The 57671-nt window shown below is 37.3% G+C and carries 57 protein-coding genes (2 of these 57 cut by a window edge); 54 read left to right on the top strand and 3 right to left on the bottom strand.

The window, feature by feature from the left end:
* The 12 genes from DES48_RS03045 to DES48_RS02990 form a co-directional block, all read left to right on the top strand.
* Window positions 1–391, top strand: the 3' portion of a protein-coding gene (locus tag DES48_RS03045) for an RluA family pseudouridine synthase (RefSeq protein WP_113866717.1). Its footprint begins 527 nt before the window's first position; only the last 391 of its 918 coding nucleotides appear in the window; the start codon falls outside the window, past its left edge; it ends in the stop codon at window positions 389–391.
* A gap of 189 nt (window positions 392–580) precedes the next feature.
* Window positions 581–1123 (top strand): bifunctional pyr operon transcriptional regulator/uracil phosphoribosyltransferase PyrR, encoded by a 543-nt coding sequence (gene pyrR, locus DES48_RS03040; protein WP_113866715.1) that lies wholly within the window; start codon window positions 581–583, stop codon window positions 1121–1123.
* A 144-nt stretch (window positions 1124–1267) separates the two neighbouring features.
* A complete protein-coding gene (locus DES48_RS03035; RefSeq protein WP_079709384.1) occupies window positions 1268–2635 on the top strand; it encodes a solute carrier family 23 protein in 1368 nt (455 codons plus the stop codon).
* 55 nt (window positions 2636–2690) lie between these two features.
* Window positions 2691–3626, top strand: a complete 936-nt coding sequence (locus DES48_RS03030; protein ID WP_113866713.1) for an aspartate carbamoyltransferase catalytic subunit — start codon at window positions 2691–2693, stop codon at window positions 3624–3626.
* Complete coding sequence (locus DES48_RS03025; protein WP_113866711.1) at window positions 3583–4869, top strand: dihydroorotase; 1287 nt, start codon at window positions 3583–3585, stop codon at window positions 4867–4869. The genes DES48_RS03030 and DES48_RS03025 overlap by 44 nt, the downstream gene beginning before the upstream one ends.
* Complete coding sequence (locus DES48_RS03020; protein WP_113866709.1) at window positions 4862–5986, top strand: carbamoyl phosphate synthase small subunit; 1125 nt, start codon at window positions 4862–4864, stop codon at window positions 5984–5986. The genes DES48_RS03025 and DES48_RS03020 overlap by 8 nt, the downstream gene beginning before the upstream one ends.
* On the top strand, window positions 5965–9165 hold the full coding sequence (gene carB, locus DES48_RS03015) for a carbamoyl-phosphate synthase large subunit (protein ID WP_113866707.1): 3201 nt from the start codon (window positions 5965–5967) through the stop codon (window positions 9163–9165). Before DES48_RS03020 ends, carB begins: the two co-directional genes overlap by 22 nt.
* The gene (locus DES48_RS03010) at window positions 9162–9929 is read left to right on the top strand and encodes a dihydroorotate dehydrogenase electron transfer subunit (protein ID WP_113866705.1); all 768 of its coding nucleotides are present in this window, start codon (window positions 9162–9164) and stop codon (window positions 9927–9929) included. The genes carB and DES48_RS03010 overlap by 4 nt, the downstream gene beginning before the upstream one ends.
* Complete coding sequence (locus DES48_RS03005) at window positions 9926–10861, top strand: dihydroorotate dehydrogenase (protein ID WP_113866703.1); 936 nt, start codon at window positions 9926–9928, stop codon at window positions 10859–10861. The genes DES48_RS03010 and DES48_RS03005 overlap by 4 nt, the downstream gene beginning before the upstream one ends.
* On the top strand, window positions 10833–11546 hold the full coding sequence (pyrF, locus tag DES48_RS03000) for an orotidine-5'-phosphate decarboxylase (RefSeq protein ID WP_113866701.1): 714 nt from the start codon (window positions 10833–10835) through the stop codon (window positions 11544–11546). Before DES48_RS03005 ends, pyrF begins: the two co-directional genes overlap by 29 nt.
* Window positions 11536–12150: an orotate phosphoribosyltransferase gene (gene pyrE, locus DES48_RS02995; protein ID WP_113866699.1), complete on the top strand. Its 615-nt coding sequence runs from the start codon at window positions 11536–11538 to the stop codon at window positions 12148–12150. Before pyrF ends, pyrE begins: the two co-directional genes overlap by 11 nt.
* A 719-nt stretch (window positions 12151–12869) precedes the next feature.
* The gene (locus DES48_RS02990) at window positions 12870–13709 is read left to right on the top strand and encodes a hypothetical protein (RefSeq protein WP_113866697.1); all 840 of its coding nucleotides are present in this window, start codon (window positions 12870–12872) and stop codon (window positions 13707–13709) included.
* Between the two features lie 296 nt (window positions 13710–14005).
* Here the strand turns inward: DES48_RS02990 and DES48_RS02985 are convergent, their stop codons facing one another.
* Window positions 14006–15712: an Rqc2 family fibronectin-binding protein gene (locus tag DES48_RS02985; RefSeq protein WP_113866695.1), complete on the bottom strand. Its 1707-nt coding sequence runs from the start codon at window positions 15710–15712 to the stop codon at window positions 14006–14008.
* An 87-nt stretch (window positions 15713–15799) separates the two neighbouring features.
* On the opposite strand from DES48_RS02985, the gene DES48_RS02980 reads away from it, so the two are divergent.
* From DES48_RS02980 to spoVM, 15 genes are all read left to right on the top strand, one after another.
* On the top strand, window positions 15800–18454 hold the full coding sequence (locus tag DES48_RS02980) for a cation-translocating P-type ATPase (RefSeq protein WP_113866694.1): 2655 nt from the start codon (window positions 15800–15802) through the stop codon (window positions 18452–18454).
* A gap of 105 nt (window positions 18455–18559) precedes the next feature.
* Window positions 18560–19438 carry a YicC/YloC family endoribonuclease gene (locus tag DES48_RS02975; RefSeq protein WP_113866692.1) on the top strand — a complete coding sequence of 293 codons (879 nt, stop codon included), beginning with the start codon at window positions 18560–18562 and terminating at the stop codon, window positions 19436–19438.
* A gap of 108 nt (window positions 19439–19546) precedes the next feature.
* Window positions 19547–19807: an extracellular matrix/biofilm regulator RemA gene (gene remA, locus DES48_RS02970; RefSeq protein WP_079709396.1), complete on the top strand. Its 261-nt coding sequence runs from the start codon at window positions 19547–19549 to the stop codon at window positions 19805–19807.
* A 41-nt stretch (window positions 19808–19848) separates the two neighbouring features.
* The gene (gene gmk / locus DES48_RS02965; RefSeq protein ID WP_113866690.1) at window positions 19849–20469 is read left to right on the top strand and encodes a guanylate kinase; all 621 of its coding nucleotides are present in this window, start codon (window positions 19849–19851) and stop codon (window positions 20467–20469) included.
* Window positions 20469–20681, top strand: coding sequence for a DNA-directed RNA polymerase subunit omega (rpoZ, locus tag DES48_RS02960; protein ID WP_079710005.1), 213 nt, complete (start codon window positions 20469–20471; stop codon window positions 20679–20681). The genes gmk and rpoZ overlap by 1 nt, the downstream gene beginning before the upstream one ends.
* Before the next feature lie 153 nt (window positions 20682–20834).
* A complete protein-coding gene (gene coaBC, locus DES48_RS02955) occupies window positions 20835–22034 on the top strand; it encodes a bifunctional phosphopantothenoylcysteine decarboxylase/phosphopantothenate--cysteine ligase CoaBC (protein ID WP_113866688.1) in 1200 nt (399 codons plus the stop codon).
* A 2-nt stretch (window positions 22035–22036) separates the two neighbouring features.
* Window positions 22037–24439 (top strand): primosomal protein N', encoded by a 2403-nt coding sequence (gene priA / locus DES48_RS02950; RefSeq protein WP_113866686.1) that lies wholly within the window; start codon window positions 22037–22039, stop codon window positions 24437–24439.
* A 15-nt stretch (window positions 24440–24454) separates the two neighbouring features.
* Window positions 24455–25393: a methionyl-tRNA formyltransferase gene (fmt, locus tag DES48_RS02945; protein ID WP_113866684.1), complete on the top strand. Its 939-nt coding sequence runs from the start codon at window positions 24455–24457 to the stop codon at window positions 25391–25393.
* A gap of 2 nt (window positions 25394–25395) precedes the next feature.
* Entirely contained in the window at window positions 25396–26748 is a 1353-nt protein-coding gene (gene rsmB / locus DES48_RS02940; protein ID WP_113866682.1) for a 16S rRNA (cytosine(967)-C(5))-methyltransferase RsmB, read from the top strand.
* A 39-nt stretch (window positions 26749–26787) separates the two neighbouring features.
* Entirely contained in the window at window positions 26788–27543 is a 756-nt protein-coding gene (locus DES48_RS02935; protein ID WP_113866680.1) for a Stp1/IreP family PP2C-type Ser/Thr phosphatase, read from the top strand.
* Window positions 27537–29603: a Stk1 family PASTA domain-containing Ser/Thr kinase gene (pknB, locus tag DES48_RS02930; RefSeq protein ID WP_113866678.1), complete on the top strand. Its 2067-nt coding sequence runs from the start codon at window positions 27537–27539 to the stop codon at window positions 29601–29603. The genes DES48_RS02935 and pknB overlap by 7 nt, the downstream gene beginning before the upstream one ends.
* A gap of 4 nt (window positions 29604–29607) precedes the next feature.
* Window positions 29608–30489, top strand: a complete 882-nt coding sequence (rsgA, locus tag DES48_RS02925) for a ribosome small subunit-dependent GTPase A (RefSeq protein ID WP_079709404.1) — start codon at window positions 29608–29610, stop codon at window positions 30487–30489.
* 2 nt (window positions 30490–30491) lie between these two features.
* Entirely contained in the window at window positions 30492–31145 is a 654-nt protein-coding gene (gene rpe / locus DES48_RS02920; protein ID WP_113866676.1) for a ribulose-phosphate 3-epimerase, read from the top strand.
* 63 nt (window positions 31146–31208) lie between these two features.
* Complete coding sequence (locus DES48_RS02915) at window positions 31209–31877, top strand: thiamine diphosphokinase (protein ID WP_245911261.1); 669 nt, start codon at window positions 31209–31211, stop codon at window positions 31875–31877.
* A gap of 54 nt (window positions 31878–31931) precedes the next feature.
* Complete coding sequence (gene spoVM, locus DES48_RS02910; protein WP_079709406.1) at window positions 31932–32012, top strand: stage V sporulation protein SpoVM; 81 nt, start codon at window positions 31932–31934, stop codon at window positions 32010–32012.
* A gap of 65 nt (window positions 32013–32077) precedes the next feature.
* On the opposite strand, the gene rpmB is transcribed toward spoVM, so the two are convergent.
* The gene (rpmB, locus tag DES48_RS02905) at window positions 32078–32266 is read right to left on the bottom strand and encodes a 50S ribosomal protein L28 (protein WP_079709407.1); all 189 of its coding nucleotides are present in this window, start codon (window positions 32264–32266) and stop codon (window positions 32078–32080) included.
* A gap of 379 nt (window positions 32267–32645) precedes the next feature.
* Between rpmB and DES48_RS02900 the strand changes: the two genes are divergently transcribed.
* The 11 genes from DES48_RS02900 to rnc all read left to right on the top strand — a co-directional run bounded on the left by DES48_RS02900 (window position 32646) and on the right by rnc (window position 43086).
* Complete coding sequence (locus DES48_RS02900) at window positions 32646–33005, top strand: Asp23/Gls24 family envelope stress response protein (protein WP_079709408.1); 360 nt, start codon at window positions 32646–32648, stop codon at window positions 33003–33005.
* Between the two features lie 69 nt (window positions 33006–33074).
* Window positions 33075–34748 (top strand): DAK2 domain-containing protein, encoded by a 1674-nt coding sequence (locus DES48_RS02895; RefSeq protein WP_113866674.1) that lies wholly within the window; start codon window positions 33075–33077, stop codon window positions 34746–34748.
* A gap of 316 nt (window positions 34749–35064) precedes the next feature.
* The gene (sdaAB, locus tag DES48_RS02890) at window positions 35065–35727 is read left to right on the top strand and encodes an L-serine ammonia-lyase, iron-sulfur-dependent subunit beta (protein ID WP_113866671.1); all 663 of its coding nucleotides are present in this window, start codon (window positions 35065–35067) and stop codon (window positions 35725–35727) included.
* Window positions 35728–35750: 23 nt separating this feature from the next.
* The gene (gene sdaAA, locus DES48_RS02885; RefSeq protein ID WP_113866669.1) at window positions 35751–36635 is read left to right on the top strand and encodes an L-serine ammonia-lyase, iron-sulfur-dependent, subunit alpha; all 885 of its coding nucleotides are present in this window, start codon (window positions 35751–35753) and stop codon (window positions 36633–36635) included.
* Window positions 36636–36640: 5 nt separating this feature from the next.
* Window positions 36641–38677 carry an ATP-dependent DNA helicase RecG gene (gene recG / locus DES48_RS02880; RefSeq protein WP_113866668.1) on the top strand — a complete coding sequence of 679 codons (2037 nt, stop codon included), beginning with the start codon at window positions 36641–36643 and terminating at the stop codon, window positions 38675–38677.
* 86 nt (window positions 38678–38763) lie between these two features.
* Window positions 38764–39360, top strand: a complete 597-nt coding sequence (gene fapR / locus DES48_RS02875) for a transcription factor FapR (RefSeq protein ID WP_113866666.1) — start codon at window positions 38764–38766, stop codon at window positions 39358–39360.
* Window positions 39344–40345: a phosphate acyltransferase PlsX gene (plsX, locus tag DES48_RS02870; RefSeq protein WP_113866664.1), complete on the top strand. Its 1002-nt coding sequence runs from the start codon at window positions 39344–39346 to the stop codon at window positions 40343–40345. Before fapR ends, plsX begins: the two co-directional genes overlap by 17 nt.
* Window position 40346: 1 nt before the next feature.
* Complete coding sequence (gene fabD, locus DES48_RS02865) at window positions 40347–41294, top strand: ACP S-malonyltransferase (protein ID WP_113866662.1); 948 nt, start codon at window positions 40347–40349, stop codon at window positions 41292–41294.
* Complete coding sequence (gene fabG, locus DES48_RS02860) at window positions 41294–42034, top strand: 3-oxoacyl-[acyl-carrier-protein] reductase (protein ID WP_113866660.1); 741 nt, start codon at window positions 41294–41296, stop codon at window positions 42032–42034. The genes fabD and fabG overlap by 1 nt, the downstream gene beginning before the upstream one ends.
* Before the next feature lie 41 nt (window positions 42035–42075).
* The gene (locus DES48_RS02855) at window positions 42076–42309 is read left to right on the top strand and encodes an acyl carrier protein (RefSeq protein WP_079709417.1); all 234 of its coding nucleotides are present in this window, start codon (window positions 42076–42078) and stop codon (window positions 42307–42309) included.
* A 96-nt stretch (window positions 42310–42405) separates the two neighbouring features.
* Window positions 42406–43086 carry a ribonuclease III gene (gene rnc / locus DES48_RS02850; RefSeq protein ID WP_079709418.1) on the top strand — a complete coding sequence of 227 codons (681 nt, stop codon included), beginning with the start codon at window positions 42406–42408 and terminating at the stop codon, window positions 43084–43086.
* Between the two features lie 58 nt (window positions 43087–43144).
* Here the strand turns inward: rnc and DES48_RS02845 are convergent, their stop codons facing one another.
* On the bottom strand, window positions 43145–43369 hold the full coding sequence (locus tag DES48_RS02845; protein ID WP_281269218.1) for a DUF1128 domain-containing protein: 225 nt from the start codon (window positions 43367–43369) through the stop codon (window positions 43145–43147).
* Between the two features lie 248 nt (window positions 43370–43617).
* Between DES48_RS02845 and smc the strand changes: the two genes are divergently transcribed.
* The 16 genes from smc to dprA all read left to right on the top strand — a co-directional run.
* Window positions 43618–47181: a chromosome segregation protein SMC gene (gene smc, locus DES48_RS02840; protein ID WP_113866658.1), complete on the top strand. Its 3564-nt coding sequence runs from the start codon at window positions 43618–43620 to the stop codon at window positions 47179–47181.
* A gap of 46 nt (window positions 47182–47227) precedes the next feature.
* Window positions 47228–48241: a signal recognition particle-docking protein FtsY gene (gene ftsY, locus DES48_RS02835; RefSeq protein ID WP_113866656.1), complete on the top strand. Its 1014-nt coding sequence runs from the start codon at window positions 47228–47230 to the stop codon at window positions 48239–48241.
* A gap of 59 nt (window positions 48242–48300) precedes the next feature.
* The gene (locus DES48_RS02830; protein ID WP_079709421.1) at window positions 48301–48618 is read left to right on the top strand and encodes a putative DNA-binding protein; all 318 of its coding nucleotides are present in this window, start codon (window positions 48301–48303) and stop codon (window positions 48616–48618) included.
* Window positions 48619–48631: 13 nt separating this feature from the next.
* Entirely contained in the window at window positions 48632–49984 is a 1353-nt protein-coding gene (gene ffh, locus DES48_RS02825; protein ID WP_079709422.1) for a signal recognition particle protein, read from the top strand.
* An 80-nt stretch (window positions 49985–50064) separates the two neighbouring features.
* On the top strand, window positions 50065–50337 hold the full coding sequence (rpsP, locus tag DES48_RS02820; RefSeq protein ID WP_079709423.1) for a 30S ribosomal protein S16: 273 nt from the start codon (window positions 50065–50067) through the stop codon (window positions 50335–50337).
* A gap of 14 nt (window positions 50338–50351) precedes the next feature.
* Window positions 50352–50579 carry a KH domain-containing protein gene (locus DES48_RS02815; RefSeq protein WP_113866654.1) on the top strand — a complete coding sequence of 76 codons (228 nt, stop codon included), beginning with the start codon at window positions 50352–50354 and terminating at the stop codon, window positions 50577–50579.
* 130 nt (window positions 50580–50709) lie between these two features.
* Window positions 50710–51108, top strand: coding sequence for a YlqD family protein (locus DES48_RS02810; RefSeq protein WP_113866652.1), 399 nt, complete (start codon window positions 50710–50712; stop codon window positions 51106–51108).
* A 1-nt stretch (window position 51109) separates the two neighbouring features.
* The gene (rimM, locus tag DES48_RS02805; protein WP_113866650.1) at window positions 51110–51631 is read left to right on the top strand and encodes a ribosome maturation factor RimM; all 522 of its coding nucleotides are present in this window, start codon (window positions 51110–51112) and stop codon (window positions 51629–51631) included.
* Window positions 51631–52365 carry a tRNA (guanosine(37)-N1)-methyltransferase TrmD gene (gene trmD / locus DES48_RS02800; protein WP_113866648.1) on the top strand — a complete coding sequence of 245 codons (735 nt, stop codon included), beginning with the start codon at window positions 51631–51633 and terminating at the stop codon, window positions 52363–52365. The genes rimM and trmD overlap by 1 nt, the downstream gene beginning before the upstream one ends.
* 132 nt (window positions 52366–52497) lie before the next feature.
* Entirely contained in the window at window positions 52498–52842 is a 345-nt protein-coding gene (rplS, locus tag DES48_RS02795) for a 50S ribosomal protein L19 (RefSeq protein WP_079709428.1), read from the top strand.
* A 141-nt stretch (window positions 52843–52983) separates the two neighbouring features.
* Complete coding sequence (gene lepB, locus DES48_RS02790; protein WP_113866646.1) at window positions 52984–53544, top strand: signal peptidase I; 561 nt, start codon at window positions 52984–52986, stop codon at window positions 53542–53544.
* A 10-nt stretch (window positions 53545–53554) separates the two neighbouring features.
* Window positions 53555–54403 (top strand): ribosome biogenesis GTPase YlqF, encoded by an 849-nt coding sequence (gene ylqF / locus DES48_RS02785; RefSeq protein ID WP_113866644.1) that lies wholly within the window; start codon window positions 53555–53557, stop codon window positions 54401–54403.
* 131 nt (window positions 54404–54534) lie between these two features.
* On the top strand, window positions 54535–55299 hold the full coding sequence (locus DES48_RS02780; protein WP_113866642.1) for a ribonuclease HII: 765 nt from the start codon (window positions 54535–54537) through the stop codon (window positions 55297–55299).
* Between the two features lie 16 nt (window positions 55300–55315).
* Complete coding sequence (locus tag DES48_RS02775) at window positions 55316–57112, top strand: hypothetical protein (RefSeq protein WP_113866640.1); 1797 nt, start codon at window positions 55316–55318, stop codon at window positions 57110–57112.
* Window positions 57109–57408, top strand: a complete 300-nt coding sequence (locus DES48_RS02770) for an EscU/YscU/HrcU family type III secretion system export apparatus switch protein (protein ID WP_113866638.1) — start codon at window positions 57109–57111, stop codon at window positions 57406–57408. The genes DES48_RS02775 and DES48_RS02770 overlap by 4 nt, the downstream gene beginning before the upstream one ends.
* A gap of 199 nt (window positions 57409–57607) precedes the next feature.
* A protein-coding gene (gene dprA / locus DES48_RS02765; protein WP_113866636.1) for a DNA-processing protein DprA crosses the window boundary here: on the top strand, window positions 57608–57671 show its 5' end (the start). 839 nt of this gene lie beyond the right edge of the window; 64 of the gene's 903 nt are visible here — the first part of the coding sequence; its start codon is at window positions 57608–57610; its stop codon lies off the right edge, out of view.

Here is a 57671-nt window from a genome sequence, read left to right as displayed (position 1 = left end):
TGGTGCCATTCCACATGAATATGGCACTATAGATGCTCCACTTGGGCGTGATCCGAAAGACCGTCAAAAAATGGGCGTGATTACTGGTGGCAAACCAGCGATTACCCACTTTGAAGTAATTGAACGTATCAACAATAATTATACGCACGTGAAGTGTGTGTTAGAAACAGGAAGAACGCATCAAATTCGGGTGCATATGAAATATATTGGGTTTCCATTAGTTGGCGATCCAAAGTATGGACCAAGGAAAACGTTAAAAATTGATGGACAAGCGTTGCATGCGAGAGAATTAGGTTTCGAACATCCAACTACAAACGAATGGATGCACTTTGAAGTAGAACCACCAGCAATCTTTAATGAAACATTACAAAAAGTGAAAGAATTCTATTGACATAAACACCATTCAATGTGATAATAATTAAAAGTGAATTGACCTTTAAAAGACAGTCCCGTGAGGCTGAAAAGGAAACGGTAAATACGAAGCAGTATACGTATGTCTTAAATCCTTTTCTTCTTTACGGAGAAAAGGATTTTTTTGTAGCCAAATGGTCAAACAGATAAAACAAGGAGCGATTAGGCAATGAAACAAAAAGCGGTGGTATTAGATCAAGCAGCCATCAATCGGGCACTCACAAGAATCGCACACGAAATTCTAGAACGCAACAAAGGTGTCGATAACCTAATGCTTGTTGGTATTAAAACTAGAGGCGTTCCTTTATCCGAGCGTTTGCGTGATAAAATTGCATCAATTGAAGGTGTAGAAATTCCAATTGGACAAATTGATATTACGCTGTATCGCGATGACTTAAGCCACACATCAGCAGGACAAGAACCGGAATTCCGTGATGCTGATTTTCAAGCACAGATTACTGGGAAGAAAATTATTTTAGTCGATGATGTGTTATTTACCGGTAGAACGGTAAGAGCTGCAATGGATGCGATTATTGACCAAGGAAGACCTTCACAAATTCAGTTAGCCGTATTAATCGACCGAGGCCATCGAGAATTACCAATTCGTGCTGATTATATTGGAAAAAACATCCCAACTTCACAAGATGAAGTGATTGTAGTGGGCTTGGATGAAGTTGATAAAGAAGAACAAGTTAGTATCTTCGAGAATTAAATAGTAAACCTTTAATTAAGTCCAGAGAGGCTTGCAAGGTTGTCAAAGGATACGTGAAATCAATTTTTTCTACACGTGCACCTCTTTGCGACTTTGCAAAGAGGTTTTTTATTATATAGAGAGCAATTAGGGGAGGAACGAATAATGTCACAACAAGAAATCGTAATGGATGTAAGAGATGTACCACAAAAATCAAAATGGCTGATGCTTAGTCTTCAGCACTTATTTGCTATGTTTGGTTCAACGGTTTTAGTCCCATTTTTAACTGGATTATCACCAGCAGTTGCATTGATTTCCAGTGGTTCTGGTACGTTAGCTTACTTACTAATTACTAAAGGAAGAATACCAGCTTACTTGGGTTCTAGTTTCGCTTTTATTACACCAATTATCTCAGCAATCAACGATAGTGGCGTTCCTGGTGCTATGATTGGAAGCTTTTTTGCAGGATTAGTTTATGGAATCTTAGCACTTCTTATCGGATCATTTGGCTTGGATTGGTTAATGAAGGTCTTACCGCCTGTCGTCGTAGGTCCAGTAATCATAGTGATTGGTTTAGGATTAGCGCCAACAGCAATCGATATGGCGATGAATGTAGATGGCAATTATAGTGGAAAACACTTTTTAGTTGCAATTGTAACACTAGCAATTACGATCATCGGATCATTATTTTTTAGAGGATTTTTCGGACTTATTCCCATTTTAATAGGTATTGTATGTGGTTATCTGTTCGCACTAACACAAGGTATTGTTGATACTTCTACAATAAGTGATACGTGGTCATCCATTGTTGGAGCAGACTCAATTGGGACATTTTTTGGAGCGATATTTGTTGCTCCAGGGTTCACAATACCATTTGTCGATTATAATCCGCTAGATGTGTTTAGCTGGAGTGTATTTTGGATCATGGTGCCAGTAGCGACAGTAACGATTGCTGAGCATATTGGTGATCAAATGGTTTTGTCAAAAGTAGCAAGTAAAAATTTTCTTAAGAAACCAGGTCTACATCGTTCCATTCTAGGTGATGGAGTAGCAACAATGATTGCTTCTTTCCTAGGTGGACCACCAAATACAACCTATGGTGAAAATATCGGCGTGCTTGCAATTACGCGCGTGTTCAGTGTGTTTGTGATTGGTGGTGCAGCGGTTCTTGCTATACTATTTGGATTTATTGGTATTATCTCGGACTTAATAAGTTCCATTCCACAAGCGGTAATGGGAGGTGTATCGATTCTATTATTCGGTATTATTGCATCTAGTGGATTACGCATGCTTATCGATAATCAAGTTGACTTAGGCAAAAACCGTAACCTGATTGTTGCATCGGTTATTCTAGTGATTGGCATTGGTGGCGCTATGGTTCAATTTAATATTGCGGGGGTTGATTTTAAAGTAGAAGGAATGGCTCTAGCAGCGATCACTGGAGTTGTTTTAAATTTAATCTTGCCTAATAAAGAAGATGCATATGGAAATGGAAAAATGTTTGAAGCAGATGAAAATAATGAGGAAGCGTAAAGGGAGGGACTGTCTTAATAAGGACAGTCCCTTCAACTAAAAGGAGGAGCGAATCATGAAAAATTTTGTTTCAATGAAAGATCTTTCTGAACATGAAGTGATGAAATTAATTAAATTAACCGAACAAATCGAGCAATACGGTATTAATTCTTTTCGTGAGCAATTATTTGCAGCAAATCTATTTTTCGAACCAAGTACACGAACAAAAATGAGTTTTATTGTTGCAGAAAGAAAACTAGGGATTGAAGTGTTAGATTTTCAAAATGATTCATCCAGTGTGTTAAAAGGAGAAAGTATTTACGATACAGCACGAACACTTGAATCGATTGGCGCTTCCTTTTTAGTGGTTCGCCACACACAGAACCATACAGCTCAACAACTAGCTAGCCAATTAACCATCCCAGTGATCAATGCGGGAGATGGAACGGGTGAACACCCGACGCAATCTTTACTAGATTTATATACAATGTATCAAGAGTTCCAAACTTTTAAAGGCTTAAATATTGCGATAGTAGGGGACATCAAACATAGTAGGGTGGCCCGTTCCAATGCCTATGCATTACAAACACAAGGAGCCAACGTGTTTTTGGCTGCTAAAGAAGACTGGCAAGATGATCAGCTTGATTTTCCTTATATCTCAATTGATGATGCCGTAGAAACGTGCGATGTGGTGATGTTATTAAGAGTGCAATTGGAAAGACATGACCACCGTGAACAGTTAAATCATGAACAATATTTAACACAATATGGCTTAACGAAAAAAAGAGCAGCAGCTATGTTAAAACATGCCATTATTATGCACCCAGCACCAGTGAATCGTGGTGTCGAAATAGCAAGTGAATTAGTAGAATCAAAACAATCTCGTATTTTTAAACAAATGGAAAATGGTGTGAAAGCTCGAATGGCTGTAATTTATCAATTATGTCAATCAAAGGGGATGAATAATCTTGACAACAATCATCATAAACGTCAAACAAGTATTATCAAATAACGAAATTGTTCCTTGTGAAGTGAAAATAGTAGACGGCTATATTACTGAAATCAGTGAAACAGTCGAAGCAACAGGGCAGGAAGAAGTATTAGATGGAAAAGGAAACATTATTGCTCCAGGTTTTGTTGATGTGCATGTCCATTTACGTGAACCAGGAGGAGAAGCAAAAGAAACGATTCAAACAGGAAGTGCAGCAGCAGCAAAAGGAGGCTATACAACCATAGCGGCGATGCCAAATACCAACCCTGTCCCTGATAATGCGGAAACACTTGAAATGATTAATGAAAAGATAAATCAAACCGGCCATGTTCGTGTATTACCATATGCAGCGATTACAAAAGGATTAAAGGGCGAAACGTTATCTGACATGGCTGAATTGAAAGCAGCTGGTGCCTTTGCTTTTACCGATGATGGTGTTGGTATTCAAACAGCAGACCAAATGTTACAAGCGATGACACAGGCAGCAACGTTGAATATGTCGATTGTTGCACATTGTGAAGATAATTCGTTAATCCATCAAGGTGTGATGCATGATGGAGAGGTAAGTCAGAAAATGAATCTTAATGGTATTCCCTCTGTCTGTGAATCCGTACAAATTGCACGGGATGTGTTATTAGCAGAAGCTACTGGCTGTCATTATCATGTTTGCCATGTAAGTACGAAAGAATCGGTTCGTGTCATTCGTGATGCAAAACGAGCAGGTATTCATGTAACCGCGGAAGTAACGCCGCACCATTTGCTATTAAATGAAACAGACATTACGGAAGCTGACCCCAACGTTAAAATGAATCCACCTCTTCGCTCAAAAGCAGATCAACAAGCATTACTAGTTGGTTTATTAGATGGAACGATTGATTTTATTGCTACGGATCATGCACCACATACCGAAGCAGAAAAAGCTAAAGGGATGAATCAAGCGCCATTTGGAATCGTAGGTTTAGAGACAGCCTTTGCCTTATTGCATACGCATTTTGTGAAAACGGGCGTGTTTACATTAAAACAACTGCTCGATTGGTTAACGATTAAACCAGCGACTGTGTTTGGATTATCTGTTGGCGAATTAGCAGTAGGAGCAAAAGCTGATATAACACTGTTAAATGTGAGCGATAAGTGGCAGATTGATAAACGTGCTTTTTCATCAAAAGGAACCAATACACCATTTGATCAATGGCAAGTTGTAGGTAAACCACTGGCAACGTTGGTTTCAGGTAAACTTGTTTTTAAGGAGGGTACATATGTTTAAGCGACAATTAATACTAGAAGATGGCACCATTTTCGCTGGAGACGCACATGGTAGTTTACAAGAAAGCACTGGAGAAGTGGTCTTTAATACAGGAATGACTGGTTATCAAGAAATTCTTTCTGATCCTTCGTATTGTGGGCAAATCGTAACTATGACATATCCGTTAATTGGAAACTACGGCGTTAATAGAGAAGATTTTGAAACCATTAATCCATCGATACATGGGTTAGTTGTTAGAGAAATGTGCCATGTTCCGTCTAATTTTCGTAGTGAAGAGTCATTGGATAGCTTCTTAAAAGCAAAGCAGATACCTGCAATTTCAAATATAGATACGCGAAAACTAACAAAAATCATTCGTAAGCACGGGACAATGAAAGGAATCTTAACAGCGGCGTATGCGGAAGGCGAAACACCAAATCATGATGTTGCTAGATTAGCAGATGTAGAACTAATGAATGATCAAGTGCGAAGAGTTTCTACGATAAAACCATATGTTGTACCAGGGAGAGGCAAGCGGATTGTATTAGTTGATTTCGGAATGAAACATGGTATTTTACGAGAATTGACAAAACGTCATTGTCATGTGACCGTTGTTCCTTATCACTATACAGCAGAAGAGATTTTACGATTGAAACCAGATGGTATTATGCTAACCAATGGCCCTGGAGATCCAAAAGACGTTCCTGAAGCGATCGCTATGATTGAGCAAATCATCAAAGGAGTTCCTATTTTCGGTATTTGTTTAGGTCATCAGTTACTCGCACTAGCTTGTGGAGCAGACACAGAAAAAATGGTATTTGGTCATCGAGGATCAAATCATCCCGTAAAAGATTTGACAACTGAGAAAACATATTTAACTTCACAAAATCATGGGTATGCAGTGACATTAGCCTCATTAGCAAATACCAATTTAAAATTAACGCAAATTGCATTAAATGATGGTTCGGTAGAAGGAATCGCGCATGAAACGTATCCAGCATTTTCTGTGCAATACCATCCAGAAAGCTCACCTGGGCCAGAAGATACCAGTCATTTATTTGATGCATTTTTAACACAAATAGCTAACCATCAGTCAGATACAAAGGAGAGAGAATTATGCCAAAGCGTACAGATATAAAGAAAATCCTTGTGATCGGATCAGGGCCAATTATTATTGGGCAGGCAGCTGAGTTTGATTATTCTGGAACACAGGCTTGTCAAGCGTTGAAAGAAGAAGGTTATACTGTGATTTTGGCTAATTCCAACCCAGCAACAATTATGACGGACCACACGGTTGCCGATACAGTGTATATGGAGCCATTAACGGTTGAATTTTTAGCGAAGATTATCCGCAAAGAACGGCCAGATGCCATTTTACCTACATTAGGCGGACAAACTGGACTTAATCTAGCGGTTGATCTTGAAGAAAAAGGTGTTTTAGACCTGTATGAGACAGAATTATTAGGTACGTCCTTAGAAGCAATCCAATTAGCAGAGGATCGGGAGAAGTTTCGTAATTTAATGCATGAATTAAATGAACCAGTACCAGAAAGTCAGATCGTTACAAGTGTAGATGAAGCAATTTCGTTTGCTGAACAAATCGGTTTTCCATTAATTGTACGACCTGCCTATACGCTTGGAGGAACTGGTGGGGGTATGTGCTATACCGAAACACAATTACGTGAGATTACCCGTAACGGATTAGCGTTATCCCCAGTACATCAATGTTTAATCGAGCGAAATATTGCAGGATTTAAAGAAATTGAATATGAAGTGATGCGGGACCAAAAAGATCAAGCGATCGTTGTTTGTAATATGGAGAATATTGACCCAGTTGGTGTGCACACCGGAGATTCGATTGTTGTGGCTCCATCCCAAACATTAAGTGACCGCGAATATCAATTGTTACGTAATGCGTCGTTAAAAATTATTAGAGAGCTTCAAATCGAAGGCGGCTGTAATGTACAGCTAGCACTAGATCCACATAGTTTTGACTATTATATTATCGAAGTAAATCCAAGAGTTAGTCGTTCATCGGCTCTAGCTTCTAAGGCAACAGGTTATCCAATTGCAAAGATTGCTGCGAAAATTGCTGTTGGTTTAACCTTAGATGAAATAAAAAACCCGATTACAGGAACAACGTATGCTGCATTTGAACCTGCATTAGATTATATTGTAACTAAGTTTCCGCGCTTTCCATTTGATAAATTTACGACAGGTAATCGAACCTTAGGGACACAAATGAAAGCAACTGGAGAAGTCATGGCGATTGGACGATCGTTTGAAGAATCCTTCTTAAAAGCGATTCGTTCACTGGATATTACTGGGGAAGATTTTATCTTAGCACACTTAACGGATTATACGGTAGATCAGCTATTTGAAAAAATAACAAAAGCAGATGATGAGCGAATTTATGCAGTTGCTGAACTCCTGCGACGTGATGTAACAGTAGAGAAAATCTATGAAGTAACCAAAATAGATCGTTATTTCTTAACAAAAATTGCGCATATCATCACAATAGAAAAACAGTTAGAGGCACACCCGAATCAACTGGATATATTAATCTGTGCCAAAGAAAATGGTTTCTCAGATACCCATATTGCAAGACTCTGGAATGTAGTGAGTGATGATGTCTACCAGCAACGTATAGAAGAGAAGTTAATGCCGGTTTATAAAATGGTTGATACATGTGCTGCAGAATTTGAGTCCGTGACACCTTATTTTTATAGTACGTATGAAGAGGAACAAGAGTCAATCGTATCGGAACGACCGAAAGTACTTGTGCTTGGATCTGGACCAATCCGAATCGGACAAGGGATTGAATTTGATTATGCGACGGTGCATTCCGTTTTAGCATTAAAAGAAGCGGGTTACGAAGCGATTATTATGAACAACAATCCAGAAACCGTTTCTACTGATTTCAGTGTGTCGGATAAATTATATTTCGAACCACTAACATTAGAAGATGTCATGCATGTTGTTCAATTAGAACAACCTATTGGAGTAATTGTTCAATTTGGTGGACAAACAGCGATTAACCTTGCAGAAGGTTTAGAACGAAGAGGTGTAACCATCTTAGGAACGAATCTAGCAGCAATTGATGTAGCCGAAGATCGCGATAAATTTGAACAAATGTTATCTCGCATTCATGTGCCACAGCCAAAAGGAAAAAGTGTTAAACAATTAAGTCAAGCCAAAGAAGCAGCGAATGAAATCGGCTACCCTGTCTTAGTTCGTCCATCTTATGTGATTGGCGGAAGTCAAATGGAAATCGTCTATAATGACGATGAATTATATGCCTACTTAGAGAAAAATACGAAAATGAAACACAAACATCCAGTCCTAATCGATAAATATCTAACTGGTATTGAAGTAGAAGTGGATGCGATCAGTGATGGGGAAACGACGATTATTCCGGGAATCATGGAACATATTGAACGAGCAGGAGTGCACTCTGGTGATTCTATTGCTGTATATCCAACACAGCGAATCACGCAGAAAATCAAACAAGAATTAATTGATACTACGATTAAAATAGCAAAAGAAATTAACGTAAAAGGATTAGTGAATATCCAATTTGTTGTTCATAAAGATAATGTCTATGTGCTAGAAGTGAATCCTCGTGCAAGTAGAACGATTCCATTCTTAAGCAAAATCACTGGCGTCACGATGGCAAACATTGCTACTAAATGTATGCTTGGAACATCGCTAGCAGAGATGGGCTATCAAGAAGGACTGCTACCGGAACCAGAACATATCTCAGTAAAAGTACCTGTCTTCTCATTTACAAAATTAAGAAGTGTCGATACAATGCTTGGACCTGAAATGAAATCGACTGGTGAAGCCATTGGTCGTGATAAAACATTAGAAAAAGCACTTTACAAAGGCTTAATTGCATCAGGATTAAATATCCCGATGGAAGGTGCTGTATTATTTACTGTAGCCGATAAAGATAAAGAAGAAATTGCAGAAATTGCCAATCGCTTCTTTATGCTAGGGTTCCAACTTTATGCGACAGAAGGAACAGCGGCATTTCTATCAAGCCATCACTTACCGGTTACTACGGTAGGAAAAATAGGTACAGAGGAGAAAAATGTTTTATCGATTATTGAAAATGGTGAAGTACAATTTGTCATTAATACATTAACATCTGGTAAACAACCAAGATCTGACGGTTTCCGTATTCGCCGAGAAGCTGTAGAGCATGGCATTGCTTGTTTGACGAGCTTAGATACGGCACAAGCAATTTTGAATGTGATTGATTCGACGACGTTTACTGCCCAGCCTGCTGTAGCAAACCAAGAGGTGATTCGATGATCCGCAAAGACATGTTATCGATAAAAAAGCTAGAAACCATTGCGAAAGATACATTCTTGATTGTGTTAGCAAGTAATATTTCGGTAGATGATGTAGCACCTGGTCAATTCATCCATATAAGAATTGGTCAAGGAAATGCTCACCTATTACGACGACCGATTTCGATCGCAGATGTTGATCAAGCTAACCAGTTACTTACGATTATCTTCAAGTCGGTAGGAGAGGGAACAACGCAACTAAGTAAGCAAAAAGTTGGCGATCAAGTCGACGCATTATTACCTTGTGGTACAGCTTACCCTATTGCTGGTTTAACAATGCACAGCGCCTTGTTAATTGGAGGAGGCATAGGCGTTCCTCCACTATATTATTTGGCCAAACAATTAGTAGCTAAGGGAATAAAAGTCACTGCAATTCTCGGTTTCCAAAACAAAGAACATGTATTTTATGAACAAGAATTTCAAGCTTTGGGAGATGTTTATATCGCAACGAATGATGGAAGTTACGGGTATCAAGGTTTTGTCACAGATGTTTATCAGCAGGTGCAACCAGACTTTGATTGTTATTTTTCATGTGGTCCAACTGCCATGTTGAAAAGTGTTACCTCGACATTGGAAGATAAACAAGGTTATATTTCATTAGAAGAACGGATGGGATGTGGCGTTGGCGCTTGTTTTGCATGTGTCGTTCCAAGTCATGACGGTGGCTATCGAAAAATATGCCAGCAAGGACCAGTTTTTCCAGCAAAAGAGGTGGCCTTGTCATGAATCTATCAGTTTCGCTCCCGGGTTTATCATTAAAAAACCCCGTTATGCCAGCATCAGGTTGTTTTGGTTTTGGTATGGAATATAGTAAATTTTATGATTTGGAGCAATTAGGTGCAATAATTATTAAGGCAGCTACAGAAGAAATGAGGTACGGCAATGCTACGCCTAGAGTAGCAGAAACAACAGTAGGGATGCTAAATGCAATTGGTCTACAGAATCCAGGTGTGCTAAACATCATCGAAAAGGAAGTTCCTCCTTTAGCTGCTTACAATACACCAATCATTGCAAATGTGGCTGGAAGTACGATTGAAGAATATGAATTGGTTGCGGAAAAGTTAGGGAATACAGAGCAGATTGCAGCATTAGAATTAAATATATCTTGTCCTAATGTTAAAGAAGGTGGCGTACAATTTGGCACTGATCCTGACCTGGCTTATGAAGTAACTAAACGTGTAAAAGCACAAAGTAGTGTCCCTGTTTATGTGAAATTATCACCGAATGTTACGGATATTGTTACGATTGCGAAAGCAGTTGCAGCTGCTGGAGCAGATGGCTTATCAATGATTAATACGTTAACTGGGATGCAAATCAATTTACAATCCAGACGACCAATTCTTGCCAACCAAGTAGGTGGGTTATCTGGTCCAACGATTAAACCAATTGCCATTCGGATGATTTATCAAGTAAGAGAAGCACTAGACATCCCGATTATTGGAATGGGCGGGATTACTTGCGCAGAAGATGTGTTAGAGTTCTTATTAGCAGGCGCAAATGCAGTTGCAGTAGGCACTGCCAATTTCACCAATCCATTTATTTGTCCGGAGATTATTACAGCACTACCGGATACGTTAGCAAAATATGGGTTCAATTCCTTACAAGATGCAATTGGAAAGGGGCATGCACATGAAACCACCAATTTATCTCGCGCTTGATTTCCCAACGTGGCAAGAAACAGAAACTTTTTTAAACGAAAACCAGTTACATGGAGTACCGGTCAAAGTTGGGATGGAATTATTTTATCGAGAAGGCCCTCCAGTTATTAAAGCATTGCAACAGCATCGTCATCCTATTTTCTTGGATTTAAAATTGCACGATATTCCAACAACGATTTATAAAGCAATGAAAAATGTTGCCGCTTTAGGTGTTGACTTTGTTAATGTTCATGGATTAGGTGGTGCGGATATGATTCGAGCAGCTAAGCAAGGATTAATCGATGGTAGTCAGCAGAATGATAAGCAACCAAAACTTTTAGTAGTGACTGTGCTAACTTCCATGAATCAAGCAACCGTAACGAATGAACTACAAATTGATCAACCCGTTGAAGAACTAGTGACACATTTAGCCAATATAGGAAAAGATAACGGTGCAGATGGGGTTGTGTGTTCAGCACATGAAGTAGCACAAATTAAAGCGCAATGTGGCGAAGCATTTTTAACCATAACACCAGGCATCCGCCTGAACGAAACGGAACAACATGATCAAAAACGTGTCGCAACGCCACAAACGGCACACCAACTTGGCTCAGATTATATCGTTATCGGTAGAAGTATTACAAAAGCAGCGTATCCAAATGCCATGTACCAACAAGCGATAAAGGAGTGGAATCATGTCTCTTGAAAAACAATTAGCAATAGATCTTTATCAAATTGAAGCAGTACAAATTAAACCTGACCGATCATTTACCTGGACATCTGGCATCAAATCGCCCATTTACTGTGATAATCGGTTAACTCTTTCTTATCCAACGATTCGGAACAGAATAGCAGATGCATTTGTTGAAAAAATCAAGCAGTTGGATGATACACCAGATTGTATTGCTGGCTGTGCTACAGCCGGAATACCGCATGCAGCTTGGTTGGCAGATAAATTAGACTTACCAATGGTGTATGTGCGCTCAAAGCCAAAAGCACACGGAAAGGGCAATCAAATTGAAGGCAAGATTGCAAAAGGACAAAAAGTAGTAGTGATCGAAGACCTGATTTCAACAGGCGGCTCAGCGATCCAAACGGCTGAAGCATTACGTGATCAAGGTGTGGAAGTATTAGCTGTTATTGCAATTTTCACCTATGGATTACCTAAAGCAAATCACGCTTTTGACCAAAGTAACCTCCCACTACATACGTTAACAAATTTTGATGTGTTAAGTGAATTGTTACTAGAAAAGAATACAATTACGAAGGCAGAGTATAACAGTTTGTTGAATTGGCGAAAGGAACTATAAACAGTTGAGCAAATCGGATAAATATTATTTAATGCCAATGTTTTAATACATTTATGCTGCAAGATATTTAGCGATGGCAATTTTCTAGTGGGGGTTAGTCAATGCTGGTTCTTATCATGAAAGACAAATAAATACCATCTTATCTAAGTTAAATAGTTGAATAGCGTGGTATTCTCACTGCTACCATTCTATAGGTAATCGATCATAGACCATTCAACGTTTAACTGGGCGTTGAATGGTTATTTTAAATTTCAGGTATTGTGCTAGTTTGGATATTTTGTAAATATAAAAGCAACTTTTACGTTTAGAGACACTCACTTATATTGGTACTAATAGCATTGGAACATAACATTCGTTAAGTTGTTACCATTTAATTTTATGTATTGATACATATTCAGAAGTACAGAAACGGCGAGCAGTAGCAAGATAAACTTTCTTATTTCACCACCCATTTTTTGTCTCTTAATCTTTGTTAATTCATATACATACGTTTTGGTGAGATGAAAATCTTCCAGTCTATCATATACAAATGTATTTCCTATTTCCAAGCGGTAGTTATGATTACACATGGATAACATTTTATAGTAAGTAATGGATTCTAATGGGCTTTTATTGTATGGTAGAGCTGAGTTGGATTATGAATAATGTCTAATATAAAACTAGTGATAAAAAATAATACAGTTAATGAATGACTAAAATTGTTACAGGGGTGATTGCAATTGACTAAAGATAAGTTAAATGTAGTAGAGTATTTTTGTGAAGGTAAAAAAGGTGATTTAGATCTTTGTGAAGACATGTGTATCGTTACCGACAATTTTGCGGCTGTTATCGACGGAGCTACGAATGTATCGGGAAAATTAATTGAAAATATGACACCTGGTCGATTAGCCGCCACAATAATAAAAGAAACATTAGAAAATATTACTCCAAATGCCAAGCTAGAAACAATTGTGGAGCAGATTAACGCTAACTTTCAAACTGTTTTTGCTAGAAATAACTTAATAGATGCGATTCAGGAAAGCCAATGGGTAGCACCTTCTGCTAGTGTGATTATCTATAGTAAATATCACCAAAAAATTTGGCAAATTGGAGATTGTCAACTTATGGTAGATGATGAACTATATACTAACGAAAAGGAAATTGATAGTATTACTGCCAATGCAAGAGCTCTTTACTTAGAGGCTGAATTAAAAAGAGGTAAAACAATTGACCAGTTAATAGACAAAGATACTGGTTGGGAATACATTAGAACTTTAGTTCAGCAACAATATTTTTTACAAAATGATAGTAATAATCCATTTGGATATTCAGTTATAAACGGATTTCCTGTAGATTTCTCGAGAGTAATGACAATAGATGTATCAAATGATGCAAAATATATTGTTTTAGCTTCTGATGGTTATCCTTTTTTAAAAGAGACTTTATATAAATCAGAGTTATTACTTAAGGAACTTTTAGTTAAGGATCCATTATGTTTTCGTTTATACAAATCCTCTAAAGGGTTAGTGAGGGGAAACCAATCTTTTGATGATAGATTGTACCTTAAAATTAAGGTTTGATTTGAATATGTCAATTAAAACAGATGTATTGCCAATTTTTAAATTTGATTGAAAAAGGAAAATATCACGAGAATGACAGCTTACCAATTATGGAATTATATAACAATTGTTAGGATTTACAAATCAAGATAACTCAGAATATTATGTAGCCTAATAGCAAAACAAAAAATAAAATTGGCCATTTTTTCTTCTTATGAATATAGCGAAATCATAAAAATTTAAAACAGCATTGATAGTAAACAAAAAAGTGTGTAAGCGAGTCTATTAGATATTTACTTACACACTTTATCTTTCTGTTAGTTTTTCAATTGTGTCAAAAAGCGCTGGTCAGGTGTCACAAATAATGTCTTCTGGTTATCATAGGTGACATAGCCTGGCTTTGCGCCATTTGGTTTTTTAACATAACGTACTTGTGTATAATCAACTGGCACAGAAGAGGATGCTTTTGCTTTGCTGTATAGCGCAGCTAATTGAGCTGCTTCTGCTAATGTATCTTCAGATGGGTTCGTATCTTGGATAATCACGTGCGAACCAGGAATGTCTTTCGTATGCAGCCAGATATCTGTTCGAGCCGCTAAACGCGTTGTCAGATACTCATTTTGTTTATTGTTTCTTCCAACATAAATGGTTGTCCCGTCTGTAGCAGTGAATTTTTCTGGTGCAGGTTTTTTGGGTTTATTATTTTTTTTACGATTTTTCATACGGTTTTTAATATAGCCTTGTTCTTTTAATTCTTCACGAATCTCTTCAATATCTTGTTCACGAGCATCTTCAATTTGTTGGGTCACTTCTTCTAAATAGTCAATTTCTTTTTTTGCTTTATCGATTTCTATTTGCACTTTAACTTTAGAAGTTTTTAGTTTTTGATACGTTTTAAAATAGCTTTGTGCATTCTCGCTTGGTGTTTTGTTCGGATTTAGGTCAATCGTAATTTCTTGTTGTTCTGGATCATAATAGTTCATGACAATTGCTTTTTTATCACCAGTTTTCATGGTATGCATGTGAGCCGTTAATAGCTCACCATAACGTTGATAGTCATCAGCTTTCTCTGCTTTTTGTAGTGTTTGTTTTTGTTTCTTAATCTTACGTTTGTTCTTTTCAATTTCATTTTTTAAAAAGCGTAACAAATCGCCTGCTTGTTGTTTGACGCGATCGCGCTCTGCTTTTCCAGAATAAAATGTGTCTAACATCTCACTCGTGCGTGTGAATTCTTTTCTCTCAACGGATAAATGGGATAACGGTAATACATAAAATTCTTCTTTACTTCCGTTGTAGATACTAGGCGCATAGTTATGGTGTTTAATTTCCGTCATGATGTCGTTAAACACTTTTTCATAAGCATCCATATTCCCTAGTTTTGCTTGATGGGCTATTTCTCGTGCAAGTAACGGAGAGACACCCATAAAGGCATGAACGATTTGCTGATCTAATTTCCCTTGATTTAAATCCATTTTTCTACGAAAAGTAGCTGCTTCTATTTCCATTGGATTTAGTTTTCCTTGGTCAGGTGGTAAAACATACGCTTGTCCAGGTAATACCGTGCGATGTCTACTTTGGGCTGGAGAGACGTGCTTAATACTATCTAAGATATGTTCTTTATCTTGATCAATAAGGATGATGTTACTGTGTTTCCCCATGATTTCAACTGCAAGTGTTTTTTTCGTCTCATCACCGATTTCATTTTTTCCTTTTATTGAGAAAAAGACCACACGTTCATTTTCATGTTGCTCTATGCGCTCAATGAAAGAGCCGACTAGATGCTTACGAAGTAACATACAAAACATTGGTGGTTCTTTTGGATTTTGATAGGTGTCTTCTGTTAAATGCAATCTAGCATACATCGGATGAGCAGAAAATAATAGTGATCTATTTTCCCCTTGCACACGGACAGTAAAAACCAGTTCCGTTTGCGTAGGTTGATATATTTTAATAATTCTTCCCGTTGTTAATTCATCTTGCAATTCTTTTGTAATCGCTCTGGTTACAATACCGTCAAATGTCACTTCAATCACCTCGTGTTCATATTATACATTTTTTATGCTTGTCTTGCATAGATTTGAATAGGAGCAATTGTACTGGAGGAATGTATTGTGAAGTGGTACCAATTAGATCAACAGGAAGTAATGGACAAGCTAGCGACTGATTCAAATAGTGGATTGTCAAAAACAATCGCCGATAAGCGTCTGAAAAAAAATGGATTAAATAAATTAAATGAAGGCAAAAATACCTCTTTACTATTTTTATTCTTAAAACAATTTCAGGACTTTATGGTATTGGTGTTATTAGCGGCTACCTTATTATCTGGCTTATTAGGTGAGTATGTTGATGCAATAGCTATTATTGTCATTGTCATCATTAATAGCATTTTAGGCTTTTTTCAAGAGCAACGGGCAGAAAAGTCTTTATCCAAATTGAAAGAGTTATCTGCACCTGTTGCGCATGTGTTGAGAGATGGGGAGTGGGTGTCGCTACCTTCAACACATATTGTGGCAGGGGATTTAATTAAATTAACAAGCGGAGATCGCATTGTTGCGGATATCCGTTTAATTAAATCGGCAAGTTTGGAAATAGAAGAGTCTGCTTTAACTGGTGAATCTCTACCGGTGACGAAACACGTCAACGCAATACCAACAAATAATGTAGAATATGCCGATCAAATGAACATGGCTTTTATGGGAACACTCGTGACCAAAGGTAGTGGTGTTGGTGTGGTCGTAGGAACTGGCATGGACACAGTGATGGGGCAAATTGCCGATTTACTTGTCCAAACAAAACCACAGCCGACACCGCTAGAACGTCGATTAGCTGATTTAGGTGGCGTGTTAATTATTATTGCGCTATTTCTGACAGCGATGGTAGTCGGTGTTGGTGTCTGGCAAGGGCACCCACTATATGAGATGTTTTTATCAGGAATCTCCTTAGCAGTTGCTGCAATTCCAGAAGGATTACCGGCAATTGTGACGGTTGCTTTATCCCTTGGCGTGCAACGGATGATTAAGAAAAAAGCGATCGTTCGGAAACTAGCCGCTGTAGAAACATTAGGAAATACAACAGTCATTTGCTCTGACAAGACTGGGACCCTGACAGAAAACAAAATGACGGTAAAACAATTGTACGTCAATCACCAGTTATTTGATATATCAGGGGATGGATATGATGTTCACGGGGATTTTTATGTTAAGAATCAAAAAGCAAACAGTCGTTTAGTCGAAGAATCACTGTTATACGCGATGTTATGTAGCCACGCTTCTGTAAGAAAACATAACAAAAAATGGGTCATGGACGGCGATCCAACAGAGGTGGCGCTTTTAGTTGCTGCCCATAAAGCAAATATTACTGAAGCGTCAAAAAAACAGTTTCGGATTATTGAGGAGATCGCTTTTGATTCAGATCGAAAGCGAATGACCGTTATTGTTGAAGACCAATCCCATCAACGTTTTGCAATCATTAAAGGTGCACCAGATGTGTTATTACCAAGAAGTACGTATATTCTCGATGAAGCAGGAAGAAGACCTTTTTCGATGAAAGACAATAATAAAGTAGAAACGCAACTCCTTAAGATGGCTTCACAAGCGTTACGGACGATTGCTATATGTATAAAACCACTATCTCCTGGTCATTCTTATGATGCTATCTCAGTTGAAAACAATGTAACGTTTGTTGGCCTGGCTGGTCTAATTGATCCGCCAAGAAAAGAAGTTAAAAAAGCGATAAAAGCTTGTAAAGATGCAGGAATTAAAACAGTGATGATTACAGGAGATCATGCGAAAACAGCTATCGCAATTGCAAAACAATTAGATTTAACACGAAATGATGAAGCAGTTTTAACGGGTAGCCAATTAAATCAAATGTCTGATCAACAATTAGCTGATCAAATCAACGATATTGCGGTATTTGCGCGGGTAACACCTACACATAAGCTAAAAATTGTCCAAGCATTGCAACAAAAAGGACATATTGTAGCAATGACTGGCGATGGTGTAAATGATGCACCAGCTTTAAAAGCGAGTGATATTGGCATTAGTATGGGTTTGACTGGTACGGATGTTGCAAAAGAATCATCAGAATTAATTTTAATGGATGACAATTTTACGACAATTGAAACAGCTATCAAGGAAGGACGTAATATCTATGAAAATATTCGAAAGTTTATCCGTTACTTACTAGCCTCCAATGTAGGTGAAATACTAGTTATGCTGTTTGCTATTCTAATGGCTTATCCGCTACCGTTAATTCCAGTGCAGATTCTTTGGGTGAATTTAGTCACAGATGGGTTACCGGCAATGGCATTAGGGGTAGACCAACCGGAGGAAGATGTGATGCGTATGCCGCCTCGACCAGTCAAAGAAGGGATTTTTTCAAGAGGGCTAGGGGTCAAAATAATAACCAGGGGTTTCTTGATCGGTTTGGTAACATTACTTGCTTTTATTATTGCTTATCAAAATGATCCAGATCAACTAACATATGCAAGAACAATTGCTTTTGTAACACTTATTATGGCACAATTGATTCATGTGTTTGATTGTCGGAGTGCACGTTCTGTTTTTGCACGAAATCCGTTGAAAAATGTTTATTTGGTGGGAGCGGTTCTATCTTCTATTTTGTTATTAATAATCGTGATTTATTACCCACCACTTCAACAAATTTTTGAAACCGTGGCGATTCCCCCAACAGATTGGATTTATGTATTATGTATGAGTTCGATTCCTACTGTATTATTTGGATTTGTTCCATCAAAAAAATAGTTATGCAACGAGTAGATAGGTTATCCCTATCTACTTCTTCTTTATTTTGATAAAATAAAATGATATATATAAAACATTGAAAAACAAGTGACTGGAGGTCATCAAATGCCACTGAGTATGACAGGTTTTGGTCGAGCAACCGCAACTTATTACGATAAAACTATTTCCGTGGAAATAAAAACAGTCAATCATCGGTTTCTTGATGTTTCAATAAAAACCCCCCAAACTTATCAATCACTTGAGAGTGACATAAGAGATAGCATTCAGCGGCATTTTCAAAGAGGCAGAGTGGAGTGCTTTATTATGTTAGATAATGAAGAGGTCAGTCCCTCAAAGGTAAATGTTAATTGGCCATTAATGAATCAATATGTAGATACGTATTATTCCATCCAAAATACGTATAACCTATCGACAGAAGAAGCGCTAGCATTCATTCCTAAGATACCTGAAATTATCTCGATATCTGAAAATGTTCCGTTAACTGAGTCTGTGTCCGATATCGTGTTGGAAACTGTTCAAGAAGCTTGTGGTCAAGTCATCCTTATGAGATCGAATGAAGGGAAAATGATCACCGATGATATGAAGAATCGATTAGAAAATATAAAACAATTAGTAAAACAGTTGGGAGAACGAAGAGAAACTGTTATAATTGAATATCAAGGTCGGATTTTATCCAGAATACATGCATTTACTGATGGGCAATTACATGATGAAGCACGGTTTTATCAAGAGGTAGCGATATTAGCTGAAAAAGGCGATATTACCGAAGAAATCACTCGTTTACATAGTCATGTACAACAATTTGGACAAACGTTGAATGAGGAACAAGTAGTTGGGAGAAAACTGGGGTTTATCCTACAAGAAATGCAAAGAGAAGTGAACACTATCGGTTCTAAATCAAATGATGCTTTAATTAGTAATTGGGTGGTTACATTGAAAACGGAGATGGAGAAAATAAAAGAACAAATCCAAAACATTGAATAATCGTTTTCATTAAGCTCAAGTTTGTACTATAATTAGATAGATTAGTTTAGAAGAAGCGTATTATCCATTAATGGGAATACGATTGCGTAATTAAGAGGGGGAGCAAGGTTGAACATAAAATTGATTAATATTGGATTTGGGAATGTAGTCTCGGCTAATCGTATTATTTCTATTGTATCACCTGAGTCTGCACCAATTAAACGTATTATAACTGTTGCAAGAGAAAATAATAAATTAGTAGATGCAACATATGGTCGTAGAACGAGAGCTGTAATTATAACAGACAGTGATCATGTGGTTTTATCTGCCGTACAACCAGAAACCGTTGGACAGCGTGTATTAAGCCATGAAGATGATGCTGATGAATAAGAAGACATGGAAGTACCATGTTTGTAACAGGAGGATGCAAGTTGATTGAAGAAAAGGGTATTTTATTTGTTTTATCTGGGCCTTCGGGTGTAGGGAAAGGTACTGTTCGTAAGGCTTTGTTCAAAAAAGACACGGATTTACAATATTCCATTTCCATGACGACTAGGGACAAACGTGCAGGTGAGAAGGAGGCTGTGGATTATTTTTACCGTACACGCGAGAAGTTTGAGCAAATGATTCGAGATAATCAATTGCTCGAATATGCAGAGTATGTCGGTAATTATTATGGAACTCCGAGGTATTATGTGGAAGAAACATTGGCTGCTGGCAAAGATGTTTTCTTAGAAATCGAAGTGCAAGGCGCATTGCAAGTTAAAGAAAATTTTCCAGAGGGTGTCTTTGTTTTCTTATCGCCACCTAGCTTAGAAGAATTAAAAAATCGAATTGTTAAACGAGGTACCGAGAGTGATGATTTAGTAGCTAATCGTCTACACGCTGCAAAAGAAGAAATTGAATTGATGGATGCTTATGATTATGTTGTCGTCAATGACAATGTCAATAAAGCGGTAGATAAAGTGCAGGCTATTGTCAAAAGTGAGCATTGCAAACGCGAACGCGTCGCAATACAATATAAGAAAGTGTTGGAGGTCGAAGAAAAATGATGTTAGAGCCATCAATTGATCAGTTACAAACAAAAATAAATTCAAAGTATACATTGGTAACGTTAGCGGCTAAACGTGCGCGTCAAATTCAAGAATTGAAACGTCATCAAATTACTAATCCAAAATCAGCTAAAAATGTTGGTATTGCGCTAGAAGAAATTCAAGCAGAAAAATTAACATACATTGCGGCTGATGTTGAAGAAAGAAGATAACAAAATCGTAGGTAATTGCTGAACAATCGTGCAGTTTCCTTAGCTTATGTTTACGTATAACAAAAATTGATTATCGACCCCTCGTTTACCAACTGTAGACGGGGGTTTCTTCTATAACGTATCCTAAACTTTAGATCAAGAGAGGTGTTTGTTATGCTACGTGGTTCACGTATCGTTTTAGGTGTTTCTGGAGGAATTGCTGCTTATAAGGCTTGTGCACTGACGAGTAAATTAGTGCAACAAGGAGCTGAAGTAAAAGTCATTATGACTGAAAGTGCAAAACAATTTGTTAGCCCACTAACCTTTCAAGCGCTATCACGAAATCCTGTATTTACTGATACGTTTGATGAAAAAGATCCTAGCAAAATTGCGCATATTGATTTGGCTGATTGGGCCGATCTATTCGTAATTGCCCCTGCTACAGCAAATATAATTGGTAAGTTGGCGAATGGCATTGCGGATGACATGCTTTCTACGACCTTGCTAGCAACAGAAGCGGATGTATATATCGCACCAGCAATGAATGTCCACATGTATGGGCATCCGGCAGTAATTAAAAATATGCAAACGTTAGATCAATGGAGCTACAAATTTATCGAACCAGGAGAAGGGTATTTAGCTTGTGGATATGTCGGTAAAGGTAGGTTAGAAGAACCAGAATCAATTGTTAAAGCAATTGCTAATGATCGCAATGACCAACAAATATTAAAAGGTAAAAAACTGTTAATTTCAGCTGGACCGACTCAAGAAAAAATCGACCCAGTTCGCTTTTTGACGAATCATTCTTCAGGAAAAATGGGATTTGCTTTGGCGCAAGTAGCAGCAGAATGTGGAGCGGATGTAACCTTAGTGGCAGGGCCGGTTTCGTTAGATACACCTGCTAACGTCAATAGAATTAATGTTATCTCTGCTGAAGAAATGTATCAGGAAATGCTTAAGCATTACGATGATAGTGATATTGTCATTAAAGCAGCAGCTGTCGCTGACTATCGTCCTGCTAAGACGTATGAACATAAAATAAAGAAAAAAGATAATGATATGCAAATATCTTTTGAACGTACTAGAGATATTTTAAAAGAGCTTGGGAGCAAGAAAGAAAATCAATTTCTAGTCGGTTTTGCAGCGGAAACCAATGATCCCATTGCGTTTGGAAAACAAAAACTAGCTAGTAAGCAACTAGATGCCATTGTTATTAATGACATTAATGCATCGGGAGCAGGTTTTAAATCAGATACGAATGTTGTGACTTATATTCATCGTTCTGGTGAAACAAATCATTTTAAGCTTGCAACGAAACAAGAAATAGCAAAGCAGTTATTAAAACAAATTAATAAAGATAGTAAGGTTGATTAAATGTGGATGTTGCAAATGTAGTGGTCGATGTTCCAGTAGCGCAAACCAATCGCATGTTTGATTATCGGATTCCTGAATATTTACAGCATGCTGTTTTTCCTGGAATGCGTGTGATTGTGCCTTTTGGACCGAGAAAGATTATGGGTTACGTACTTGAAGTTACCGATCATTCTGATATAGATAAATTAAAACCAATTGAGAGCATCATGGATGTGACCCCAGTTTTAACAAAAGAATTGTTAGAACTAGGTAAGTGGGTAGCGCATCATACGATTAGCTTTTATATATCAACATTTCAAGCGATGTTACCGCAAGCTTTGAAAGCCTCATATGAAAAACAAGTACAACGATTAAATGATATTTTACCTGAAAAATTAGAAATGATTTTTGCTGGTCGTGATGTTATTTCTTTTCAGGAGTTTGAAGAAGCGGGGGTATACCAGGCATTACAACGAGCTGTGCAGGTTGGCGATGTGGAAATTATTTATCAGGTTCACTCAAAGGAAACGGTGAAAAAGCAAACATACGTTAAACCAATGTTGGAACCGTTAGAACTGGAAGCAGTTTTAGCTGATTTACCTCAGCAAGCCAAAAAGAAAAAAGCGATCATTCACTTTTTTCAACAGCATAACAAACCAATTCAAAAAAAAGAATTGCTGGAAAAGTTACATACGACCCAATCAACGGTTAAACAATTGATTGATCAAGGTATTTTAAAACAAGAAATGGTGGAAACGTATCGAGATCCTTATCAAAATGAAAATATTAAGCGTACCCAACCATTGCCATTAACTAGCCAACAGCAAGATGCCATGAATGCCGTGGTGGATACATTAGATCAAACGAAACATCAAACATTTTTGTTACATGGTGTTACTGGAAGTGGAAAAACAGAAGTATATTTGCAAGCGATCCATCATTGCTTGACGAAAGGCAAAGAAGCGATTGTATTAGTTCCTGAAATTGCTTTGACCCCACAAATGGTGAATCGATTTAAAGGAAGATTTGGTTCAAAAGTTGCAGTGATGCACAGCGCGTTATCCAAAGGAGAACGGTTTGATGAGTGGAGAAAAGTGCAACGAAAAGAAGTGCAAGTGGTAGTAGGCGCGCGTTCTGCTATATTTGCCCCGTTTGAGCAGATTGGCTTAATTATTATAGATGAGGAACATGAAACGAGTTACAAGCAAGAAGAACACCCGAGATATCATGCGCGTGATGTTGCAATTCAACGTGCCAAGTATCATTATTGTCCAGTTATTTTAGGTAGTGCAACACCTGCATTAGAATCCTATGCTCGTGCAAAAAAAGGTGTTTACCAATTATTATCGATGCCAGAGCGAATGAATAATGCTAAAATGCCTGAAGTAGAGTTAATCGATATGCGGGATGAATTGCATGCTGGTAATCGATCGATGTTTTCAAGGCAACTAAAAGAAGCAATTGAAGAACGATTGGCACGAAAGGAACAGACAGTACTGTTTTTAAATAGACGTGGGTACTCGACATTTGTGATGTGTAGGGATTGTGGCCATGTCATGACTTGTCCACATTGTGACATCGCGTTAACCTATCATCGGAAAAATCAAAAACTGAAATGCCATTACTGTAATTATGAAGAGAATATGCCAGACACTTGCCCGTCTTGTGAGAGTGATACGATTCGTTATTTTGGTACTGGAACGCAGAAGGTAGAAGAAGCTTTACAAGAAATGATCCCTGAAGCAAACATCATACGAATGGATGTTGACACCACGAGAAGAAAGGGTTCACATGAGCGGCTGTTAAGGCAATTCGGTAACCAACAGGCTGATATCTTATTAGGCACGCAAATGATAGCCAAAGGTTTAGATTTCCCTAATGTTACGTTAGTAGGTGTTTTGGCTGCTGATAGTCTATTAAACCTTCCTGATTTCCGTGCATCAGAGAAAACTTTTCAATTATTAACACAAGTTAGCGGGCGTGCAGGTAGGCATCAATTACCAGGTGAAGTAATTATTCAAACGTATACACCTGAACACTACAGTGTGGAATTAGCTTCTACCTATGATTATGAAGCATTTTTTGAAAAAGAAATGTTAATACGAAAAACGTATCAATATCCACCGTACTATTACTTAACATTAGTTACGGTTTCGCATCCAAATCAGATCAAGGTGATGGAAGTTACCAAGATGATTAGTTTATTACTGCGTAAACATTTATCAGATGATGTACGCATTCTAGGACCCACAGCATCACCGGTAGCAAGAATCAAAGATAGATATCGCTACCAATGCATGGTAAAATACAAAAACGAACCAAATCAACGAGAAATATTGCGAAAAATATTAGCTTATTTTGAAGACGAGATGAGAAAAGATGAGTTATTGATTCAAATAGATCTTCAACCCTATCAATTAATGTGAAAGTGAGGTTTTATTGTGAAAAAAGTAGTCTTTATGGGGACACCAGATTTTGCTGTACCAGTTTTAAGTCAATTAATTCAAGACAATTATAATGTTGTGTTAGTGGTCACACAACCAGACCGACCAAAAGGAAGAAAGCGTGTGTTAACACCACCTCCAGTAAAAGTAGAAGCCGAGAAACACAACATTCCTATATATCAGCCCGAGAAAGTAAAAGATACATATCATGAAATCTTAGCTTACGAACCTGATATTATTGTAACTGCTGCTTTTGGTCAAATTTTACCCAAAGCGTTATTAGATGCTCCTACTTATGGTTGTATAAATGTACATGCGTCATTATTACCTGAATTAAGGGGCGGAGCGCCTATTCATTATGCCATCTTACAAGGAAAACAAGAAACAGGAATTACGATTATGTATATGGCAGAAAAGTTAGATGCTGGTGCGATCATTTCTCAAGCATCCACACCAATTACCAAAGTGGATCATGTTGGTACTATGCATGATAAGTTGGCCGAATTAGGGGCCAACCTGCTACATGATACCTTACCAAAAGTACTAAACGGATCAATTGAACCAGTAGAACAAAATGATGAAGAAGCAACTTATGCTCCTAATATTAGTCGAGACCAAGAAAAAATTGATTGGAATCAATCTAGTACCTCAATCTATAACCATATCCGCGGTCTTCATCCATGGCCAGTGGCAAGCACATTGATGCATGGAGCAAATACAAAAATATGGTGGGGAGAAATGGTACCGAAAACAGTAGACAAACAGCCCGGTGAAATTGTTGAATTGAACAGTACAGGGCTTGTCGTTTGTTGTGGTGATCAACAGTGTATACGAATTGAAGAATTGCAACCAGCAGGGAAAAAGCGTATGTCAGCAGAAGACTTCCTTAGAGGGAACGGGCAAGACCTCGAAATTGGCGATAAATTAGGAGAATAAATATGACAAAGTATAAATTACGTTCGGCAGCTTTAGATGTATTACTTCGTGTAGGAGATGGCGGTGCTTTCAGTCATCTATTGTTAGATCAAACCATCAAATCTAATCAAGTGGACAAAAAAGATCATGCCTTACTTACGGAAGTGGTCTATGGTACAATACAAAGAAAATTAACATTGGAATATTTTGTTGCTAATTTTGTCAAAAAAAAGCACAAACTTGATCCTTGGGTACAATGGCTTCTTTATTTATCTTTTTATCAAATGGTGTATTTAGAGCGTGTACCGACATATGCCATTATTAACGAAGCGGTTGGTATAGCGAAAGAACGAGGACATAAAGGAATCGCTTCGTTTGTTAATGGCGTACTGCGTCAAGCGCAACGAACAGGTTTTCCAACTTTTGATTCGATAAAAGGTAGGGATGAAAGACTTAGCATTGAGACAAGTCATCCCCTTTGGTTAGTGAAACGTTGGATTGGTTATTATGGTTATGAAAAGACAAGATCGATGTGTCTAGCTAATTTAGAGACAAAGCCGATGTCGATTCGTGTTCAACCAATGCAATTGAATCAAAAAGAAGCAATTGCAGAATTAGAGCAAGATGGTTATGAAGTGGCACCTTCCTTCTTTTCTGAGCAAGGAGTCATTATAACAAAGGGAAACGTGTTACATAGCCAATTGTTTCAAAACAACCAAGTAACGATTCAAGACCAAAGTTCCATGCTTGTCGCTGAAATGATGGATTTACAAGAAGGGATGCAAGTGTTAGATGCTTGTAGTGCTCCAGGTGGTAAAACTACACATATAGCAGAAAAATTGAACAACACTGGGGGAATTTATGCGTATGATTTGCATGAAAAGAAAGCAAAACAAGTCAAACAAAAAGCTGAAGCCTTAGCACTGACGAATATTGTTGCAAAAGCCGCAGATTCTCGACAGTTAGATCAATACCATGCACCACAAACTTTTGATAGAATATTAATAGATGCACCTTGTTCTGGTCTAGGTGTTGTAAGAGGTAAACCGGATATTAAATACCAAAAACAGGAACAAGATATACACAAACTTGCAACGATTCAAACAGAATTATTAAAAAAAATTGCTCCATTACTCCGTAAAGATGGTAAACTTTTATATAGTACTTGTACGGTTGATCGTGAAGAAAATGAACACGTTATTACAGCATTCTTAAATGAGCACGCTGAATTTGAAGTTGATCCAATGTTCTTTGAAACACTACCATCTGACTTACGTCAATCAAGCGGGATTTCAGCAGTTGGTCTTCAAATTTTTCCGGATGATTTTGGCACGGACGGTTTTTTTCTAACGAGATTACAACGAAAAAATGGATAAGTACAAATTTCGCAATTTGGATCTGATGAGGTGAGGCAAATGCATTATTATTTAACAAACATAGGAAAAGTCAGGATGCATAATGAAGATGCTGGTGGCATATTCCAAAATGAAGCTTTGCAATATTTAACCGTTGTAGCAGATGGAATGGGTGGCCATAAAGCAGGTGATGTTGCAAGTCAACTTGTGGTTGAATGGATGGAGAATGAATGGAAATCCACAAAAGAATCGCTTGATAGACAAGGAGCTGCTACTTGGTTAACGGAAGTAATAACAAAAGCAAATCAGTACGTTTATCAAAAATCCATCGATAATGAAGCATTACTTGGAATGGGAACCACCGTAGTTGCAGTAATTTATGGTGAAGATTTTATTAGTGTTGCCAACATTGGAGATAGTCGTTGTTATTTGTTACACAATGGCACGATTTCGCAAATTACAGAAGATCATTCGCTTGTTAATGAACTTGTACGTTCAGGGCAGATTTCTAAAGAAGATGCTGATTTTCATCCACGAAAAAATGTTCTTACAAAAGCGCTAGGAACAGAAGCAATACTTCAGCCCGATATTTTTGAAGCTAGTTGGAAACAAGACGATCAATTATTGTTGTGCACAGATGGTTTAACAAATAAACTTTCTGATGAAGAATTATCACGCTTTTTAACAGACGATAAATCGAATCAAGAAAAGGCAGAAATGCTGATTGATACGGCTAATGAACGGGGAGGAGAAGACAATATCACATTAGTTATATCTTCATATGAAACAAACAAAGCAGGTGATACTTCGTGTTAGAAGGTCACTTTTTAAACGAACGATACGAAGTAATTAAAATGATTGGCGGAGGTGGCATGGCCAATGTCTATTTGGGTCATGACACGATTCTAGATCGTGAAGTTGCAATTAAAGTACTCCGATTAGAATATGCAAACGACGAAGAATTTATTACACGTTTTCATCGTGAAGCGCAATCTGCTACAAGCCTCTCTCATCCGAATATTGTAAACATATATGATGTTGGGGAAGAAGACAACATATATTATATGGTCATGGAATATGTCGAAGGAATGACATTGAAAAAGTATATTCAAATGTATGGTCCTATTCCAGTAGAAGAGTCGATTGAGATTATGCAACAACTAACATCCGCTATTGAACATGCGCATATTAATAACATTGTTCATCGCGATATTAAACCACAAAATATCTTAATTAATGACTTTGCCCAAGTAAAAGTGACAGACTTTGGTATTGCTTTGGCTTTAAGTGCCACTTCTTTAACACAGACGAATTCAGTATTAGGATCTGTACATTATCTTTCGCCTGAACAAGCAAGAGGTGGGATGGCGACTAGGAAATCGGATATTTATTCTTTAGGGATTGTCTTCTTTGAGTTACTAACTGGACGGATACCTTTTTCTGGTCAATCAGCCGTTTCCATTGCATTAAAGCATTTACAATCTAACACACCTTCCATTAAGAACTGGAATCCAGCTATTCCACAAAGTATTGAAAATGTTGTTTTAAAAGCCACGACGAAGGATCCTTTTTATCGATATGACACTGTCGAAGCCCTTGAAACAGATATGTTATCTGCTTTAGATCCGGAAAGACATAATGAACCACCATTTAAGCAGCCAGAAGAAGAAGGAGAAGATACCAAAGCTATCCCAATAATAAATGATACTATTCTTAAAAATAGCGACAAGGATGAGGATACACTTGTGCATACGAAGGAGCAGATAGAAACGACAAAGCATGATAAGTCACCAAAGGATGGTAAGCAAAAAAATAAGAAAAAACCAAGAAAAAAGAAATTTATTATTTGGTTGATTACATCATTTTTTGTTATTGTCGTCGCTGGTTTATTCGCTTTGTTTGTATTACCAAATTGGTTGCAACCAGATGATGTTGTCATACCTGAATTGCAGGGTGAAACGTATGAAGACGCTGAGCAAGCGCTCAATGAATTGGGTGTCAAAGTAGTGAAAGAAGAAGGTTTTTCTGATGAATTTGCTAAAGATCACGTCATACGAACTTCACCAAGTGCTGGGTCCAATACAAAAGAAGGCACAGAAGTTTCGGTGTATGTTAGTATGGGCGAAGAAACCGAAGAATTTTCTGATTACGTTGGGAAAGATTATGACCAAGTAGAACGAATCTTGCTGGAAAGGGGCTATCAAGACGTAGAATATACAGAAGTCTTCTCTGATGCCTCTGCAGGTCAAATCATTTCCCAATTATCTCCTCAACCGAACGAAGAGGTCGCTCCGTCTGAAACCGTAGTTCAATTTGAAATAAGCAAGGGGAAAAAGACGATTCAATTAGAAGATTTAACAGGAATGAGTGAATCAGCAGCATCTAATTATTTGTCTGAAAACAATCTAACTGCTAATGTGACGGAAAAACATTCGGAAAGTGTGAAAAAAGGTAATGTTATTTCACAAACACCAAAGGCTGGAACGACAATTGAGGAAAAAGAAACGGTTAATATCGTAGTTTCATTAGGGGAAGAAGAGAAACCACCGATTACACACAGCGTATCATTTACAGTTCCTTATACTGGTGGAGCAACGAATAGAGGCTCACAAGATAATCCAGGTAATGGTGGTAATGCGAATGACAACTCAAATAATAACGGGAATTCGGATGAGCCACAAACCGTTCGCATTTATGTAGATGACATGAATAACGACTTAACAACGCTTTACGAAACACAAACAATACGTGAAGACACTGATTTTTCAATTCGTTTAACGATTGCTCCAGGAGAGGTAGCAACGTATAAGGTAGAACGAGACGATGAAGTGATTTTACAGAAAACAATTGCATACGAAGAAGTGGAAGGTGATTAGTTACATGCCTGAGGGTAGAATTATGAAAGCTCTTAGTGGGTTTTATTACGTAAAAAGTGCAGATAGTGTCTACCAATGTAGAGGAAGAGGGTTATTCAGAAAAAAAAAGCTCTCTCCTCTTGTTGGTGATATTGTTGAATTTGATATACAAGAAGACAATGATGGATACATCACATCAATTCATGAACGAAAAAATGAGCTAAGAAGACCTGCTGTGGCTAATGTCGATCAAGCAATTATTGTTGTCTCTGCTAAAGAACCGTCGTTTAGTACATTACTTTTAGATCGCTTTTTAGTGCTGGTTGAAGCCAATGACATTCAACCGATTATTTTTATATCTAAGATGGATAAAGTCTCAACTGAAGAGTTGCAAGAGATTACTACTTATCAAGAAGCTTATCAAGCGATTGGCTATCAAGTAGAAACGTTATCTGTTGAAAAAGAAATAGATCTAAATAAAATGGCACCTTATTTTTCTGATAAAATATCTGTCATTGCTGGTCAATCAGGAGTTGGAAAATCATCTTTATTAAATAAATTGAACCCCGCTCTATCTATTGAAACAAACGACATTTCTCTCAGTTTAGGAAGAGGGAAACACACAACCCGGCATGTCGAGTTAGTTGCGATCGGAGAGGGTTTAGTAGCGGACACGCCTGGTTTTAGTTCATTAGAGTTTGATGCGCTAGCTCTAGAAGGGTTGTCAGCATGTTTCCCAGAAATGGCAGCCAGACAACAAGATTGTAAATTTCGCGGTTGTATGCATGTTAATGAGCCAAAATGTGCTGTGAAACAAGCTGTTGAAGTAAATGAAATAGCACCATTTAGATATGAGCATTACTTACAATTTTATCAAGAGATTCAGAATAGAAAGCCGAGGTATTAATCATGACAAAAATAGCACCATCCATTTTATCAGCTGATTTTGCTCAATTAAAAAAGGAAATTATGGAGGTTGATCGTGCAGGGGCAGACTATATTCACGTAGATGTCATGGACGGCCATTTTGTCCCCAATATTACAATTGGTCCGGTTGTTGTAAAGGCTATCCGGCCGATAACAACATTACCATTAGATGTACATTTGATGATTGAAGAACCAGACCATTACATTGAGGCATTTGCTGAAGCAGGAGCAGACATCATAACGGTTCACGTGGAAACTTGTCCACACTTACACCGAACCATTCATGCCATCAAAGAAAAAGGAGTAAAGGCTGGTGTGGTTATTAACCCCGCTACTCCTAAAGAGCTATTATATCCTATTTTACCGGATGTAGATCTGGTGTTATTTATGACTGTAAATCCTGGGTTCGGTGGACAAAAATTTATAACAAATGTAATTGAAAAAATTAAACAAGTAGATGAATGGCGAAGAGCATTTGCACCACATGTACTGTTTGAAGTGGACGGGGGCATCAATGAAAAAACTGCCAAGCAATGTATCGATGCAGGTGTTGATATCCTTGTGGCAGGTAGCGCGATTTTTAATCAAACCGATCGAAAACAAGCGATAGAAACAATACGAAAAGCCGCAGAATAAACTAACGTTTTTGTTCTAAATTCTAAAATCTGAAATAAATCTTTAACAATGGGGAATAAAATTATGAACCAGCAAATAAAAACAATTGGTATTGTTGCAGGTGGTCCGAATGTATTGGCCGCGGATCTAAAAATGTATGACGAAATGGTGGATTGTTGGATTGGAGCAGATGAAGGGTGTAGTGCATTACTTCACCAGAATTTATCAATTGACTTAGCAATTGGTGATTTTGATTCCATTAGCGAAGAAAATGTATTAATAGTGTCACAGAAAGCGAAAGAAATGATACGCTATCCAGTTGAAAAAGATGAAACAGACTTAGAATTGGCAATTGAGCATGCGGTAGCACTCGCTCCTAATCGTGTTTTATTGTTTGGGGTTACTGGTGGAAGAATGGATCATACCCTTGCGAATGTTCAACAATTAATTCGATTCTCACAAGTTGAGATTCCCGCTACTATTATTGATCCACAGAATACCATCCAGTTGTATAAACCAGGTGAATATCAAGTAATAAAAGATAACACTTATTCAAATGTTTCATTTCTTTCCTTTTCTGAAAAGGTAACAGGATTATCTTTAAAAGGATTTTATTACCCGCTAAATGGTTATTCGCTTTCATGGGGATCCACACGATGTCTTTCGAATAAGCTCCTTTCAAAAAAAGGTACTTTTTCATTTACTAGCGGCATATTAATAATGATAAAGAGCCGTGATGTACTTTTGACGTAGGAAATTCATATAATACAATGAAGCGTCTTTTATAGTAAAAGAGGAGGGGTTCTCATGAAATTTTATACAATTAAACTCCCAAAGTTCATTGGAGGCTGTGTACGTGCAATAATGGGTGCATTCAAAAAAAGCTAACGTTGCCTACCAATACAACAAAAAGCACCTGCTAAGTAAGCAAGGTGCTTTTTGTATAAGAAAAATTAAACACGTTCAACTTTTCCGGATTTAAGTGCACGAGCAGAAACATAAACTCTTTTCGGTTTACCATCTACCATAATGCGAACTTTTTGTACGTTTGCTTTCCATTTACGTTTATTAGCGTTCATAGCGTGCGAACGGTTATTTCCAGTAGTTGTTTTACGGCCAGTAACGACACATTTACGTCCCATATTTATCCCTCCTACTTACATGTATCTCTTTACACACTTTTATAATTTATCATATATATGTTGATTTTGCAATGTTATAAATATCATTCGGAACATAGCTAAAACATTTGCGTACGTATAAAATTAATAAAGCAATAAATGGATAATTTGTGTTTAAAAAAAGAACAATTTATATATAAAGGATTGTAACTTGACAGAATGGGGAGTTTAGTCCATTGTATAAAGGGGTTTACCTTATGTAAATGCTCACAAAAATTCTTTGTTAGTTTACTAATATGCAATGGCTTTCATTAGTACATGCATTATTGTAAGATAGGTTTCAAGAATTAGCTTTACAACCATCACTTATATTTTCAGTCTGTTAAAGGAGGATATGAAAATGTCTATTGAATTAACAACAAAAGACGGTAATGTTACCATCACGAATGAAGTTATTGCAACCGTAGCAGGTGGAGCTGCAATTGAATGCTACGGAATCGTTGGAATGGCTTCAAAAAATCAATTAAAAGATGGAATAGCTGAAATTTTACGAAAAGAAAACTTTGCAAAAGGTGTAGTTGTCCGTCAAGATGATGAATTGATTAGTATTGATATGTATATCATTGTGAGCTATGGAACGAAAATTTCTGAAGTTGCTCATAATGTGCAATCACAAGTTAAATATAACTTAGATAAAACTTTAGGAATACCTATTCACGCTGTTAATGTTTATATCCAAGGTGTTCGCGTACAAGCATAAATGATTATTGTAAACGTGAGAAAATACAATTAACTTATTATTGTTTCTAGTAAGAAGGAGGAAGTAGTAGTGGTGTTACAAATGTTAGAAGGAGCTGCGTTTCAGCAGATGGTCCTTCTTGGATCAAAGCATTTAACGAATAATGCCCAAATGATTGATGCGTTAAATGTCTTTCCAGTACCTGATGGAGATACTGGTACTAATATGAATTTATCAATGACATCTGGCGCAAATGAAGTAAAGGATATACAGCCTACAAATGTAGTTGAAGTTGCTGATGCGCTTGCAAAAGGTCTATTAATGGGAGCAAGAGGTAATTCCGGGGTTATTTTGTCTCAGTTGTTCCGTGGTTTTGCCCAAGGAATAAACGGTAAAGATACGCTTACGACAACTGATTTTGCTAACGCATTGACTTCAGGTGTTAATACTGCGTACAAGGCAGTAATTAAGCCAGTAGAAGGCACAATTTTAACCGTTGCAAAAGATACTGCTAAAAAAGCTGAACAACTAGCAGAAGAAGAAAAAGATTTTATTCCATTTATGGAAGGTGTGCTTGAAGCAGCGCAAACCTCTTTAGCTTCTACCCCTGAATTATTGCCAGTTCTGAAGGAAGTAGGCGTTGTTGATAGTGGTGGACAAGGATTAGTTGTTATTTATGAAGGATTTTTAGCATCTTTAAAAGGCGAAGTTTTACCGGAAAGTTCTGCCTCATCAGTAGATATGGATGATATGGTAAATGCAGAACATCATAAGTTAGCCCAAGATTATATGAGCACAGAAGATATTGAATTTGGCTATTGTACGGAATTTATGGTGAAATTTGAAGAGGATAAATTAAAAGAGCATCCTTATGATGAAGAAGTATTTCGAAAAGAATTAAGTGAGTTGGGAGATTCACTTCTAGTTGTGTCAGATGATGAATTAGTTAAAGTTCATGTCCACGCAGAGCATCCTGGTGAAGCACTTAATTTAGGACAACGTTTTGGAAGTTTCATTAATATAAAAGTTGAAAATATGCGTGAACAACACACTTCGATCCTTGGAGAACACACAAAAAAATTACCAAAAAAACAACCAAAGCAAAAACAAACTTATGGTATTGTTTCTGTGGCTATGGGAGATGGAATCAAACAGTTGCTAGAAAATCTTGGTGCTAATGTTGTACTTCAAGGTGGGCAAACCATGAATCCTAGTACACAAGATATTGCAGAAGCGATTAAGCAAGCCAATGCAGAAAAAGTGCTTATCTTACCAAATAACAAAAATATTGTCATGGCAGCAGAACAAGCTGCTTCGCTTAGTGATGCTGATGTAGAGGTTGTTCCAACGAAAACGATTCCTCAAGGTATGAGTGCTTTACTAGCTTTTCAACCAGATGCTTCATTAGAAGCGAATAAAGAAGCGATGACTGAGGCTGGTGGAATGGTTAAAACTGGACAAGTAACCTATGCGGTTAGAGATACACAAATTGATGGTATGACAATTGAAAACGGTAATTTCATGGGATTAGCTGATGGTAAAATAAAAGCTACTGCTCAAGATAAGTTAACGGTTGCGAAACAGTTGTTAGCTGAATTAACGACAGAAGATGATGAAATCATTACTATTTTACAAGGTGAAGAAGGTTCAGATGAAGAGTTAGCCGAATTAGAATCTTTCTTAGAAAAAGAATATCCAGATATTGAAGTTGAGGTTCATCAAGGAAATCAACCAATATATTCGTTTATTTTTGCAATTGAATAATAATTTCATGCTCAGGTCATTTGCCTGAGCTTTTTCTTAAGATTATATTAGTCTGTGAACAGTAATAAGTGTAAATGGGTTTAAAGATAGTCATTTGATTATTAATAGATGCTCGGCATTCGCCGAGTTTTCTTTATGTATAAAACCGGTTATACTAGATACAAAGGAAAACTGCTTTATTTTGACTCGATAAAGCGTCTTCGTGTGTTTTTATTTTGATCGATGACGTATGCTGTCTTATGTAGAAACAAATAAAACTCGTATAGATTTTTGTAACTAAAAATAGTTTTATGAAAAAAAGGGGTGTGTAATAGCGATGAAGTTTAAATCTGTTTTTGATATTATCGGTCCAGTCATGGTAGGGCCTTCTAGTTCTCATACGGCTGGTGCTGCGAGGATTGGTCGTGCTGCTAGACATCTTTTTGGTAAAGAGCCAGAATGGGTAGAAATTTATTACTATGAATCTTTTGCGAAAACGCACCAAGGGCATGGCACGGATGTCGCCATCGTGGCTGGTATTTTAGATTTTGATACCGCAGATGATAGAATTAGAGAATCGATTGAAATTGCCAAATCCAAAGGTATCCAGTTAACATTTATGGAAGAAGATGCAGCAGTAGATCATCCAAATACCGCTCGAATTAAAATGGGAAATTCGCAGGAGAATATGGAGCTGGTTGGAATATCGATTGGTGGCGGAAAGGTGGAAATAACTGAATTAAACGGTTTTGATCTCCACTTATCTGGCAATCACCCAGCCATACTCATTATGCACAACGATCGTTTTGGTGCTATTGCTTCTGTGACACATATCCTTGCAAAGTATGAAATTAATATTGGTAGGATGGAAGTATCCAGAAAAGATGTAGGAAAAGAAGCGTTAATGGTTATCGAATTGGATCAGAATATTGAACCATATATAGAAAAAGAACTATCAGAGGCGAAACATATTTTACATATGGCCAAAGTGGTAGATTAAGAAAAAACAAAGGGGGAGTCAGCTTGTTTCGAACAGTTGCAGATTTAATAAAAATCACAGAGGAAAAAGATATTTCAATAGCAGAAGCGATGATACAACAAGAAATGGACATTCATCAAAAAACAAGAGAAGAAATTATTGCTCGAATGGAGCAAAACCTAACCGTGATGGAGAAAGCAGTCGAAGATGGGTTGAAAGGGGTACATTCACAATCTGGATTGACAGGCGGAGATGCAGTACTATTGCAAGAATATATGAAAAAACATCAACCTTTATCTGGAGAAGTAGTACTTGATGCGGTAAGTAAAGCTGTAGCAACAAATGAAGTTAATGCTGCAATGGGAATTATATGCGCCACTCCTACAGCTGGTAGTGCTGGTTGTGTACCTGGTGCGTTGTTTGCTGTCAAAGAACGCTTGCAACCAACAAGAGAACAGATGATAAACTTTCTGTTCACTTCAGGAGCTTTTGGTTTTGTTGTTGCAAATAATGCCTTTATCTCTGGTGCTGCGGGTGGTTGTCAAGCAGAAGTTGGTTCAGCGGCAGCTATGGCATCAGCAGCTGTTGTTGAAATGGCTGGTGGAACACCACAACAAAGTGCAGAAGCATTTGCGATCACACTAAAGAATATGTTAGGCCTTGTGTGTGATCCAGTTGCAGGGTTAGTTGAAGTCCCTTGTGTAAAACGAAATGCAGCAGGGGCTTCAAATGCAATTGTTTCTGCCGATATGGCATTAGCGGGTGTATCCAGTAAAATCCCTTGTGATGAAGTGATTGGTGCGATGTACAGAATTGGTAGACAAATGCCTAGCTCCTTAAGAGAAACTGCAGAAGGCGGATTGGCAGCTACGCCTACAGGTAGAGCGTTAGCAGCGAAAATTAATGGGAATCAACCAATGAAAGAGTGAATGTAATGATAGACGTACCAATTAATTCGGTGAAAGGTGTTGGGGATGCACTAGCGGCTAATTTTGCTGAGATAGGCATAACAACAGTTTCTGATTTGTTATTTTTCTTCCCTAATAGATATGATAACTATGAAATAAAACCTTTAAGTGACTTGCTACATGACGAAAAAGTAACCATACAAGGTGAAGTGATCGGTGAACCTGTGGTTACCTATTTTGGTAAGAGAAAATCTCGACTTGTTCTCCGTGTTCAAGTAGAATACGCAGTGGTGAAAGGAATTATGTTCAATCGACCTTTTGCCAAAAAGCAATTGCAACCTGGTGATTTTGTTACCTTAACCGGAAAATGGGATCAGCACCGTTTACAAATCACCATTGATCAATATAAAAAAGGAAAAGTAAAGCATGATCAACCGATACAGCCCGTTTATTATGCAAAGCAAACACTGAAATCTTCCCAAATAAAAAAAGTCATTAAACAAGCAATTGATCAGTATAGTGCAGCAATCGATGAAATTTTACCTGAACAATACTTGGAAGATTATAAGCTGTTATCACGCACAAAAGCGATACAGGAATTGCACTTTCCCTCTAGTTTTCAAACACTAAAACATGCTAAACGCAGATTTGTTTATGAGGAACTGTTACTATTTCAATTAAAAATGCAGTTGCTTCGTAAACAAAACCGTGAACGCACGAAAGGGAATAATCAAACGTTTGATTTAAGTGTGGTTCATCAATTTGTAGACCAATTACCTTTTGTATTAACAAAAGCACAACAACGTTCACTAAATGAAATTTTGCAGGATATGGCTGCACCATACCGAATGAATCGGTTGTTACAAGGTGATGTGGGATCTGGAAAGACTGCGGTAGCTGCAATTAGTCTCTATGCTTCGATCGTAGCAGGTAAACAAGGTGCTATCATGGTTCCGACAGAAATACTGGCAGAGCAACATCTTGATTCTTTACGATCTTTATTTGGGGAAAAAGCAACTATCGTGTTATTGACTGGTTCAGTAAAAGGGAAAAAACGTAAAGAGATATTAACAATGATTGAACAACGAGAAGCAGACATCATTGTTGGTACTCATGCCTTGATACAAGAAGATGTGTCGTTTGCTAATTTAGGGACGGTTATTGTTGATGAACAGCACCGCTTTGGGGTTAATCAACGTAAGGCGCTTCGTGATAAAGGCATTGATCCTGATGTTTTATTTATGACAGCAACACCGATTCCCAGAACACTAGCGATTACGAGTTTTGGAGACATGGATGTTAGTCAAATTGATGAAATGCCAGTTGGTCGTAAACCAGTTGAGACTTATTGGGTAAAAGAGAATATGTTGCCAAGACTTCTTCAATTTATTCAGAAGCAAATCGATCAGGGGTATCAAGCTTATGTGATTTGCCCACTCATCGAAGAATCGGATAAGTTGGATATACAAAATGCGGTAGAGTTGTACCAACAATTACAAGAAACATTTGAGCAAAACGTTACGGTTGGGTTATTGCATGGTCGCTTGCATAATGATGAAAAAGAAGAAGTGATGACAGCATTTGCTTCCAATCAAATTCAAGTATTGGTTTCCACTACTGTTGTTGAAGTAGGTGTGAACGTACCAAATGCAACGGTAATGATCATTTATGATGCAGAGCGATTTGGTTTGTCTCAACTTCATCAATTGCGGGGGCGCGTTGGTCGTGGGGATGTACAAAGTTATTGTATTCTTATTGCTGATCCTAAAGGTGATGTTGGAAAAGAGCGTATGCGAATTATGACTGAAACAACCAACGGATTTGCATTAGCTGAACAAGATTTACAATTACGAGGTCCAGGTGATTTTTTTGGGAAAAAGCAAAGTGGATTACCAGAATTCAAAGTTGCTGATATCGTCCAAGACTATCGTGCATTAGAAACAGCAAGGAATGATGCACAAATGATTGTATATGATAATCTATTAGAAAAAGACCCTGCTTATCAACCTTTACATGACTATTTAAAGCAAACCTTTAAAACAGATGGTATCACTTTTGATTAATAAAGACTTGCAAGAAATAAGTAGGTATTATATATTACTATTAGTACCTAGTCATAAAGATAACGCACCAGTAGGATGGTGAAAAAATGAAATTACCAAAAAGACAACGACAACAGAAATTGCGTGAAACAATAGAGGAAATGCCGTTTATAACTGACGAAACATTGGCGCAACAATTTCGTGTAAGTATACAAACCATTCGTTTAGATCGAATGGAGCTTTCCATACCCGAACTTAGAGAAAGAATTAAGTCCGTAGCTACTGATCAATGGAATGAGACTGTAAAAGCCTTGCCGATTGATGAAGTAATTGGTGAAGTCATTGATTTGGAATTAGATACTCGAGCAATTTCCATTCTTGATATTAGTCCAGAGCACGTATTTTCAAGAAATCACATTGCGCGTGGACATCATTTATTTGCCCAAGCCAACTCGTTGGCTGTGGCGGTAATTAACGATGAATTAGCGTTGACAATGAAAGCTGATATTAAATTTTCTAGGCAAGTAAACCAAGGGGAGCGTGTGGTGGCAAAAGCAAATGTAATCAAATCCTCTTCCAAGCATAGAAGGACAAAAGTGGAAGTTATTAGTTACGTAGGGAATGAAGTTGTTTTTTCTGGCGTTTTTGATATGTATCGGTCAAACGAACAAAAAGGAGAAGATCGAAATGAAATTAGCGATTGATGCTATGGGAGGAGACCATGCTCCTAAGGCAATTGTTGAAGGTGCATTGAAAGCCATTCAAGACCTTGATAATATAGAGATTGTTTTAATTGGCGATGAAAATAAAATAAAACCACTATTAACAAATACAGATCGGATTTCAATTATACATACAACGTCGATGATTACCAATGAAGATGAACCAGTTCGTTCTGTAAGAAGAAAAAAAGATGCTTCCATGGTATTAATGGCCAAGGAAGTAAAAGAAAAACGAGCAGATGCTTGTATTTCAGCAGGTAATACTGGTGCACTCATGAGTACAGGCCTGTTTCATATCGGTAGGGTGAAAGGAATTGAGCGGCCGGCGCTTGCCCCAACATTGCCTACAATTGATCAGAAAGGTTTTTTACTATTAGATGTAGGTGCGAATGTCGATGCGAAGCCCAAGCACTTAGTTCAATATGCAATTATGGGGAGTGTATATGTTCAAAAGGTTCGAGGGATTAACAAGCCAAGAGTGGGTTTGTTAAATATCGGCACTGAAGATGGTAAAGGAAATGAATTAACCAAAAATGCATTCACTTTATTATCAGATGCCCCAATTAACTTTGTCGGAAATATTGAGGCACGCGATTTATTAGAGGGTAAAGCTGATGTGGTTGTTACTGATGGATTTAGCGGTAATATTGCTTTAAAAACAATTGAAGGCACAGCGTTAGGGCTATTCTCTTTATTAAAGAAATCACTATTTTCTAGTTTGAAAGCTAAAATGGGTGCCTTGCTCGTAAAAAATGAATTAAAAGCATTAAAAAATCAATTGGATTATGCCGAATATGGCGGAGCGGGCTTATTTGGATTAGCTGCTCCTGTTATTAAAGCGCATGGTTCCTCTGATAATCGAGCGATTTATAGTGCGATTAAACAAGCATGTTATATGGTCGAGAATCAAGTGATTGACACCATCCAAACCACAGTTGATACCTTAGAAACAGAAGAGGAGGAATAACATGAAAAAAGTAGCTTTTGTGTACCCTGGACAAGGGTCACAGCAAGTTGGTATGGGGCAAGCATTATATCAAACTATCCCAACTGTAGAAGTGATGTTTAAACAAGCTGATACATTACTAAATAAGAAAATAACAAATTTAATGTTTGAAGGACCAACGGAAACGTTGACACAAACAGAAAATGCACAACCTGCATTATTATTAACAAGTGCAGCAATTACAAAAGTACTAGAAGAACAAGGCGTTAAACCTGCCATTGTTGCTGGGCATAGTCTAGGTGAATATAGTGCACTTGTAGCAGCAGGTGCTATTGCTTTTGAAGACGCGCTACCCTTAGTACATACAAGAGGTCAATTAATGGAGCAAGCATATCCGAAAGGTAAAGGAGCAATGGCTGCTGTACTTGGATTAGATAAAGAGAAGATTCAACCTGAATTGAATCATATTGCTGAGCAAATGGATCAAGTAATTGAAATTGCGAATCTAAATTGCCCTGGTCAAATTGTTATATCAGGTAACAAAGAAGCTATAGAAGAAGCGGTTACCAAATTAAAAGACGCTGGTGCTAAACGCGTGCTTCCTTTAAGTGTTAGCGGACCTTTTCATTCTTCTCTAATGAAAACAGCTGCCCAGTCGTTTGAAAAATCACTAGATGATATTACGATTAATGATGCCCGACTTCCTGTATATGCAAATGTAACAGCAACCAAGGTAAAGGAAAGTGCTACAATTAAACAGTTGTTGATTGAACAGCTTTATTCCACTGTTCGATTTGAAGAAATTGTTCGTGATATTATCGCTTCAGATGTGGATGCTATTGTCGAGATTGGTAATGGAAAAGTATTGTCAGGTTTAATCAAAAAGATCGATCGGAAAATGAAAACTTTCACCATCCAGGATCCAGATTCATTAGCTGAGTTTGTTACATGGTATAAGGAGGAAGAATAATGTTAGAAAAACAAGTAGCATTAGTCACAGGAGCTTCACGCGGAATTGGTCGCGCGATTGCCCTTGAATTAGCAAGACAAGGTGCTTCTGTTGTTGTGAATTACGCAGGAAACGAAGTGAAAGCGCAAGAAGTAGTAGATGAAATAGAAGCGCTAGGTGCTAAAGCTATTAAAATTCAAGCCAATGTAAGTGAAGAAGAGGAAGTAAAAAATTTAATTAAAGAAACAGTTGCGCAATTTGGTCGCCTCGATATACTAGTCAATAATGCTGGTATCACAAGAGATAATCTGCTAATGCGCATGAAAGAAAATGAGTTTGATGAAGTAATTCAAACAAATCTTAAAGGTGTATTTTTAACATCAAAAGCTGTTACAAGACAGATGATGAAACAGAGATCAGGTCGAATCATTAATGTTGCATCAGTTGTAGGTATTAGTGGAAATCCAGGTCAAGCTAATTATGTTGCAGCCAAAGCAGGTGTGATTGGTATGACCAAAACTGCAGCAAAAGAATTAGCTAGTAGAAATATCCTTGTTAATGCAGTAGCACCTGGATTTATCGAAACCGATATGACCAATGAATTAACAGATGAACAACGAGAAAGTATGGCTACACTCATTCCACTTGAGCGATTAGGCAAAGCAGAAGACGTTGCGAATGTTGTAAGGTTTCTAGCTTCTAGTGACGCAGCATATATTACAGGACAAACTATACAAGTTGATGGCGGTATGGTAATGTAAGTATGCGCTAAAATTTAAGCTTGAAAGGAGGTGAACGTGCAATGGCAGATACATTCGAAAGAGTTAAAAAGATCGTCGTTGATCGCTTAGATGTAGAAGAGGATAAAGTGAAAATGGAAGCCTCTTTTAAAGATGATTTAGAAGCAGATTCATTAGATGTAGTGGAACTTGTTATGGAATTAGAAGATGAGTTTGACATGGAAATTGCTGATGAAGATGCAGAAAAAATCGGAACAGTTGGTGACGCTGTGAATTACATAGATAGCCAATCCTAATTTAAGTAATGAACGAATAAATATAAAGTCTCGCTTTTATAAGCGGGACTTTTCCCACATGTATTAAAAATCTGCCAAGGTGAGGTGGAGCAAAGAATGGATTTCCAAGTATTACAAGATCAACTGTCAATTCAATTTAACAAAGAAGAACTATTACGCCAAGCCTTTACCCATTCTTCTTATGTCAATGAACATAAAAAACAGCCATTGGATGATAATGAACGGCTGGAGTTTTTGGGTGATGCAGTACTAGAATTGGGTGTCTCACAATATTTATATCGAACATACCCAAATATGGCCGAAGGGGAATTGACCAAGCTACGAGCCGCAATTGTCTGTGAGCCTGCGTTAGTTGAATTTGCAAATCAGCTCCATTTTGAACAATTTGTTTTGTTGGGGAATGGGGAAGAGCGTACAGGTGGACGAAAACGACCGGCATTACTTGCTGATGTATTTGAAGCTTTTATCGGAGCGTTATATTTAGATCAAGGGTTTACTACCGTTATTACTTTTTTACAGTCTGTTGTCTATCCGAAAATTGACCAAGGTGCCTTTTTCCATGGATTAGACTATAAAAGTCAATTACAAGAGTTAATCCAACAAGAAGGTCCACAAGAGATCGAATACGCTATTATCGAAGAACGTGGTCCGGCACACGATCGAGAGTTTGAAGCGCATGTAAGTGTCAATCAAACAGTTGTAGGTAAAGGAATTGGACGTACCAAAAAAGAAGCAGAACAACGTGCCGCGAAGCAAGCCCTTGATCATTATCAATAAAAAATGATAGTTGGCTCGTTTTTATGAATATAATTCGTAAAAACAAGCCAACTATTCATTATTTTCGAATAGAAGCTAACTCTTGAACAAAGGCCTGTGTCTCAGATACGCTGAGCTTTCCTTTCTGTCGCAGAACGTCATATAGAAGTTTTAATTGATCATATTTATTTAAATCATAATCAGCTGGATCCATAATTGATTGGTTGACTACTTGTAGTTTGTTGGCAATTTCTTTAAGCATATAATCCAGGTTTTCTTTTGTCGCTTCATCTAATCGACTCACTTCATCCACCCCTTTTTTCATGTCTGGAAAGTTAGCTATATTGTTAAAATATATCATAACACAAGCTAAACGAACCTTCTAACTCTCTCTTCTTTATGATAAAATAAATTAGTTGAAAATGAAAAGATACTTTAAAATATATTCAAAAATAAAAAGCAACCCTAAGTTGTAGTTTAAAAGGATTGCTCAAATTTTTGAAGATCTTTTTAGAATAGATAATAAATTGTAAGACTAATAGGAGAATGCATATGTTCCTAAAAAAATTAGAATCTGTTGGGTTCAAGTCATTTGCTGAACGAATTTCAGTTGATTTCGTCCCAGGGGTAACAGCAGTTGTTGGACCAAATGGAAGTGGTAAAAGTAATATCACTGATGCGATTCGTTGGGTATTAGGCGAGCAATCAGCTAAATCATTACGTGGAACGAAAATGGAAGATATTATTTTTCAAGGTAGTGATTCAAGAAAACCATTAAATGTTGCAGAAGTAACCCTTGTACTGGACAATCAAGATCAAGCGCTTCCGATTGATTATGAGGAAGTTAGTGTTACTCGACGAGTGTATCGCTCTGGTGAGAGTGAATATTTATTAAATAAACAGACATGTCGCTTAAAAGACATCATAGATTTGTTTATGGATTCTGGTCTTGGTCGGGAAGCATTCTCGATTATTAGTCAGGGAAAAGTCGAAGAAATTCTAAGTTCAAAAGCGGAAGAAAGACGAACGATCTTCGAAGAAGCAGCAGGCGTGTTGAAATATAAAAATCGTAAGAAAAAAGCTGAATATAAATTAGCTGAAACGCAAGAGAATTTAAACCGAGTAGAAGACATTATCTATGAAATTGAGGGACAGCTTGATCCACTTCGACAACAAGCATCTGTTGCGAAAGAGTATCTTGAAAAAAAAGAAACACTAAAAGAGAAAGAAATCTCTTTATTGGTTGCAGAAATCGAGCAATTACATACGCAATGGACAAGTTATCTAGCGGATATTGAACAGCAAAAAAATCAAGAAATGGAAAAAACGACAACCATTCAACAAAAAGAGGCAAATGTTGAAAAAGAACGTCATTCCATGCAGCAAACGGACGATCTAATTGAGAACTTACAAGATCGTTTATTACAGTTAACACAAGAGTTGGAGAACTTAGAAGGAAATAAACGCTTAATGGAAGAACGGTCAAGGCATTATGAAGAGAATAAAGCGTCACTTTCTGCTAATCTTAAAACCACACAAAGTAAAATAGAAGAGACATCTATGCAATTTACTGAACAAAAAAGTCAATTGACACAGTTAGTAGAAGCCCGAACTAGTATACAAAGTGAGCTAACACAATTAGAGAGTCAATTAGCAAATTCTCAAGAGAATATCGAAGAGAAAATAGAAGATTTAAAGACTGAATATATTGAGGGGTTAAATAAACAAGCCGCGAAACGTAATGAGCAACAATACGTTTCACAACAACTGGACCAGATTAGATTACGTCAAAGTAATCATGAACATAAATTCGAAGATCAATTGACGAATCGTGAAGAACTCACACATGCGCTTCAAATTTTAGAGGCAAAACTGGAAGAGATACAGACAGCTGTAAGAGAGCAACAACAACAACTCCAAGTGACAAAGCAAACATTGGAAGAAAAGAAACAAAACCATCAAGATTTGCAAGGGAAGCTTTATCAAGGATATCAGCATATCGAAAAATTAAAGTCCAAACAGGAAATGCTTGCAGATATGAAAGAAGATTTTCAAGGGTATTTCCAAGGTGTTAAAGCCATTCTACAAGCAAGGGAAGACAACCGGATTAGCGGTGTGCACGGGGCTGTTCTCGAATTAATTGACATACCGAAACAGTATTTAGTTGCCATGGAAACGGCTTTACAAACACAATCGCAACATATTGTTGTGGATAATGAAAAAAATGCGCGAGATGCTATTCAATGGTTAAAACAATCGAATAACGGAAGAGCCACCTTTTTACCACTTCAAACAATGCGACCAAAATCAATTCCAACGTCGTTATTAGAGCGTGTGAACAATATAGACGGGTTCGTAGGTGTTGCAGCAGACTTATTAACGTTTGATCAACAGTACCAGACAGTCATTAACAATTTGTTAGGAAATACGATTTTTGCTGATACATTAAAGAACGCGAATGAGATAGCAAAGCAATTAGAGAGGCGCTTCCGAGTTGTAACGCTTGATGGTGATGTGGTCAATCCGGGTGGTTCTATGTCTGGGGGAGCTAGGAAGAAAAACAATCAATCCCTTTTCACTAGAGAGAAGGACCTTCAAGAAGTTACTGAAAAGATAAACGATTATGATGTGCGTGTAAAACAATTTGAAAAAAAAGTAGCACAAGAAAAACAGCAAGTAGAAGAGCAAGAACTCCATTTAGAGCATATTAGGCAACACCTTGCGCAATTACAAGAACAAGAAAATGATCTACAAGCGAATCGAACAGAAAAGAAAGTGCAATTAAATCATATCCAAGATAATTTAGGTATCTATGATCAAGAAAAGCAACAATTTGATAGTGATTATGCCCAATTAAAGGAGCAAAAACAAACACTCCATTTGGAATTAGAACAATTGGAAACAACATTATCTAATTTGCAACAGGAAATTGATCAATTAACAAAAACAAAGAATGAACATCAAGTTAATTATCAAACACTGCAAGAGCAATTGCATCAGTTACGAATTCAATTAGCTGAGCAAGATCGAAATGTTCATCATCAAAATGAAAAAGTGAATGATCTAACCACAACATTAGACGAACTTCATCACTCAAAAGCAGAAACAGAGAAGCAATTAGAAGAGTTAATTCATTTCCACCAAAGTAGTGAAAAGCAACAGGAATTGGAGACACAACTCGAGGTGAAAGAACAAGACAAGCAAGCTACAACCGAAAAAATTCAGCAGTACAGACAAAAACGCCTAGAACAAACAAAAGTAATTGAGGATGCGGAAAAAGAAATAAAGACGTTGCAAAATCAAAAACAAGCGGTTATTGAGCAGATTCAACGTAGTGAGGTACAAGCGAATCGATTAGATGTTGAATTAGAAAACAGGTTAAACGTACTTCAAACAGAGTATACGATCACTTTTGAAAAAGCGCAGCAAACGTATACGAAAGCAACAGATATTGAAGCAGCTAGTCAAGAAGTCAAATTATTGAAACGTTCCATTGAAGAATTAGGTACGGTGAATTTAGGGGCGATTGAAGAATACGACCGCATTGAAGAACGTTATCGATTTTTAACAGAACAACAAACGGATCTTTTAGCAGCAAAAGATACGCTATATACCGTCATTGCTGAAATGGATGAAGAAATGAAACGTCGATTTGAAGATACATTTGTTCAAATTAAAGAAGAATTTTCAGTTGTGTTTGAGCAGTTGTTTGGCGGTGGGCATGCAGCTTTGCAGCTTACCAATCCAGACAACCTTTTAGAGACTGGTGTGGAGATTAAGGCACAACCTCCAGGTAAAAAAGCCCAGCAATTGGCTTTGCTCTCTGGTGGTGAACGTGCTTTAACAGCAATTGCACTATTATTTGCTATTTTAAGAGTCCGTCCCGTTCCTTTTTGTGTATTAGATGAGGTTGAGGCTGCTTTGGATGATGCCAACGTACAGCGTTTTGCTCGTTATTTACAGGATTATAGTGCAAACACACAATTTATTGTGATTACGCATCGAAAAGGGACAATGGAAGAGGCAGATGTACTGTATGGAGTAACTATGCAAGAATCAGGTGTATCTCGCTTGGTCTCTGTGAAATTAGAAGAAACGAATCAATTGGTTAAATGATATGCAAAGTTGCCAATAATAAGTATTAGTTAAGGAGAGTGTTCAGTTGAGTTTTTTTAAAAAATTAAAAGATAAATTCTCAAAAACAGAAGAAAATCAAGAAGTTTCCGACAAGTACAAGTCGGGCTTGTCAAAAACGAGAGGATCTTTTTCTAGTAAGATAAATAATTTAGTCGCACGATATCGACAAGTAGATGAAGACTTTTTTGATGATTTAGAAGAAATATTAATACAAGCAGATGTCGGTGTTAACACAGTAATGGATCTTGTTGACGAATTAAAAATGGAAGTGAAGCGCCAAAATATCAAAGATTCTAGTATGTTAAAAGATGTTATCTCTGAAAAATTAGTAGAAATTTATGCAGGGGATGAGGAAACAGTCAAAGCTGAATTAAATCTTCAGCCAAACGACTTATCGATCTTTTTATTTGTCGGGGTCAACGGTGTTGGAAAAACGACTTCGATCGGAAAATTAGCGCATCAATTATCCGAACAAGGTAAAAAAGTTGTCCTCGTTGCTGGAGATACGTTCCGTGCAGGAGCCATTGAACAATTAGATGTTTGGGGACAACGAGTCGGCGTTGAAGTAATCAAACATAGTGAAGGAAGTGATCCTGCCGCTGTTATTTATGATGGCATCCAAGCTGCACGTTCAAGAAATGCTGACGTGTTATTGTGTGATACAGCTGGACGTCTACAGAATAAAGTTAATTTAATGAATGAGTTATCTAAAGTAAAACGAGTCATTGAACGAGAAGTACCGAGCGCTCCCCATGAGGTATTATTAGTCTTAGATGCAACTACGGGACAAAATGCCTTATCTCAAGCGAAAACTTTCTCTGAAGCAACGAATGTTACGGGTATTGTATTAACGAAATTAGATGGAACCGCAAAAGGTGGAATTGTGCTTGCCATTCGAAAAGAATTAAATATACCAGTTAAATATGTTGGATTAGGAGAAAAGGTAACAGATCTAGAAGTATTTGATGCACAAGCATTTGTTTACGGCTTATTCGCTGATATGATCGAGTCAAGTGATGATGAATCCCTTGACAGTTAACAATCGCATCATCTACTATGAAGTGTAAAGATGTTTCGCTTAACAAGGAGTGTTTTGTTTTGTTAGAAAAAACGACTAGAATTAACTATTTATTCGATTTTTATCAATCGTTATTAACGCCGAAACAGCGTAATTATATGGAGATGTACTACTTAGAAGATTACTCTTTAGGTGAAATATCTGAATCATTTCATGTCTCTAGACAAGCGGTTTATGATAATATTAGGCGAACAGAATCTATGCTTGAAGCTTATGAAGAAAAGCTTCAACTATATGGAAAGTTCACAGCTCGTCAAAAAATAGTGGATCATTTGTTGGAAGATATCTCTTCTGAAGCAACGAAAGAATTAGTAAGGAAGTTAAAAGACTTAGAGTAGGAGGATACTCTGTATGGCATTTGAAGGCTTAGCAGATCGTCTGCAGGAGACGATTAAAAAGATAACAGGTAAGGGGAAAGTCTCTGAACAAGATGTAAAAGAAATGACACGTGAGGTGCGTCTTGCATTATTAGAAGCCGATGTTAACTACAAGGTTGTTAAAGATTTTGTTAAACGCATTAAAGAACGGGCAATTGGCCAAGAAGTGATGGAGAGTTTAACACCTGGTCAACAAGTCATCAAAGTAGTAAAAGAAGAATTGACTTCGCTAATGGGTGGCGAACAAAGTAGGGTTGCAGTAAGTGAGCGTCCACCTACGGTAATAATGATGGTGGGTCTACAAGGTGCAGGTAAAACAACAACAACTGGTAAACTGGCAAACTTATTACGCAAAAAACATAATCGTAAGCCTTTACTGGTAGCAGCCGATGTCTATCGTCCTGCTGCGATCAACCAATTAGAAACATTAGGCAAACAATTAAGTTTACCTGTATTTTCTTTAGGTACGGAAGCGAATCCAGTTGATATTGCGAATCAAGCAATCGAAAAAGCAAAAGAAGAGCATTTAGATTATGTCATTATTGATACAGCTGGACGTCTACATGTGGATGAAGATCTTATGGATGAATTACAACAGATCAAACAAAATGTAAATCCAGATGAAGTTTTTCTTGTGGTTGATGCGATGACTGGTCAGGATGCTGTCAATGTAGCAGAGAGCTTTGACCAGCAGCTAGATGTGACTGGTGTTGTATTAACCAAATTAGATGGTGACACGCGTGGTGGCGCTGCTTTATCGATTAAAGCTGTGACTAACAAGCCAATCAAATTCGCTGGTATGGGCGAAAAATTAGATGAATTAGAAGCCTTCCACCCAGAACGTATGGCTTCCCGTATTCTAGGCATGGGTGATGTACTATCCTTAATTGAAAAAGCACAAGATAATGTAGATCAGAAAAAAGCGCAAGAATTAGAGGAAAAAATGCGTGACGCATCATTTACCTTTGATGATTTTCTTGACCAAATGTCTCAAGTGAAGAGCATGGGACCATTGGAGGATTTGATTAGCATGATTCCTGGTGCAAATAAAATGAAGGGTTTAAAGAATGTTCAAGTAGATGAAAAACAATTGGTACATGTTGAAGCAATTATTCAGTCTATGACTAAAAAAGAGCGTGTGGACCCAAGTGTAATGAATGCGAGTCGAAAAAAACGTATTGCAAAAGGTTCAGGACGCCCCGTTTCTGAAGTCAATCGTTTATTAAAACAATTTGATGACATGAAGAAAATGATGAAACAAATGACTAATATGCAAAAAGGAAAGAAAGGGAAAAAAGGTAAAGGATTTAATTTTCCGTTCATGTAATGGAAAAACACTTTACAGACTTCTCAACTTCTGATACAATCTAAACTTGTGTTAGACATTTATTAATGGAGGTGCGAAACATGGCAGTAAAAATTCGCTTAAAACGCATGGGATCAAAACGTAATCCGTTTTATCGTGTAGTAGTAGCTGATTCTCGTTCTCCTCGTGATGGACGTATTATTGAGCAAATTGGCACATACAATCCGGTTGTTAACCCGGTTGAAGTGAAATTAGATGAAGAAAAAGCATTGGACTGGATGACTAAAGGTGCAAAACCAAGTGACACAGTTCGTAATTTATTCTCAAATGAAGGCATCATGAAGAAATTCCACGACTCGAAAAACCAAAAGTAAAGTAGTGTGATAACATGGAAGCCTTAATTCAAACCATTGTCAAACCATTAGTTGATCACCCAGATCAAATTATGGTCGTTCAAAAGGAAGAACCAAGTAAAGTGATTTATCATCTTACAGTTCACCCGGCCGATGTTGGCAAGGTAATTGGTAAAAATGGTCGAATTGCAAAAGCAATTCGAACCGTTGTTTACGCAGCGAGTGCAGATTCGAAAAAAAGAATTTATCTTAACTTGATGTAAAGCAGGGAGGGGAGAAAAAACCTTTCCCTGTTTTTGTATATTTAATGTTTACATCATACTTTAACAAACCGTTACGAATCGTTTATACTAAGAGTAGTAACCGATGTTAAAGTAGAGCGAGGTAGCTTCTATGCAAATTATAAAAAAAGTAAAAGTGAAACAAATCATAACAGAAGCAAGTAAAACAGTATTGCTACAAAAATTTCAAAATCGAATACAAAAATTGGAGCAAGAGATACAACAACTAAAATTTGAACAAAAGAAATTAGAACATCAACATAAATTGAATCGTCAAAAAGTAATCGTTAAATTCAAGCAAGAATTGGATAAAAGAACAGAAAACATACGATTTTGGCAGAATCAACTAGAGCAAATACATACACTCCCACTTGAAAGTGAAATTTTTGAAAGAGAAGTCGATGCCTTGACGGAAGTTGAGGTAGGAACAAAGTGGGATAACATCATGACGGAACAAGTGATTGTTATAAAAGATGGTACCGTTATTCGAATAGATGAAGTAGGTGAATAGAGTGAGTGATTACAAACGATATAATGTTGGGAAAGTAGTTAATACCCATGGAATTAAAGGGGAAGTGAAAGTAATACGTATCACTGATTTTACGGAAAGATTCGATAAAGGGAATATTTTATATTTGATTGGAAAAGACAATGATGAACCAATACCTTTAACAGTGAGATCACATCGTACGCATAAACAATTTGATTTACTTACTTTTGAATCGTATGACACGATTGAAAAGGTTGAACCATTTAAAGAAGGAATATTAACAATACTAGAAGATCAACTTCATGAACTAGATGAAGGAGATTATTATTATCATCAAATTATCGGATGCAAGGTCATTACAACAGATGAGGAAGCAATTGGCACGATTAAAGAAATTTTGTCTCCAGGGGCTAATGATGTTTGGGTGGTACAACGTCCTAATCAAAAGGATCTCCTTCTGCCTTATATAGATGATATTGTCAAAGTAGTTGATATTGATAACCAAAAAATTATTATTGAACCAATGGAAGGATTGCTAGAATAATGCATGTTGATATTTTAACGCTATTTCCTGAAATGTTTACAGGTGTCATGGAGTCTTCGATTTTAAAAAAAGCACAAGATAACAAAGCTTTTTCTTATCAAACTATCGACTTTCGTACTTACACAGAGAACAAACATAACAAGGTAGATGACTACCCATATGGAGGTGGCGCAGGTATGGTACTCATGCCACAGCCAATTTTTGATGCGGTTGCAGATGTGTCAGATCAATATAAGCAAAAGCCTAGAGTTATCTTAATGTGTCCTCAAGGCGAAACGCTGACACAACAGAAAGCGGAAGAGCTTGCTCAAGAAGAACAGCTTATCTTTATTTGTGGGCATTATGAAGGGTATGATGAACGTATCCGTCAAGAACTAGTTACCGATGAGCTTTCTATTGGCGATTACGTGTTAACGGGAGGCGAACTTGGAGCGATGGTTGTTATGGATAGTGTTGTACGCTTGTTGCCAGGTGTTTTAGGTAATGAGCATTCTGCACCTGCAGATTCTTTTTCAACCGGTCTATTGGAACATCCACATTATACACGCCCCGCCGATTTTCGCGGGTTAAAAGTACCAGACATACTACTATCTGGTCATCATGAAAAGATTAAAAAATGGCGACATCAGCAATCTATTTTACGAACATGGCAACGTCGCCCTGATTTATTACACTCTCATTCTTTAACGGATGAAGAAGAGCGTTGGATCCAATCTCAAGATAAAGATTTCTAAATTAGAGTTGAAGACTTGGTGGAATTATGATATATTGTTAGTTGTGCTTAAGTGAGTACTTAAGTCGTATAAACGATGTTCCGCTGTCAGAAAAAATTGTTAAGAGCATTGGTTTGGAAGGAGTGTGACATAATGCAACAATTAATCGAAGAAATCACAAAAGAACAGCTTCGTACAGATCATCCTGAATTCCGTCCTGGTGATACTGTGAAAGTTCACGTGAAGGTTGTCGAAGGTAACCGTGAACGTATTCAGGTATTTGAAGGTGTTGTCATTAAACGCCAGAATGGTGGAATTAGTGAAACATTCACTGTACGTAAAATTTCTTACGGTGTAGGTGTTGAACGTACGTTCCCTGTACATTCTCCACGTATTGATAAAATTGAAGTTAGCCGTCGTGGTAAAGTACGTCGTGCGAAACTTTACTATCTACGTAATCTACGTGGTAAAGCTGCACGTATTAAAGAAATTCGCTAATGAATACAGCAAAAGGAGCTTGCATTGTCAAGCTCTTTTTTGTTAATAAGTATTTTGTTATTTTAAATTTGCGCAGTATAATATAGACATATATTTTATAACTATAATATGTAGAAGTAATCGGTATCGGAGGAAACGCAGATGGCAAAGAAAAAAAGTGAATGGTTGGACTGGTTAAAAGCACTCCTGATAGCAACTGTGTTAGTCTATATTGTTCGAACGTTTCTATTCACCCCAATTGTCGTAGAGGGTCCATCGATGCAACCTAACTTACATAATGGAGATCATATGATAGTAAATAAAATCAATTATGCGTTAAGTGAACCAGATCGGTTCGATATCGTAATATTTCACGCAACAGAGCGTAGAGATTATATTAAGCGTGTCATTGGACTACCTGGCGAAACAGTAGACGTGAAGGATGATACCTTATATATAAACGGCAAACAAGTAGAGGAACCATTTTTACAAGAGAAGAAAGATTCACTCGCACCAGATGAGACGTATACAGTGGATTTTTCGATGAGTGATATACCAGGTAATGTAGATGTTATACCACCCGAACATGTCTTAGTGTTAGGTGATAATCGAGGGAACTCCACAGATAGTCGTATGATTGGTTTGATATCCTATGACCAAATTGTTGGAAGTGCTTCCTTCATCTATTGGCCATTAAGTCACTTTGGGCTTGTGAATGATTAGGAGGTAAATAATGACAATACAATGGTTCCCTGGCCATATGGCAAAAGCAAAACGGGAAGTACAAGAAAAACTTAAACTAGTAGATTTTGTTATTGAGCTTGTGGATGCTAGAGCGCCTTTATCATCACAAAATCCAATGTTACATCAAGTATTAAAACAAAAACCGAAAATGTATGTTTTGATGAAAAAAGATTTAGCAGATCCGGTCAGAACGGAAAAATGGCTTGACTATTATAAAGAACAACAAATACCAGCAGTCGCAGTAGATGCTGGAGAAAAACAAGATGTACAAGCCCTGATTATAGTGGCTAAACAGATGGCAGAAGAAAAAATGGAACGTTTAAAACGAAAAGGGATACGTCCAAGACCTGCACGAGCAATGATCATTGGGATTCCTAATGTAGGTAAATCAACGTTAATTAATCGCCTAGCCAAACGTAAAATTGCCAAAACTGGTGATCGGCCAGGCATCACTACTAATCAACAATGGATTAAAGTAAAGAAAGATTTTGAGTTATTAGATACGCCAGGTATTTTATGGCCAAAGTTCGAAGATGAACTTGTAGGTTATCGTCTAGCTACGATAGGGACGATCAAGGACCAACTACTTCCTTTAGAAGAAGTTGCTGCTTATACGTTAAATTATTTACAAAGCAACTATTCTAATATGTTAGCGTCCCGTTACCAGCTTGAAGAAGTAAATAACAATACCGAAGAACTAATGGAGCATATTGGTCGCCTGCGCGGTTGTTTAGAAAGTGGTGGTCTTGTCAATCTAGAAAAAACGGCGGACGTTATCATTAGAGATTTACGAACTGGAAAATTTGGCAGAGTTTCCTTAGAACTTCCAGGTCAATAAAAAGTGCTAAAGGCATTCCTGCTGAAGGATGTCTTTATTTTTTTACTAAACGGTCGATATATAGATAAAGGTGAGACTTTCATCTGTAAAGATTGACTGCTAGTAGGGGCAGACAATGGAGGCCAGTACACATGACAAAACAGCAATCAGTAAAAGAAATTACACAACTATTGTTAACAGATACGTTATCGGAAGAACAACTACAACTTTTACATATGGATGAAAGAAAAGGTGTTCAAACAGCGCTAAAGAAATATTTAAACAGAAAAGAAAAAGCACAACAATTAGAAACACAATTTTATCGAATGCTACAATATGAACAAAAAGCGTATCAGCAAGGAAAAAACATTGTGGTAGGGGTTGATGAAGTAGGACGTGGTCCACTAGCTGGTCCTGTAGTAGCTGCTGCTGTGGTTTTAGATAAAGATGTCTATTTACCTGGAATCAATGATTCGAAACAAATGTCTCGAGCGAAACGAGAATCATTTTATGAACAGCTTACAACATCAGCAGTCACATACAGTTTTGGTATTGTTGATAATCAAATGATTGATCAAATTAATATCTATCAAGCTACTATCCGAGCAATGAAACAAGCAGTGGCGGGTTTAACACACCAACCAGATCATTTACTTGTGGATGCCGTAGATCTTTCGGATTTACCATATTCTTCAGAAGCAATTATAAAAGGAGATCAAAAAAGTATTAGTATTGCTGCAGCGAGTATTTTAGCAAAAGTAAAACGTGATAACATGATGGCAGAATTGCATCAAATATATCCACAATATGGCTTTGATCAAAATCAAGGTTACGGCACAAAAACACATTTAGCTGCCATTACGAAATACGGAATTACCCCTTATCATCGACAGTCTTTTGCGCCGATTAAATCGTAAGAAAGGAGGATGAGCATTGTCTATTTACTCCAATCATGTAACCTCGAAATCATCGGTGACAACAGCTAATGTTACGTCAAAAACGAGTGCGTTAAAACCAGGTCAAATATTACTTGGAAAAGTCTTAGAGATATATCCAAATCAACGCGCAAGTATACAATTAGGAAACCAAAAAGTTATTGCGCAATTAAAAACAGCTTTATCTTTAGATAGTAACTATTGGTTTCAAGTACAATCCAATGATCAGATGTTACATTTAAAAGTAGTAACAGACCAACCAGGCACAAAGTCAATGGAGCAGCAAGTAGTGGCTTTATTAAAACAGTTGAAATTACCGTTATCAAAAGCCAATATCCAATTTGTACGAAATTTAATGGAAGCAAATGTTACCTTTCGTCCAGAAACATTAATACAGGCGTTGCAATTAAAACCAGGTCAAGGAAAGACCTCTGCACCATTACTAATGGAGATGATGGAACGACAATTGCCAATAACCTCATCAATCTATCAATCGTTAGCGAATGCAGAAAAAAATTCATTACGTACACAAATGCAAGAAGTGTATGAATTATTACAGCCATCAAAGCAAGGTACAAATTCAACGACGCCTTTGCTTGCTTCTCGTCTTAACAGTCTATTGTTTAATCAGTCAACGAAAACTGGCGCATCAAATCAAATGTTACCGTTCTTGCAAGATCAATTGGATCAAGGAAACCAAGACGTTGTACAAGTGTTGAAAAAAGCTGGTATGGTAGCTGAGAGTCTTAAGATGACACAAACAGATGCAATGAAAAGCCAGTTAGAAGTAGCTGTGAAGCAATCTGGAGATAGTTATATTAGCCAAAGATTAGGGCAATTATTTTCTCGGCAGTTAGGTTTAACAGAACAACAACAGGTGCAATTCGCTAAACTTATGCAAGCTGTGGGTCAACCAGGACAGGACCATCCGAAACAACAAGCTTTACAACAACAATTGCTGTCATTTATTGAAAATAATCATTTGACTAGTAAAATTAGATCTTTTCTAACAAATGAAGAAGCAACACTATTTCAAAAGTGGCAACAAGAACCTACATGGAAAACATTCGCGTCATTTTTACCGAAACTCACTAGCTTAGCAGAGCAACAGTTACCCAAAAATGCGGAACATAAGCTACTTGATTTGTTGGCGATGAATAAAAATATTACAATGCCAATAAAGGAGCAGTTTGTCTTACAATTAAAACATTTTTTGCAATTCTCTGGTATAAATTTAGAGCACCAAATCACTGAAAAAAGTCAAGCGGCTGTCATGCAAGATCAATCATTAAAAAAACTACTATTACAATCACTACAAGGAAGTACAATAGGAAAGCAGGAAAAAGAAAACTTACTCCAAACACTTATTGGTATGCAAATTGGTAGTATCAAAGAAGATGGCGCTTTTATTCAAGCAACGATGCAACTTCCTAATATGTTTGGATTAGAAAAGAACATGCAAATAGATATGGAAAGCAAACGTAATGAAAAGGGTGAAATCAATCCAGACTACTGCCGAATTATGTTTTTTTTGGAGCTTTCTAGCATTGGTGATACGTGGATCGATATGTCCATTCAAAATCGTAGGATTAGTCTTACCGTTTTTAATCAACATCAAGAAATTTCTCCGTTTATTGAACAATTACAACCTAGCTTACAGGAAGGTTTAGCAAAAAGTGAGTATCAATTATTATCGGTTCAATTTAAGCAATTAACGGAACAGATACAAGAAGAAATAAAGAAGACACAAGAGCAGCCAATATCCCCAACCAAAGGAGTGGATATTCGTATATGACAGAAAAATATCAACAGAAAAAAGCTGTTGCATTAAGTTACGACGCTCAAAAAGAACATGCACCAAGAGTTTCAGCCAATGGGGCTGGTTTAATTGCTGAAGAAATTATCGAGCGTGCCAAAGCAGCCAATGTTCCAATACAAGAAGATCACAATTTAATTGAATTATTGTCGAAGTTAAATATCAACGAAAAAATACCTGAAGAACTCTATCAAGCAGTTGCAGAAGTATTTGCATTCATCTATCAAGTCGATAAACAAAGCGATCAAATTAATAATGAAGCAAAAAAAAGATAGACAATACACTGTTATTTTTATACAATGTACGTATTATCTGAAAAGAGAAGGCTTCGTAACAAATTGTCTGGAACAAATAAATATCCAACAGTATGAAAAAAACTTTTTGTTCCAGATTCCTTCTTTTGCTAACTGTTTTTTACGTTACGACCTGAAATTTTAGTACATCAACTAGTATATGAAATAGGGAGTGAGTGGATTGCAAGATAAACAAGCGAGACATCGTTTACTTCATCTGTATAGATGTCGATCAGTCTCAAGAA

Origin of the sequence: Paraliobacillus ryukyuensis (assembly GCF_003315295.1) — a bacterium.
In the GTDB taxonomy this organism is placed as follows: Bacteria; Bacillota; Bacilli; order Bacillales; family Amphibacillaceae; genus Paraliobacillus; species Paraliobacillus ryukyuensis.
The sequence above is the reverse complement of the archived record's forward strand: the minus strand, read 5'-3'. Positions and strand labels throughout refer to the sequence as shown.

Bases quoted from the DNA above. Each gene is read 5' to 3' on its own strand.
- DES48_RS02770 (WP_113866638.1), top strand. From the start codon at position 57,109: ATGACAGAAAAATATCAACAGAAAAAAGCTGTTGCATTAAGTTACGAC.
- DES48_RS02975 (WP_113866692.1), top strand. From the start codon at position 18,560: ATGCCACTGAGTATGACAGGTTTTGGTCGAGCAACCGCAACTTATTAC.
- DES48_RS02810 (WP_113866652.1), top strand. From the start codon at position 50,710: ATGCAAATTATAAAAAAAGTAAAAGTGAAACAAATCATAACAGAAGCA.
- carB (WP_113866707.1), top strand. From the start codon at position 5,965: ATGCCAAAGCGTACAGATATAAAGAAAATCCTTGTGATCGGATCAGGG.
- smc (WP_113866658.1), top strand. From the start codon at position 43,618: ATGTTCCTAAAAAAATTAGAATCTGTTGGGTTCAAGTCATTTGCTGAA.
- rsmB (WP_113866682.1), top strand. From the start codon at position 25,396: ATGACAAAGTATAAATTACGTTCGGCAGCTTTAGATGTATTACTTCGT.
- rnc (WP_079709418.1), top strand. From the start codon at position 42,406: ATGGATTTCCAAGTATTACAAGATCAACTGTCAATTCAATTTAACAAA.
- DES48_RS03020 (WP_113866709.1), top strand. From the start codon at position 4,862: ATGTTTAAGCGACAATTAATACTAGAAGATGGCACCATTTTCGCTGGA.
- DES48_RS02815 (WP_113866654.1), top strand. From the start codon at position 50,352: ATGGAAGCCTTAATTCAAACCATTGTCAAACCATTAGTTGATCACCCA.
- fabD (WP_113866662.1), top strand. From the start codon at position 40,347: ATGAAAAAAGTAGCTTTTGTGTACCCTGGACAAGGGTCACAGCAAGTT.
- DES48_RS03010 (WP_113866705.1), top strand. From the start codon at position 9,162: ATGATCCGCAAAGACATGTTATCGATAAAAAAGCTAGAAACCATTGCG.
- DES48_RS03035 (WP_079709384.1), top strand. From the start codon at position 1,268: ATGTCACAACAAGAAATCGTAATGGATGTAAGAGATGTACCACAAAAA.
- sdaAB (WP_113866671.1), top strand. From the start codon at position 35,065: ATGAAGTTTAAATCTGTTTTTGATATTATCGGTCCAGTCATGGTAGGG.
- ffh (WP_079709422.1), top strand. From the start codon at position 48,632: ATGGCATTTGAAGGCTTAGCAGATCGTCTGCAGGAGACGATTAAAAAG.
- rpsP (WP_079709423.1), top strand. From the start codon at position 50,065: ATGGCAGTAAAAATTCGCTTAAAACGCATGGGATCAAAACGTAATCCG.
- rpoZ (WP_079710005.1), top strand. From the start codon at position 20,469: ATGTTAGAGCCATCAATTGATCAGTTACAAACAAAAATAAATTCAAAG.
- trmD (WP_113866648.1), top strand. From the start codon at position 51,631: ATGCATGTTGATATTTTAACGCTATTTCCTGAAATGTTTACAGGTGTC.
- DES48_RS02780 (WP_113866642.1), top strand. From the start codon at position 54,535: ATGACAAAACAGCAATCAGTAAAAGAAATTACACAACTATTGTTAACA.
- spoVM (WP_079709406.1), top strand. From the start codon at position 31,932: ATGAAATTTTATACAATTAAACTCCCAAAGTTCATTGGAGGCTGTGTA.
- DES48_RS03030 (WP_113866713.1), top strand. From the start codon at position 2,691: ATGAAAAATTTTGTTTCAATGAAAGATCTTTCTGAACATGAAGTGATG.
- rpmB (WP_079709407.1), bottom strand. From the start codon at position 32,266: ATGGGACGTAAATGTGTCGTTACTGGCCGTAAAACAACTACTGGAAAT.
- DES48_RS02935 (WP_113866680.1), top strand. From the start codon at position 26,788: ATGCATTATTATTTAACAAACATAGGAAAAGTCAGGATGCATAATGAA.
- DES48_RS02900 (WP_079709408.1), top strand. From the start codon at position 32,646: ATGTCTATTGAATTAACAACAAAAGACGGTAATGTTACCATCACGAAT.
- rpe (WP_113866676.1), top strand. From the start codon at position 30,492: ATGACAAAAATAGCACCATCCATTTTATCAGCTGATTTTGCTCAATTA.
- ylqF (WP_113866644.1), top strand. From the start codon at position 53,555: ATGACAATACAATGGTTCCCTGGCCATATGGCAAAAGCAAAACGGGAA.
- fapR (WP_113866666.1), top strand. From the start codon at position 38,764: ATGAAATTACCAAAAAGACAACGACAACAGAAATTGCGTGAAACAATA.
- pyrE (WP_113866699.1), top strand. From the start codon at position 11,536: ATGTCTCTTGAAAAACAATTAGCAATAGATCTTTATCAAATTGAAGCA.
- rplS (WP_079709428.1), top strand. From the start codon at position 52,498: ATGCAACAATTAATCGAAGAAATCACAAAAGAACAGCTTCGTACAGAT.
- DES48_RS02915 (WP_245911261.1), top strand. From the start codon at position 31,209: ATGAACCAGCAAATAAAAACAATTGGTATTGTTGCAGGTGGTCCGAAT.
- pyrR (WP_113866715.1), top strand. From the start codon at position 581: ATGAAACAAAAAGCGGTGGTATTAGATCAAGCAGCCATCAATCGGGCA.
- coaBC (WP_113866688.1), top strand. From the start codon at position 20,835: ATGCTACGTGGTTCACGTATCGTTTTAGGTGTTTCTGGAGGAATTGCT.
- lepB (WP_113866646.1), top strand. From the start codon at position 52,984: ATGGCAAAGAAAAAAAGTGAATGGTTGGACTGGTTAAAAGCACTCCTG.
- recG (WP_113866668.1), top strand. From the start codon at position 36,641: ATGATAGACGTACCAATTAATTCGGTGAAAGGTGTTGGGGATGCACTA.
- DES48_RS03005 (WP_113866703.1), top strand. From the start codon at position 9,926: ATGAATCTATCAGTTTCGCTCCCGGGTTTATCATTAAAAAACCCCGTT.
- pyrF (WP_113866701.1), top strand. From the start codon at position 10,833: ATGAAACCACCAATTTATCTCGCGCTTGATTTCCCAACGTGGCAAGAA.
- plsX (WP_113866664.1), top strand. From the start codon at position 39,344: ATGAAATTAGCGATTGATGCTATGGGAGGAGACCATGCTCCTAAGGCA.
- fabG (WP_113866660.1), top strand. From the start codon at position 41,294: ATGTTAGAAAAACAAGTAGCATTAGTCACAGGAGCTTCACGCGGAATT.
- DES48_RS02855 (WP_079709417.1), top strand. From the start codon at position 42,076: ATGGCAGATACATTCGAAAGAGTTAAAAAGATCGTCGTTGATCGCTTA.
- rsgA (WP_079709404.1), top strand. From the start codon at position 29,608: ATGCCTGAGGGTAGAATTATGAAAGCTCTTAGTGGGTTTTATTACGTA.